Below are 48,562 nucleotides of genomic sequence, written 5' to 3' on the forward strand. Positions count from 1 at the left end.
ACGGGGCGCGCTTCTACGATCCGTCGATCGGCCGGTTCTCCTCTCCCGACCCGGTGAAGGACTACCACAACCCCTATTCGTATGTGCGGAATAATCCGATTCGGTATATTGACCCGACGGGGATGGAAACATGGGGTGTTGATTTCAATCCAGAACTTGATTGGGGCGGGTCCATCGGCGGATCTCTATACGGTTGGTACGATGATCCTTTTGCGAGAGCGGTAATGCTTGCTGATCCTGGAACGATTGTGACGACTGTGGATGAGCTTGCCAGGTGGCTTAGGATGCATCCCGGCGACGACTCTGGCGGTCAAAGTGATCCGGCCGGTTCGAATAGCTCGACAGACATGAATGGAACGCCACTAGACGCTAAGGAAGTCTTCAGACTTAAGACCTATATGACCGACGCACTGCAGGCCTACAGCCAGAGCGGCGGACTTGTAGGCATTAGCCCAGACATGTATGACCGGGCTATGAGTTTCTTGGATGCTGGTCGCGTGGAGTGGGCCGATTTGGGCGGACGCCATGGCCAGTACATCGCGGGAGATCAAAGTGAGAAGCAGTCTGCTAACGGCTTCTACCCCGGAGAAAAAATTCAACTCAATAATCGCGATCGTGGGCTGTTGATGTCCAAATTTGGTGCCCTCGTTGCGTCAACTCTTGTACACGAAGTGGGGCATTCGATCGGCCAGAGAATATACGGTGCAGGGGAAAAATATGATCGATGTGGACCCGGAGCACAGGCTAGATATTGGGCATCGACGCCATGGTATTCTGGGAATGGCCCAGCATCAAGTGACCCGAATGTACAGCGAAGGCTATTGTATCTAACAGCTCAGTCGCGAGCCTTCTTCCATTCTCCGGCAATGTGGGAGTTATTTCTTGGCGTTACAAGGCAAGGAGGATTCTAACATGTTCCGCAAATCGCGTCTACTTATCCTGGCAGCAATGCTAACCACTGGATGTGTAGCAGGGCAGCGCCAGTCCATGACCTGCGAGATCGATGAATTGTTCGCGCAACTGCCACGAGGAGTCTCAACGATCTTTCAACAGAGCAAGTCCAGTTCGAGAGAGAGTCCTCTGTTCAAGCAGTTTGAAAATCCAGAGTTCTTGAATCGCGTCATCAAAGAAATGCAGCGAGTCAATCAGAAAGCTGAGGGCCAAGGAATGCACGACGAAGGAGAGCCACCATATCCTTACGCGTATACACTGCTTAGTTCAGAAATCTCACTTCAGTGTATTTATGAAGTCAGAGACAGTGTCGCAGATCTATTGGTCGCCCAATATGCAGTGAAATATGACCCGACTGAATTTCAAGGCGGCATCGTGAGAATTGGATTTGAGAGAAAAACGGGACGTATTCGAGCATTGCCAGCGTATTACATGGACTTGCTTAGAACTCAGTTGGGGGAACTGCTTTCGGGCGGGGAAGATGGGTCTCAGCTACAAAGAAACCGGGAGATAGCAATGATTCTCGCCCTGACCTATGACCGCGGCCCAATTCTCGTTCTGTCGACTGTCGACGATATCGAAACGGCTTTTCGGATTGGGGCGGAGTTCCGCAGGTTCGTGGACACTTGTACGGGGAGCTGCGTACTTCCCCTGTATGTGTGCCTATCGGCACTCGACCAAGACTTGGTTTACCCGACTTCCAACAGCGCGCGTGACCAACAGGATATTCGAGAGAAGGATGAACTCAGGGTCATCTTTCGGAACGCACTTCTTGGGAAGAATGCTCATGAAGAATCGCAGGATGGTGTATCCAATCGATTATTTTGTATCCGAATGGATAACGGTGAGCTCTTCGAAGCAAACACAAAGCTCAACGACCAAGGTGAGGCAACAATAATTGGACAACGATTACTTGCTGTTACACCTGTGAGCATCTATCAAGTCGAAAACTGATTTGCGTGTCGATCGGACACTTGACGTCCTGAATTGTCGGAGCTCACCAAACTTCTCGACTGGTCACACAATGTCTACGCCGTCGGCCGCAAAATTTGTTCAGCCAGCCGTGGTGATATCATCAGCGGAACGTTTACCAAAGACTTCATCGTGGCCGATCATCAGGGCAACGTGCGCAACGTCTTCAACTACGATGCGCAGCAGTTCGTAGGTCCGAACCCCCGCGGTTCGGACTCTCCGTATTTGACGATAAGCGGGAGTTGTTTCCTTGGACTGGTCACGCAGAATTTGGAATACGAAGTTTGGGGCGTATTCGTGTACAGAGCAGCACGACCCCGGAGTTCACGTTCACCGGTCAGCAGTGGGGCGACGATCTGGGCATCAACTTAACAGGTTCAGCTCCGATCGGGGAATGAGGAACAGATGAAATCAAGATTGGCAAGGTTTGTGATATTTGGCTTAGCCGTTGTCCTGATTGTGGTGTACGTGGTCAATAACTGCGGACCAGCATCATCTGTCACAAGAGCCCGAGAGGTTGCCGAGTGGGAGTTTGATTACTTCTGTCGGGATGCTCATATTCCCCGCGAGGTCTTTCGTGGTCCTGAGTTGAACCTGTCATACCCCGATAAACTGGCGTTTGATTGGGTGACCGTAAACCATGAAATCGATTCCATTGTGATTACGATAGTTGTTCACAAAGGGTTATTTAGCTCACCAACTACGACTGGTCGCGGAGATTGGCGGTTGCTCCCCTACGGTGTAACAGGGCGATCACCGCAGCAAATTCATGATTCGTCCCTATTCCTGAAGGATTCGCTGGCATATCAGGACAGTATCGTCAGACTGACCGGCCAACCTGGTGAGTTTCCGGCAGAGAGAAAGAGATAGCCCGTAGTTCGGGTTTCCAGCGTTGCTGTCACTCTCGCTCGCGCACGCTCTTAAATGCGCGAAACCCGACTGGTCAACTACCGTTCCCGCGGCGCCGCAAAAAACACCGCTGGATCATCCGTCACCACCTCATCCAGCGTGCTCGTCCCCGGCGCGGGACTCTCCGCCTTGGTCGACGTCTGCTTGCCTGGATCGTAGTCCGTCGGATTCAGTGAGATGTAATACCGCGTTCCCGGCCACGATTCGTATCCATACGCGCTCACCTGCGGACACTCGAAACGGAAGAGATTCTTCGCCATGTAATTCATGTAATCCACCGGATTCTGCCGCTGACCGTTCCAGTTGATCTCTTCCGGCAGGACCAACGAATCGCCGCCGGCCATGGCCGTGCGGATTTCCCAGGGACTCAGGATCACACCCGCCGTGTTCGTGAAGTACGCATCATTCGTCGGATCCATGTACAACCATTTCCGCAGCGAGTCCGACCACACCATGTTCACCACATGGCAGTCCTGGTCGTTGATGTCGAACGGCAGACAGGTCAGATGCCGCGACTGGAAACCCATCGCCAGGTAGCACTCGTTCAGCACCGTGGCCAGCATCCGGCAATTCATCCCCCAGTTCTCCCGGTCAGCGACCGCGATGATATTGACCGCGTTGCGGGGATTCGGAAGCGGGTTTGGCGTATTGCCGTCGTGGCGAATCCGCGTATGCACCCAGTGCATCAGGTCGATGATCCGTTCCACCTCACTGCCGTTGCCGGCAACCGCATCGAGATCGAACGACTTTCGCAATGCGACCAGATTCGTGTCCGTCAGTTGCGCGTATGAGAATTCCCGCTTCTCCTTGAGAGTGCTCTGCGCCCGCATCGGATAGTTCTTCAGCAGTTCGAACTTCAATGTGTCGCGTTGCGGCTCGACAAAGGTGATGATTTCTTCGAGCGTCGTCCCGGTACCCTCGATGAAGATGCGCACCGGCTTGGAATTCGGCTTCACCGTCAGCGAGTCAACGGCCGACACAAAGATCGCGTCCGCCGAAAAATCGAGCTGGGTCGAGTCCGGACTCGTTAGTTGTGCTAACTTGACCTCCAGATGCGTGGTGCCGAAGATGAAGGTGAACTGGTCGTTAGTTGCCTTGAACCGGTACTCATTCGAATACCGCACCGGATCAACGGTTACCTTTTCCGCTCCCCACGCAGATGCGCACATCACTGCCATGAATGCCACTACCCAAGTTCGTTTCATTATCCTTCCTCAATTCTGCTGTTTCCGCCGCCCAAGTTACACCCTGCTTACGGCTCCTTCAAGCCAATGTTCTTTCGCCCGTATGCTGATATTCAAAGCCGCCCGAGTTCCGGATGGTGCCACCTGTTGCGTCAGGTCTTCTCGCGAGGGATGGATCGAGCCCGCCTTGCCGACGGCTACACTTTCATCATCACACCGCCCGCCACAAGCCCACGTCTTGAGCCCCTGAAGCGGGCTCGAGACGGGGTGTGTCCTTCGCCATGCTGCACCGCTCACGTGCGACTCACGCTCCCTGCGATCCTGACGTCCGACCACTTCTCGCGTCACGGGCGGGGACAAGCCCCTCCCCTACGCCTTCGCCCCTCGCCCTCTGGGAGAGAGATCAGGGGTGAGGGTGTCATTGCGAGGAGCGAACGAATCTCTATCCTGCCGGCAACTTCAACCGCGACGAAGCAATCTGATTCCGTAGGTCAGGATCCCTGCGATCCTGACGTGATTCCACCACTCGAAACACGGGCAGATAAAAGCTTTGCCCCTCTCCCTCTGGGAGAGGGGTCGGGGGTGAGGGTCCTGTCTATCCAGCGCTATCGTCTTCTATAGCCCATCATACTTTGGCCCGCCGCCGCCTTCCGGAACCACCCACGTGATAATCGCGTACGGATCGGCGATGTCGCAGGTCTTGCAGTGCACGCAGTTCGAGGCATTGATCTTCAGCCGCTTCCCGCCGTCGTGTTCCTCCATCTCATACACCTGCGCCGGACAAAAATACTGGCACGGATTACCGTACTCCTCGACACATGTGGTCGCGCAGATGTTCAGATCAGACACGTGCAGATGCGCCGGCTGGTCTTCGTCGTGATTCGTGCCGGAGTAATACACCGAATCGAGCTTGTTGAAGATGACCTTGCCGTCCGGCTTCGGCCGCCACTGCTCCGGCTTCGGTCGCTGCGTGCCGAAATACTCCCCCGTCTTGCGCATGCTGAGATGATCCTCGCTCGCGTCCGGACGCACGCCGAATCCCCGGAAGACATGCTCAAGCACGAATCCGGGCGCCGACCAGACACCGCGCTCGAACATGAAATGGAAATTCCGCTGCCCGTACATTTCGCTGTAAATATAGGAACTCCGCCACTTGCGGTCGAACGCCGCCAGCTTTGCCTCCGAGGTATCCCCGGCTTTCAGCGCCTCGAAAATCGTCTCCGCCGCCAACATCCCCGATTTCATCGCCAGATGAATCCCCTTGAGCCGCGCCGGATTCAGAAACGCGCTGCTGTCGCCGACGATCAAGAATCCATCGCCATAATTCTTCGGAATCGACCAATACCCGCCCTCCGGAATCGCTTTCGCGCCGTAGCGCACCATCTTGCCCGGCGCCAGCAGCCTCGCGATATGCGGATGCTGCTTCATTTTCGAGAACAACGCCTGCGGCTCGGTGAACGGGTTGCGATAATTCAGTCCCACCACCAACCCGATCGACATCAACATATCCGATAGATTATAGATGAACCCGCCGCCGAAAGTCTGCGTGTCGAGCGGATAACCCATCGTGTGAATCACCTGCCCCGGTTTCAATGTCCCCGTCGGAAACTCCCACAACTCTTTCACCCCCGTCGTGTAGTTCTGCGGATTGCGATCGGCGTCAAGACGGTTATTCGCAATCAACTTTTTCGTCAGTGACCCGCGCACCCCCTCGCCCAGCACCGTCACCTTCGCCTTCAGATTCATCCCCGGCTCAAACGCGGCTTTGCGTTCACCTTCCTTGTTGATCCCCTTGTCGTCGGTTTGCACTCCGACGACTTTCGCGCCGTCCATCAACAGCTCGGCACCGGCTGTTCCGGGGAAGATTTGGCACCCGCGCGCTTCCAGTTGCGCCCCCATCCAGGTTGTCAGTTCATTGAGCGAAATGATATAGCACCCGTGATGATGCATCGACTTCGGCACCCACGGCACTGCGAACTTGCCGCCCTTCGTCAGATACAGCATGCTGTCGCCCGTCACCTTCGTCTTAACCGGCGACCCCAGTTCCTGATGATTCGGGACCAACTCGGCAAGTGCCACCGGATCCAGCACCGCACCCGAGATCGAGTGCGCGCCCACGTGCGAGCCCTTCTCGATCACCATGATCACCGCTTCCCCCAAGCTTCCGCCGGCCGCCGTATCCTGCTCGATCAAGTCCATCAGCCGCCAGGCGCAGGCCAGATTCGCCGGCCCGGCCCCGACCAGCAACACGTCAACTTCCATCTCTTCGCGGATGATTTCTTCGCTCATTGCCTTGCCTCTATCATCATCAAGTCAAATTCATTGCCACAAACTTTGTCCCCCATGATAACCGCCAATCCGCATCAGCGACAGGAAAAACCGAGCCGCGCCGCTCCGACTTTGCCGCTTGACTTGCCCCCGACCGCCGCTATAATTGCCCTTGCAGCTTCGTCGGGGTGTGGCGCAGCCTGGTAGCGCGCTTGCTTTGGGAGCAAGATGTCGTAGGTTCAAATCCTATCACCCCGACCATAACCGTCGGTTCTGCCTTTAAAATAGCCCATTCTGTCGCTCCTCCCGACAATAACTGGACAGAATACTCCCGCTTTTCTAAGTCGTTGCAACTTATGCGCGTGGTGTGACTCCGTACTGCCAGCATCGCCGTTCTTGTCGATTTTACTGACACTGAAACGCTTGGGAACTCACTTCGTTGCTCTAACTCCTTGCACGTCAAAGCCTGCAAATTGGGCACTCAAATTGCATAGAAGGAAGCGGTTGTACTATGCTATCTACTTTTTGGGAGATACTTCAGATGAAAACCCTGCTACTGATCGCCACTGCCACTGTCCTCCTGCTGTGCGGTCCCGCCTTCGCCGTCAACTGGAATTACTATGATTTCGGCGCGACCGAATTCGATGAACACAATAACACCTCGGAAATCAGCTACCCGAGCGGCATCGGCTACCTGCCCTCACCGGGAACACTCGGCGGCGGCGGTGAAGCCTACGATCTGGAGGGCCTTAACTGCTTCATCAGCGATTCTAAGTTTTACATCTCGCTGACCAAGTCCTTCAATCTCTCTGCCTGGTCAAGCGATTGGGGCCGCAGCTATTCCGCCGGCGACCTGTTCTTCGGCTTCGACGGCAACAAGTACGACTACGCCATCAACCTCGCCACCGGCCGGCTCTTCGATGTGCACACCTACAACCTGATTCCGAATATCCCCGGCAGCTACTATAGTTACACCTCGATCCGCAACGCCGCCGGCGCGTTTTCGGTCGCTACGGGTGACGTCCTCGGCACCGCTGATATCCTCACTACCGAGTATCTCAACTACGAAACCGGCTACCTGCTCCCCGGGACCGGCAATACCTATGTCACCGAGATTTCCTTCGACATCTCGACCCTCGGCGTGGACCTGGGCAACTACAGCAAGCTCACCTTCCACAACACAGTTGAGTGTGGCAATGACCTGCTCGAGAAGGACTTCGAGTCGGTGCCCGAACCAACGACGATCATGCTCCTTGGCCTCGGTCTGCTTGGTCTCGGTGTCGCTCGCCGCAAATTCTAATATTCCGTTCTACCTCGACGCCATTGGAAGCCGCCCCGCTTGGGACGGCTTCTTCATTTTCCCCGCACCCGCCGCTTGGACTCCGCTGCGTTACCATATACATTGCCCTCGTGTTGACAACTCGACTCTGCCTCAGCCTCGCGCTGCTGATTCTTGCTGCTGACGCCACTGCCGCGTGGGCCTTCGACTATTCTCGCCTCGGCCTCAATCTCTACGGCCTCTCCTATCACCTCGATCGCCGCGATCAATCCGGGCAGCGTTTCAACGAATTCAATCCCGGCGGCGGCGTCAGTTTCGTCTTCCATGAGCACGGCAAGTCGCACTACTCCGTCGAGGGCGGCATCTTCGTCGACTCCTACCGCAAACGCGCCACCTACTTTGTGCTGGGATACGAATACGACCTGTTTAAGCCGGTCGGGATCGGCATGGTCTTCGGAGTGTACGACAGCCGCGCCGTCTCGCTGGATGGTCCCATTGTCGCCGCTGCCCCTTTTGCGGCGATCCACTACCGCCGCCTTTGCCTGCGCATCGCTCATCTGCCCGAGTTCCCGGGCATCAACCCCTACCCCTCGTTCGCAAGCTACCTGATCATCGCCCTCGGCTCGCGCCTGCAGGCGGAATAGTCGGGCCCGTTTACGGACAGCTCGCGCACGGCGCCGGACCGCCGGCAAAGATGTACGTGATCAGGTACACCGCATCCGAGATTGTGATCATCCCGCTGCAATCCGCATCGCCGCCCTCTGGCGGCACCGGCGCCGGACCGCCCGAGAAGATGTGCGTGATGAGGTACACCGCATCCGAAATCGTCACGCTCCCATTGCCGTCGGCATCGCCGCACCCGTACGAGGTCACCGTAATCGTCCGCTGGTCGCTGCTAAATTGATCCGCCACCGTCACCGTGAATTGCGACACCAGCGGCAGCGCTGGCAGCGCGCCGCTGACCGTGTCGTTGCTTTCGGTCAGCCAAGCCGGCAAGCTGCCGTAGCTGATAGTATGTGTCACGTCGTCCGGATCGGTGAAGTTCGGATAGTAGGAGAACGCCGTCTCCGTCCGCACGAGGAAGCTGTCCGGCGGCGCGATCACCGGCGCGGCGTTGACGTTGAATTCAAACGCCCAGGCCTCGCCGATGTAGGGGCATGTCCCGATCTTGCCGAGTGCATCAGCAGCCTTGAGATAGTACCGGATTTCGCTGCCCGGCGCCTGCGCCGGAATGAACGCCTCGAAAGAATCGGGATACGCCGTCGCCGTCAGCGCCACCGAGGCAAACGCCCCGCCGTTGACGCTGTAGTAAACCTTGAGTGAATCCATCACCAGCGCCGCGTCCGAATGCGCAAATACAAACGCGCTGACCCGGTACGGATTGACCGAATCACCGGTCGTCTTGAGCGGAATGTGATTGACGTACATCATCTGCCGGTCCGCAATCCCCATCGCCCGGCAATGAATCGCATCATCCGACAGCCACGAGCCGGTAAAACCGATGATCTCATAGCCCGGCATCGCATCGGCGTACGTCTGCAGCGCGTCGTCATCCCAGGCACTGCTGAACGTCGGTACCAGCACCTTCTTGTTCAGAATCAGTGAATTCGTGTATGCCGTCCCCGACGGACAGAACACCCGTACGATCTTGTACGGCTGGCCCCACGGCCCGATCATCGCGCCCAATTCCGCCGCGCGGGCGTTCAGCCGCGAGTAGTCCGGATCGGACGGCGCCACGTCCTTGACCATGATCGTATTCGGATTCAGGAATTTCGCGAAGCAATCAATGTGGTGAATCCCGCTGGTCTGCACGTATTCCAGCACCGTGTAGTCGTTGCCCAGGTAAGCCAGCATGATCGAGTCGACCTGCGCGTGCGTCAATGTCGGATTCTCGTCGTACACCAGCCGCTCCGACATCGACATCCCCATGCCGTCGCTCATATGATTTCCGCCGGTATGCGTCAGCGGCAGCGCATAGACCGGGATCCCCCAGGCCGCGCCGACGATCCCCGGAATTAAGTCGTCCTGCGGCCGCGGGCGATTGTAGATATGATCGGTGAAGCCGAGATTGCCGTTCTCGTCGAAGATCGACCACGGGCCGTAATCGCGCGTCCAGATCGAATTGGTGGCGGCGATAATAAACTCGGTGTTCAGCATGTTGACGCCGCCGGAGGTATACGTGCTGATGGCGCTCGACTGCTGCGACGTGCTGGCCACGATCGTCGTGACCATCATGTTTTCCGACATCTCCGCCACCAGGCTGACCGGAATCCCCAGCGGCCAGCGGATCAGCACCCGCTCGCATTGCTCCCACTCGGCGCAGGCGCGCATCACCCCGGAGGGCGGCGCCGTTGGTTTGAAGTTCTTTCCGATTTCATCCAGCCGCGTCTTTTCCTCCTCGGTCAAACCGATCGGGAGAAATTCCTCGGTCTCTTCCGCCAGCAGCGGCGCGGCATAATTGATCAGCAGCCCCAACAGGGCAACGAGCGTCAGCAGTCTATGCATTGTGAGTCCTATCTGGTTGTAATGACTCGGCAGTAAGTTTCAGATCAGGTAAATCGGTCTTTCATTCAAGATAACCTGAAAACGCCATTCGTCAACCCGTATTCCGGCCGCCCCTACAGCCGCGCCGGCGGCGGAACTTCAAGTTGACAACCCCGTTGCAGAACAATAGACTACAAGCATACCACGCCCCCGTAGCTCATTCGGATAGAGCATCTGCCTTCTAAGCAGAGGGTAGCAGGTTCGAGTCCTGCCGGGGGTATTTAATCCCCACAGCAACAACGACTTCCAGAGACAGCACAAACCGAAACATGAGGCCAAAATGACCCTAAAGGGCCTCTGACATGTAGGAGCTGTCATGGAAGACCATCTCAAGAGATTGTATGAAACGGTCGATGATTTCAAAGTGGGTAAGAACTGGAAGACGTACGTCGATGCGTTTGTCTTCGGCTGCAAGATTCGAAACCTGGCCCCACGCACGCTCAACGTCTACGCGGAGAGATTGGGGTATCTTGCCCGCCACCTCGAGGCTAGAGGCATCGACATCGAGAAAGTTACGAAGCAGGATATTCAAGACTACCTGCTGTCGTTGATCGGCGTAGTTTCTGACGAAACCGTGAATGGCAGAATCCGCGTCTACCGGCGGTTCTTTACCTACCTCGAAGAGGAAGGCTTCTGGAAGAAGCCGAATCCAACTCACAAGCTGAAACTCATCAAAGCTTCCAAACGAATCAAACCGGTAATCTCACCAGAGCAAGTCGGCCAGATTCTTCAATCGCTCAACCGGAATACGTTTGAGGGCTACCGGAACCTGACCATGGTCATGCTCTTCTGGGACGCCATGATCCGGAAAGAGGAACTCATAACGCTACGCCTCGAACATGTGGACCTGCGGGCGGGCCTAATCAAGGTGTACGGCAAAGGCCGGAAAGAGCGACAGGTCCCGATGGGGTCGAAGACTATCAAAACACTGCATTTCTACCTGAATCGTTGGCGACAGGACATACCTGGTGATCTGGTCTTCTGTCAACGGAACGGCGATCAAATCACTTCTCGACATTGCCACAAGATCATTCAGGACATCGGGAAAAGGGTCGGGGTGAATTTGTATCCGCACTTGATTCGTCATAGCGCTGCCACGTACTTCATTCGCCAGGGTGGATCGCCAGTGATTTTGCAGAAAATTCTCGGCCACACGTCGTTGGTGGTGACCCAGAATTACCTTCACATGAGCACGAAAGACCTCGTCGACACCTATGATCGGTTCAGCCCGGCTAATGCCCTGAGATTCTGATTTTTTAGATTGACAGAGTATACGTGATTTCGCGTTATTTGACGTGATTTTACAGTAATTGCCGTCTAGCTCCTACGGAGATTGACGGATAATCAAGTTTTTCGGTTAGACCAGAAAGTTGCCGGTGACGAATATGGGACATCTTGACATAGAGGAAGTCGCTTCGATTTTTGACAAATCTGTTCGGGTAATGAGAGACTACAAACGACTTGGGATCATCCAGCCCGTCCGACGGGATGGCATGAAAGACTTTTACGATCGAGATGAAGTGGACGAAGCCAAACGACGGATTGACGCCTTGTCAGTTAGTAAGAATTTGTCGGAGATTGCAGAAATCGTCGCCCGGGAACGCAGAAAGATGAGACGGGCATAACCCCGTCCGATGCGAGCGGATGCAATACTTCAGTAAAACGTATCGTTGCCGCCGGTGGATTCAAAGGAACTTGCGGTGGTCTGACTTTACCGGTCTCCTCATTGGTGCTGTGGGTGGGACCTTGGCCATTCTCGCTTATTCGTCGTATCCCAAAGCGACACTTTTCTTGGGTCTCTCCTATATTCTTCTATTCGTCTTGCGATTCATCATAGTTTTCAGCAGTAGACAACAAAAAGATGCGGTTCAAGGAAAGATATTTTGGAGATTATGCAGAAACATTGATCAAGATGTCATTGATAGCAGGCTCGGTGCGAGAATAACTCTTTTTTGGAGGGATCCGTTCAGAAGAGACCACATTGTTGCTAAGTATCGCTACGGTAGAGGGCTGGACGACCCAATCAAGGAAGCGAACGATTCTAAAGCACGATATCAATGGAATATGGGCGATACGGGTTTGGCTTGGAGCCAACCGGGCACCCTCTTCGTATCGTTCTTCCCGAAATTTGCAACCAGGGAGGAATTTGAAACGTATTACATCAATAGAGTTGCAATACCGACCGATATAGTCCGTGAATTGAGTCGCTACATGGTGGATGTGCGGACAATTGTATCGTATGGACTTGAAGATTCGGCGGGGCGATTTCTTGGTGTAGTAAGCATTGACTTCAAAGAGTTGGTTACAACCTCAACTTCGTCACAGGCAGTGACAAACTCTGAGGGGTTCCAGGCTCTTGCTCAGGGTGAGACCATTGCCGAGTTTGATGAGATTAGAATCAATGATATACTCAAGTCCATGCAGACCATGCTAGAGGCATTTGCAAAGAACTAGTTCTGATGTAACGATAGAAACGAATGGAGGTGAATCATGAGTGACGAGAAAAAAGTTCTTTGGGATAACGTAATCCCAGACAGAATCATCATTCCTGGTCGCTCACCGAACCGAAAGGAACCAAAGGGCGAAAACCTCGTGTTAGAGAGAGTACCGGGAGCAAATTACGCTCTTTACAAGGTGGAGTATAAGCGATCTCGATTGTTCCCTGAAGAATCTCAGGAGACGCCACCTTCAGTGAAATTTGAGCCGTGAACTTCACAGAAACAATAAAGGCTCTCGCCCCATCGCGAGAGCCTTTTCTATTGGTCACCAAATCTCCAAGAATCCCTTGCTTCCGCGCTGCAGCAGCTTTGTATCCTGCCCCAGCTTGACCATGAGTTCTTCAACAGAGCTTATGACCGCGTGATGGACGACTGTCGTCCAGGCCCGAAGGTCTTGGTGAATGAGGATATTCTTCGGTGCCGACAAAGCGTCGGCGTAACCTGTGAGTTTCTCCGATGCCCACTTCTTCAGGAATCCCGGTTCGACCGTCAGGAAGCGACAGCAGTCCAGGTGGATGCCGTAGTCGCGAATCCCGATGTACATGTGATAGTCGGAAAACTCGCGGAGGCTCACGGTCAAGAAGTCTCGCCTGACCTTTGCAAAAAAGCCGGAGCTTTTGACCTCTTCCACTGCCCAACTGCATTCGCCAGGGATTTTGGCTTCCTGAAGACGCGCTTGAATCGCTGAGAGCACGGTACCGGCATTGCCGGATCCGTGGTCGATCATCATCGTCCATTCATTCAGAATGGATTCTTCTTTGAGTGTAATCGCCATGAGTGTCCTCCCGGACTGCATAGGTTATTGGTGTTATTTTCATCGTTTACCAGATATCCAAGAACTTCTTTTCGCCACGCTGCACCAGACCCGGTTTCCGTCCTAATCGCTCGATAAGTTCGTCAATCGCTTGTTCCATACAGTCCTTGACGATCCCATTCCAGGTATTCAGGTCCTGGTGTTTCAAGATATTCTTGGGTGCAGACAACGCCTCTTCATCACCCGTAAGCTTTTTGGAAAGAAACTTCTTTACGAATCCGGGTTCGATAGTGAGCGCCCGCATGCAGTCGAGATAGGTGCCGAATTTCCTGATTGAAATATACGTGTGGTAGTCTGGGAATTCACTCAACTCGACAATGAGGAAGTCTCGCCGCACCCGTGACACCCAGCCTTTTGTTTTGACTTCCACGACTCCCCACCGGCAATCGAGCGGCATACTGGATGCTTCCAGCTTCTTCTTGATATCAGTAATCACCTGATCCGCCTGGTCGGCTGCATCCCGGATAATCGCGAATTGGACCTCTGAAAGTGTTTCGTCTTTGAGTGTGCGGGTACCCGAGAACAGGCCATACGAGAGAAGTCCATGCGCATCTTCCTGCACGCTCTCGGCTTCTAATGCGGCCTCGTCCAGTCGAGATTGTTCTTCCTGTTGCGCGATTTGCTGAAACTTCGCATCTACAAGTTCATACAGTTTTTCAATGCCGCCACGTCGTTCAGCTTCCTGTTTGGCGGCCGCAATTGCCTCCGGTGTATAATCTTCGGGGTTCTTGTCTATCATGTCCAACAGTTCTTCGTCGGACATTTCCCTTAGGCGGTCATCCATCTCATTTCTCATGGTATACCCTCAAATAGTCACATCATTCTTGTCGAGTCGTTAAGTTCATCCCCTGCCAAGCAAAGAGTAGCTTGTACGATCACTCTGGAGCGAGGACTTCCAGATCGATTGCAGTAGACCCTTCGATTCGACCAGCTCAAACGTGGTAAGCCAAAAGAACTGTTTCGCTTTTTCCGGCGCTGGCAGTGTCGAGGCCGTGCGCCGTATGTTTTCGAGTCGGTCACTGCTCGAGGTCACGAGTAATGTCCTGAACCCTTTGAATTGGCCAACCGAAAAGTCACTGGCATACCGCTGGTATTTGCCGCTAAGCAAGTACTCCGAATAAAACGCCAGAGCCTTTGACAACCCCTTACTTGGATCGGAGATAACCTCTGTGCCTCTATCTATTTCCAAAAAGAACAACGCGTGTTTGCCGTCACGTTCAAGGGCAAAGACGCCGTCCGGAGTGTGGGCGACCTCTCGACGCTCGTGCGTAACATCGCAGATCACATCCCTGATGTACTTGGTCACGACACCTTTTTCGGATTTTTCGCCGTAGTAGTCAGGGATAAAACCGAGCAATCGGACATCGGACGCTTGGCAGGCCAGTGTGAGGGCGATTCGAAAATCGTTGATCCCGAGGAAGTGCCGCATGAAATAGTAGTCCCGGGGCTTCGCCTTCGTCTCTGACCACTTCAATTGATCGCGCTCAACGCCCAGCGCTTCGGCCACGGCCTGCAGTCCACGTAGCGATACCATGAAAATCGACTCATCGATGTTGGCAACCATGAAGGACGCCACATACCCGGCCGCCTTCAACACCCGCATGCGTCGGTAAGCAGTCTGCATCGATGGAAAGTGCAAACGCTGAAGCTGCGTAGTGGTAAGGAAGCGATGCTTATACAAGTCCACGAGTAGTTCGCTGTCGCGCTCGGTGAATTTGAAGCGCTTTGCCGTCATTTAGAACACCTCGTCTGGATCAAGGTCAGCAAGCGGGTCGGAGTCAGGCCCAGTTTGCCTTGGAGCGTCATCCTGCGTCTTTGGTGTTCGTGGGATGCCGTACGTCTGCCGCGAGTATTCGACCACTTCACGCGCCCGGTCGAAATCTGGTTCGACGTCGATTCTGGGAACCCACATCGGGAACGTGTTCTTGCCAATCCGACAGTATGCTTCGCCGACGCCAAGCTTTAGCAGTTCCTCCTTCGGCAGCGACTCAATTTCGAAGTCATACTGATTGATGAACTCCGGTCCGAGTCTGCCAGCATCCGCCTGGGCAACTTGAAAGCTTACGATAGTCGAGACATTGCCTAAGATCTCCCGATAGAGTTCCAAAGGTACTTGCCGCGTCTGTTGATGAGCGAGAATCAAGCCGAGCTTGTACTTGCGCGCCCGCGAGAGAATCTTCTTGTACGACTGCTGTGCGATACCGCAGAAATTTTGAAATTCGTCCAAGTAAAGGTAGTGCGACAGCCGCTTCCCTTTCGACGTATCGGCGCGGCTCATGGTCGCGGTTTGGTACTTGGCCACAATGAGCTGGCCGATCAGTTGGCTTGCAACCGTTCCCAGAATCCCATCTGACAAGTTGAATAAAAGTATCTTGCCCTCGTCCATCGCCCGCCGGATGTTGAGCAAACGCCTTGAAACCTCTTCCGGTTTCAACGAAGTTCGCATGGGTGGGCAAAGGCAGTTCCGCACGTACTTACCCCTGATGATCCGAGAAATCCGGTTGATAATAGGAAAGTGCGCGTCCTTGGGCAGCTGCGGATAGGTGTGTTCGAAGAACCGCTTGGTCTGTTCGTCGTCGGTGTTTCGAACAATTTCCTTCCGCAATGTATCGTCATGGCGGTCCAAGAGCGGCTCGAAGTCCATAAGGGTCGAACCCGGCCGCTCAGTCAGCGCATAAAGGCTGTGGCGAAGAATCTCGTCCATCCGAGGGCCGCCATCGCCGACTACCCGTTGAAGCACGGTAAAGGTCTCATCCACGTGGAGGTCGATGTCTTCACCCGGCTCCAAATACAGCGGATTCAGAACAACCGGAAACTCAAGGTCTTTCGGGTTGAAGTAGATGACATCCTCGACCCGGTCGTCAGGAATGAACGGGAGGACCTCCTCGGTGAGCATTTCCATCTCCGGGGCCAAAACCCCGATCCCGTTGCCCCGGGACAGGTCCTGGAGAATCAAATACCGGAGGAAATTCGTCTTGCCGTAGCCAGACTTTCCGACCACATACAGGTGTTTGTCCCGGTACTCGTCCGGAAGGATCACCGGAAGGCCGCTGCCGTGGCTTCCGAGCTCGATTCCGTCCACTGATAGCATCCGCCCCGAAATAAAGCCCTGGAGCTCCTCCGCGGTGGCTCCAGTGTCGATTTTCTGGGCCAGTTCGTCCCGGCTGACCACCGCTCGTGCCAGATAGCCGTAGAAGTTGGCGAAGTACCGAACGACCTCCTCGCACTCAGCGAGACGCTTCGATTCGGCCTCTTCGGCCAGACGGGCGTCTTTGCGCTTCTGTTCAGCTGCCTTACCCTGGTACCAAAGCACCAGTCCCCCGCCTATGGCAAAAATAAGAATGATGGCGAAAGCTTCCACGAAATCCCCAAAACCAGCCTGTTTAATCGACTGTATACTCCCTGTATATCGGCTGTTTTCCGGGACTTTATAGTCTGGTTACGGCAACCTGTTAGTGAAAAGACACTTGCCGAAAGGCCGGTAGCCCAACTCAATACCGCTTTCAGCGGTATTGACGCTCCCGCACCCAGCAGATGAGGATAAACCTCATCCGCCGGGCCCGTGCTCGCCCTTAGCTAGCTCAGGCTTCTGGTTCGCACACTGGTGGTTTACCTGGTGCGATCGGGAGCGTTCAAAAGGAATGGCGGGAAACGGACTGGTCAGCAGTACTTCCGTCCGATGAACAAGCTGCCAGACTTTCCCCAAGATATGCTCCGGTTGGTCAAGCCGAACTTGATCCTGCGTGGTTAGAAAAGCGATATCCGTTCGAGGGTACTTGGCCGTCAGGGCCTGGATGATTCCCAAGAGATTTTGGAGCCGCTGCTTTCCTGATGTGACCCAAAGGATCCGAAATGTCGGAATCCCAAGGTCGGCAAGATGCGGTCGCGAGTGCCAGAAGCTCAGATAAGCCTCCAATTTTATCCTGATTCGATTCAGGGGAGTCGTTGCCCGGTCGATTTCGAGCATGTAGAAGAAATCTTTGTCTTGGATACGGACGCTGAAAACTCCATCCGGCACAATCGGGACCTGCACTGGTTTCTGGCGGATTGTGACCGGAACGGTGACCTTCACTTCTCTATCGGGTTTCCAATATGCCAGCGAAAAGTCATCTCGGATTCGTTCTGCCAATTCCAAAGCCACGCGGAAATCGTTTATCTGAAGGGCATGCTTGCCTTGAGTCTCGGTGAGACTGCGAGTGGCTAACTTGGGGCCGAGCGGCTCTTGGTGAATGAGCGACTCACCCTTCCGGGATGGTCGATAGATGTACTGCGATGAACCTTCTCCGAGCCGTACCGGTCTGGTGAATCGCGCCACTAGTCCGTGACGGAACAATTGTAGAATTCGCTTGCGTGCCCGGTTCATGGATGGGTACAGCAGATACCTGATCTGTTCGGTGGACAGCAGGCGGTATTCCGAGAGCTTTTGCAGGAGCTGTTTGTCTCGGGCTGTTATCCGAATGGGTGATTTATTGGAGTCGGTTTTCGTCATGGAGTTTTAAGTAGGTTAGACCGCACGCGACGGCATCGAACATGTTTTGGTAGTAGCGTTCGCGCCAGCGACGGTTGGATTCCCGGTAGGCCTTTAACTCTGGGTACCGAGCGGATAGGACATGGGCCACTTGGCGCTTGGAGGCTCGCCCGTCGCACGTTACTTCCTTCTTGATGGTGTTAGGTGCGAATTCCCAGATGGGAACTTTTGCTGTACGGACGGCCTGCTTCAGCTTCTCAACTGCCCGTACGAGGTTCTGGTTTTGTGGCATGTTCGCAAAGGAGTTTTTCTCCAGCGCGAATATGTCGGGCCGTTTCTCTTCAAGGAGTCTTTCCACGATTGAGCAGAGAAACAACGTGCGCATTTTTGCATTACCCGGTCGGCGCAACGACTTTACGCCGTAGTCTATGAGCTCAATGCCGCTGAAATGCGCGACCCCGATCTCACGAAGCCCAGGGTCAATTGCCAGAATTGTTTGTTTGGTGGTCATAGTGTCGGATGAGGTAGATAAATAATGCGCGTCGTGATTTCTTGATTTGATGTTCTGGCAACGCGAGAGCCTCTCTGTATGCACGATAGACTAAGCTGTGATTGTGCGCTGCGCAGACTTGTCGGTAGAATGGGAGTCGGGCTGAATCGCCGAATGCGCGCGCGATCTCCAAAGCAAGGGCGTCAGCTTGAGTCTTGGGAATAAACATGTCCGGTGCTTTAGGTGTCATTGCGCTTGGTTAATGAGGATTGTCTCTTCGTAAACACGTCGTGCCGTATGGCGTTGAACAGATCGTAGAACAGAATCTCGACCGGGCACTGGATGATCGCTGAAAGCCGAAGTGCGTTCTCGAGGTTCGGTACCTTGCGCCCCTTCTCCCAGTGCGACAGATGCGACGGCGTCCTGAGTCCGGCCAGCTTTGCCACTTGGCGCAATTTCAGGTTGCGCCGTCTGCGGTAGCACCGGATTTGATTCGGGATTCTGTTTTTTGTCTTTGCTGGCATTGGGTATACAGAGGTTGATTACTTGGTATCGTGAATCGTAATCGGGTTGGGAAAACCGTTCAATTGCCGAAGTCGGCAACTTGATGTGTATATGAGGGAGGAAAAGCTTGAAGAAACGCTGATTCTATGGGTCTTCCGAACAAAAGCCGAACATCGAGTGCAAAAAAACACTCCTACCGCCTATGCACTCGGAGAATGGCCGTCACTTTCCCCTGAATTGTTGCGTTCTTCACGTAGATCGGTTTCATCTTGGCGTTGGCTGGCTGTAACCGGATGCGGCCGCGCTCGCGGTAGACGCGCTTAAGCGTGGCAGTGTTGTCGTCTAGTAACACAACCGCAATATCGCCATTGGTGACCGAAGCCTGTTGCCGTACGACTACAAGGTCGCCGTCAAGAATGTGATCTTCAATCATGCTGTCACCCTTTACTCGCAGACCGTAGGCGCCGGGCCTGGCTGCTTCTTTCGGTAGTGTCACAGGGTCTTCAGGGTTTTCAATGGCCTCAATTGGCGACCCAGCTGCGATAGTCCCAACAACGGGCACGCTGACAAGATTGCCCCTATCTATGACATCCTCAACCAAAGTAATTCCCCGAGCCGATCCACTAGAGTGAATCCATCCCTTTTTCTCAAGGGTCTGCAGGTGTTCGTGGACGGTCCCGACCGCTGATTTCGTGGACTTTGCCATATCTCGCACAGACGGCATAAACCCCCGCGCTTTCAGGTAGAAGCGAAGGGTATCCAAAACACGCTTTTGCTTAGGGGTAAGCGGCTGCTCCATAGATACGAATAGTGTACCGAACAATGCCCGAACGGACAAGGTCTGGTTATCCACAAGTATTGCCGGCAACGGCAGTTCTTTCAGACTTTTCAAGCAACTGTATTTAATCCTACGCTTACACCGTGGTTCGATTAGTGTACCACTTGTATTTCACACGTCTTTATGGCAAGATGATTCGATAACTCAAACTCCTATGCAAAGAGCAATAATCTATTGCAGGGTCTCGACTGAAGAACAGGCTCAAGATGGGCATCACTCGCTTGCCGCGCAGGAATTCCTTTGTCGTAAGACGGCAGTCGATCAAGGCTTCGAGGTTGCGGCCGTATTCAAGGACCCCGGTCGCACGGCGACAAACATGCACCGGCCCGGGCTGCAAGATGCGCTTGCTCGCTGTCAAGCAGACCACTCGATAAAGGCGGTATTCGTGCAGGACACTGACAGACTAGCCAGGAACACGCAAGACCACCTGACCATCCGGGCAGTCCTTAAGAAGGCGGGCGTCCAACTCATATCGGTTTCGCAGCCTATGCTTGAAGACAGCGCTGAGGGTCACATGATCGACACTATCATTGCAAGTGTGAATCAGTTTCAGTCAGATATAACGTCTCGGAAAACGATTAAAGGTCTTGAAGAAAAAGTCCGTGGTGGCGGGTGGCCGGCACTTGCGCCACTCGGATATCGCAATGTCGGCACCGGCCAGGACAAGCAGAACCGGGTAGTCGAGGTTGACGAATCGGTCGCTCCGCTTGTCAAACGCATGTTCGAGCTATATGCCACCGGCAACTACTCGGCCCACGAACTTGGGGAAGTTATGTTTGGTCTTGGCCTACGTTCCAGGAACCACAAGAAGCTTCAGATCAGCAAAGTTCTGACTATTCTGCAGAACCCTTTCTACATCGGTGTCGTGAAGTGGGGTGGGATTTCTGCCAAGGGCACGCATAACCCCATAATCAGCGAGGGGCTATATCGTGCGGTACAGGCAGTCATGAAGGGTCATGGTGGAAATCGGAGTAGGAGACGTCGGCATGACTTCCTGCTCCGTGGATACCTGTTTTGTGGGTTTTGTGGAAGGCGCATGATCGGCGAGAAACATCCGCTGAAAAAGGCGGCTTACTACCGCTGCCACAAGCGGGGAGGGTGTCAGCCCGCGGCCAGAACTGAGCTCGTTGAGAATGACGTGTCGGCGTTGTTTGATCTTCTCACGATCGACTCAGGATTGATCAATGAGACAACCGCCGCACTTTCTAAGCGATTGTGTGCAGACAGAAAGGCTTTCGTCGAAGTCCGTACCGCACTATGCAATCAGAAGACCGCTTTGGAATCTCGACTAACGCACATTGAGCGGAAGTGGCTTGATGGTGTACTCGATGATACCGACTTTACACGGCTGAAGACACAACTCAGGGCCGACCTCGACACTGTAGAACACCGTTTGGCCGATCACGATCTTCAAAATCGAGTGAATGTCGATGAAGTTAGGGAAGTCGTATCCTTCGCGGGCTCGATTGGATTCCACTACCAGCAAGCCCCGGAATATCTGAAGCGGCTCTTGCTCAAGCTCGCCTGGGAGCGATTCGACGTGCGAAACAATGAAATTGTCGAGGCTGTTCCAACGCCGGTTTTCCGAACTTTGACCGGATCAGGCTCTGGCTTAACTAACGCACAGAAGCCCGTCCTTTTGGAACGGGCTTCTGTGCAAAGGGGTGACCATCACCCCACTCAGGCCTCAATCGAACGAGTAGTTCGATTAAGAACCGAGTGGGGTCCCAACCGGATGCCTAATCGTCCAGAGAATCGCAGGAAAGTTGCCGGGAACGGCAACTATTGCCCCGCTCAAAGTCTGTTGGAGCTTATCAAGGACGCCGGGTATTTTCAACAGGTGTTGGCTCTGTTTCGAGAGATTCAGTCCGGGTTGGGCTATACATCGAAGGCTGGTGGCGGTCCTTTGAAGAGTGCTTCTCACGATACCAAACCCATTGGTAGATTATGTCGGCAAGTTGAGTCGCCGCGGCTTTGACGATGTCATGGTCCAGAATCCCGTTACCGGAACGGGGTAGTTCTTTGGCTTCGCTTTCATTCATGCCTCAAGCATGAGGCACAACGTTCATGTTAGGAAGGGAGGAAAAGTTGCCGAGATGTTCGTATTCGGCCTAGGATCAACTCAATGAATCCACCCATTTCCTGAACTCGTCATCTTGCCCATTATCTTTGGGGTCAAGTGACCTCAGACCATCCCGTATTTCGTTCTTAATTGATTGATCGGCCGATGAGTTATAGTAATTCTGGATATCGACGAAGTTCCTCGAGAAATCACCCTCGCTGAGTTTCATCTTCGTAAGTAATCTGAACGCTAACTTGATTGCGTTGACGTCATTAGATTTTACTACCAACTCATCCAGGCAGATATCGGCGAGTTTTTCCTTTTCCTGCTTGTTGAGTTGATCAACTGCATAGCAGATAAATTCTAGAGCGAACACCTGATACTTGCTGGCACTTGGCAAAGTATCGATCCAATCGAAAATCCCTTTCACGATACTGCGCGTATTCTTCTTCGTAAGAAAATCCGCCTTAGTTGCTGCATCATAGCCGATCTTCTGGTTATTTGAATCGGGCAATTTCAAATGCGTGAGCAGCTGGTCAGCGAACTGATCTATGAGCTCCGGCTTATCAGCGCAGCGCAATCCAATGCAAGCTTCGTAGCATCCCGGCTTCTGCGCCGCAGAGTACCCAGCTGCTACCGCTAAGAGTTGCGATACTATCTTCTCTCTATCGGGGATCTCGTACTTTAACGCTTTGAAGCGACGGAATGCTTCAGTCGGGTTAGATGCAAGAATCTTCAGTAGCCACTCGGTTTTCTTCTGATCGGTTAGGCCATCATAGAACACATTGAACATCTCAGGTTCGGCAACGCTTCGCTGCTCAAGCGGAGACGTGAATGGTCCAGCGTTCAGGAGCACCTGAACGCCGCCGACTTCAGTACCACAGGACCGAATCGCTTCTGGCGTAGCTGATGTACAGAATTGCTGGATGAAACTGGCGATTGAGGGTTTCTTGGCTTCCTCAACCATTGCGTGAAGATCGAACAACAAGGCAACAGCCTGGATTCGACGCGGCCAATCCGCAAACGTGTTGGCGTTAGTGATTATCGAATCTGTGAGTTGAGAAAGGGGTGTGTCCTTGGTTGCAAGAGAACCAAAGGTCGACAGCGCCTTTCGAATGGCAAAGAATATGACGTTTCTGTCTCTTTCAACTTCTGGTGAAAGCGGGATCGGGGCCTTCAAATTGAGAAGCTCGATGAATTTTGTAACGGACAGAGTGAAGTGCTTGGCATCAAACAAGCTCTTACTGAAGGAGAGAATCATTTGCCATCGCTCTGGTATCTGCAGCTCTCCGAGTTGTCCCTCTGACTTGGGGAGACCTGCAAGATCGCGGTCTGAAATTGACTGAATGAATGCCTCGACCAATGGCTTGGAAAAAGCGGCAGACTGCGCTTTGTCGGAGGCCATGAAAAGCCGGAGTGTTTTGACATCTGAGGCAAATTGGCTAGCAAGCACTTTTTGCACCCTAGCTTGTAGTTGATCGATTAATGTGGGTACTTCCGCAAAGAGTTCGAAAGCCTCGGCAATGAAGAGGGACTTCGTTTTTCGAAGATTCTCCTCAGGAGCGATAACTTCCAACCTTTGCACCCAGCGCTCTACAACTGACTGCTGAAACTGTGAATGATGTGAGAGCATGTTCGCATAGAGGTGTCTAGGCGAAATCGTATCGATGCGCTCTTGAAACTCCGCTGACGTGAGAGTTGAGTGAAATTGGGCGTAACAAGATTGGTTTAGCGTTATTTTCCGGTCAGTGAGTATTTGAAGCAATCCGTTCAAAAAGTGCGCTTTCCCTGTGGGGTTGGTTATATTCTCAAAGTGGGTCTTTATGGCGTAGCTCAAAGCCTCTATATCATTGCCGAGCTGGTCCATCCCTTGCGCTTGCTCCTTGGCCTTGGCGATCTCGTTGTCCTCCAGCATTTCGAAAAGCCGGTCAATTCCTGGAAACTTCTTTTCCTGGTCTGAACGCCTTAACGCGTAGTATGTCCGAAGATTTGTCATTCGCACTTCGGATTTAACTTCACTCACAAACGCAAGAAACTGCTTCGCCGTATTTTCGTCTATTCCAACAGAATTCAGAGATTCTAGCTGATGTTCTTCAAGTGAGGTTGCCTTCAGATTCCTGAGTTCTGCCATGACATTCGGGTATAGGTGATTCAATAGAAGATAGAGGCAGATTTCTAAGCGATTCTTCTTTGCAAATTCTGGCTCAAAATCTTTGCCCTCTCCTTCTCGCTCACGAATCAACAGGAAGTTCGATACTAGGATATTGACAAACTGAATAATTTGTCTAGGATTGTCGCGAAACGCTTTGGTTACAAGCCACGCGATGCCTTCATCGTTTAAGTCATCGATGCCAGTGGACTTCAAACAGGATCGAGCGTAGGATTCCAATTCGCTGGAAATAAATTCGGGGATCCAGAGTACTGTATTGAAGAATTTCCGCAAGAATTCATCCGGGTCAAAGGCGCGGCTAGCCATGGCTGAGGTCCCAGCTGAGTTCTTGCCATAAACAGCAGTAATGTGTGCGCGAATGGCTTTATCGTCGCAGGGGATCAAGAACACAATCCCTTTGTTGGGTAACGTTAGATCCTTCGGTTCGAGAAACGTCTTAATGGTCGTAAGAGTTTCAAGTGCCTTCTCATGGGTGACTCGATCAAGGTTGTCAAAGATAATGAGCGTACGACTGGACTTGGATGCGACAATTATGCGTGCAAACTCGTCCTCAAATTCGTGAGGGTCTTGCAGTTTCTCGTTCGAGAACGTAGTTGTCTCGGTTCCTAAAATTTGAGTGAAGAGATTCAATAGCCAAACAATCAAGCCCCCACCAAAGATTGTGCCGATTGCGCTCGCTACGATGCCGGGTAAGCCCAGTTTCGTACCCACGATTCCGACTGCAGCTAGGACAACAAAAAGAACGATAGAGACGATAACTAACTGAGCCGTCTTTTCCTTGTTCAGTCGAAGCCGACCTTCATGATTGCGGTTTACACTGTGTTCGAGGCGGTCATTAAGCTGAAAATTGGTCTCCAGTGGGTTTCCCGGAGCTGACCTTAGCTGGCGCACTAGCTCTTTCAGAAACGATCTCCGCAGCGAGTCGCCTTCATGCTTCCAAACGTCGAAAAGGACAACGGGAATCGAACGATTTTTCAGATTGGCGGCAATCATGTTTGCGATAGTGCTTTTTCCTGACCCCCATTTGCCGAACAGACCTATAGTGAAGGGCGTTGGACAATTCTCCACCACTTGGACTAGGGTTGCAGCAATGTCGCAGTGCCCGAATAGCCCCCGTCCACCGGATTCGACACCTTGGAGAGGTTGGTCCTTAAGAAGTTGAAACGATTTCTGAGTAGAAGTATCCCGCATATGTCCTCAAAGTTAATTGATCAATCAGTGCTTCTTATCCTTCGGCGGGTTGGGATCGTTGGCTGGTGCAACGGTGTCGCTGTCGCGAATCGGACCCGAGGGCTTGTGAATCCGCACTTCTCCACCTCCGCTGTTAGCTGCAAACTGTTTCGCCATTTTCTCTGCCACTGATTGCGTGTCAGCGGTCGCGCTGGCTCGGTCTGCGCCCTCGCGCTTGACCTTCCATTGGCCAGACGCCTTGTTCTTAGTCACGTGATAGTTGGACATTGACTTGTGCCTCATAGTTTAAGTGTTGAATTATCGATTACCCTTTGCACGACGCCCAGCACTTGGAAATCTTCAGTCAGGATAATGGGCTTGTGCTTCGGATTTGATGAACGTGGTTTCAAGATGACGGCCTGCGGCTGGCGGTGGAACTCCTTGATCGTGGCCTCGCCGTCGATCAGGGCCACGACAATGTCGCCATTGCTGGCGGTCTGCTGTTGCCGAACCAGGACAAGATTCGAGTCGTGGATTCCCGCTTTGTTCATTGAGTCGCCGGTGGCTCGCAGAAGGAAGTAGCGGTGGGGCCGTTTCGCCAGTTGAACCGACACCGGAATCATTGCATCAATATTCTCCTCAGCCAGAACCGGAGCGCCGCATGGCGCGGAACCGACAAGGGGGACGTTGACCGTCTGTGTATGTGATTCGGTCTCCCGTAAGTCCTTTAGAAGGCGAATCTGGCCGCGGCCATTGCGGATAATGAACCCTTTGGACTCGAGTTTTTCGAGGATGTAGGCCGCCGCCCTAGGGGACTGATACTTCAACTGCTTCTGGAGATCTCTGACCGAGGGGGCCTGCCCCCCGTGAACGATTTGGTTTCTAAGGAACCGGAGAGCCTCCAGCTCCTTGTCTGTCAGGACGTGGGTATCCATAATATGCCGGTATTGTATAAGAGCGTATAAGAACTGTCAAGTAGAAAAGACCACCTACCCACTCTTTCCGGCTTCAACCCTGCAAATGACTTAGGAACGATTCAACTGCGGTGGCAAATTCAGGGTGGGCCGATTTAATAGCTGGCCAATCGTTCTCACCCAACACCGATAGGAGATGACGCCAATTCTCCGAACTCTGCTTTGTGGTTCCAAGCGCAGATTCTAGAGTGTCTGGGAAAGCGTGATGTCTTACTTGGGATTTCTCAATGACAGATACGATCTTCTGCGCATCAGCAGCGGAACATTGGTTGTTCCTATCAGTATCGAATATGACAAAGTAGTCAATCCTGAGTGCTTTGCACAACTTGATGTAGTCAGGAATCTGGGTTTTGCTATCGCAGTCAATAACGGATATGCTTCTTGCGTCAAATTCAATCCCCTTCTTCTCTAGCGCTACGAGAAACACCGCCTGATCATCCTGGCCTTCTGTGAGTAACGCATGACTAGAAAACAATAGTTCTTCGTTACCTTTGCGTTTGATTTTTTGCTTCATCTTATCGAAGTCAAGATTCTCGCTTGCGCCAACCTGAAATGCATGCGTGCAGATCGACGACTTTGTCAGCCGAATAATAGACTTGTAATCATTTATATCTACGAACTCCTCCGAGTGGGTAGCTAAGATGACGGTATTACCGCGGTTGGCGAGCTTCTTCAATGTCCGATGACAGTAGCGGCGAAGATGTGGATGTAGGTAAATCTCGGGTTCCTCAATGATGTAGATTGCTTGATCTCGGTTTGTCATCTGAGCGAGAGTGCTTAATGCTGCCAGACGAAAAAGGCTTAAGTACCCCTTTCCTAGCTTAGAAACTTCTATAGGCTGCAACTGAGACGATTCTTTGATCTCCAGTCTAGTGATGGTGTCAAATATCTCGTCATGAGAAGGTAGTCCGAGACTCAATTTTGTAGCCTTCGGATCGTTTAAGCCCAAATACTGACTGATATTTTGCGCCAAAGCCTCTTCTATTTCGTTCAATTTCGACGTTCTTAGAACATCTACCAACCGTTCTGCCGCCCGTTTGTAAGCTTCCTTTGAGGATATTGACTTCTCCTGGTCGCCGTCTTTGTACCGGTACATGCTTGCATCACTTTGAAAGTCATCTCTGTACAATTGAAATAGTCGACCCAGTGGCCCAAACCCGGATACCTTGAAAAAAGACTCGAGGTGCTCAATGTCTAGGAAGAAGATCTGGCCGACTTTCGACAAGTAGGCTTTTGCAGGAATAGGTTTGCGTTGGTTATCAATATCTTCGTCTTCATCGTTTTTTTTCTGCTTGTAGATGTGATCACTGTCCATGAGGGGCATTTCAGTCTTGCCCTTTGCGTTGCGACCGAAGCAGTAATGATCAACATGAATTCGCCCCTTTTCCTGTCCTGACGCATACGACTTTGCTTCCAAGAAAAAGCCGTCGATGAAGCACTTTTGTTGGTAGACGTTGCGGATTTCTATAGGAGTCGCAAGCGTAAGCTTAATTTGAATTGTCTTTGACTGGTCTTGATCGTGAAAGTCAGTGACTTGAATATCATAATTATAGAACTTGCCGCTACGGACCCCAATCACTAAAGCAAGGGCATCCAGCACATTGCTCTTGCCGGCATTATTCGCGCCAATCAAAGCAAACAGACCAGTTTGATCCGCGAATTCTATGGCAATCCCTGGGTCGCCCATGGATCGGAAGTTTGTAATTTCGAGTTTCAATATGGCCATAGGAGTTGAATATCACTCTATAAATTGACTGGGCCCTGCTGTTCACCTGGATACGGCCCGATTGAAGTGCCTTCGTCTATCAGGTCCTGAATGGTGCCCTCTGGCTTCTTGGGCAACGCATACGCGCTATGTAAATACGACAAGGACGTGCCGGTCGCAACGGCGTTTATGTAATGACCGTCAATGTCCTTGTTCATGGTCAAGCGCCAACTGTGCCCTGACTGATCCGTGAAGTAAAACTTAACTTCTTTGTTGAAATGAAAGTCGGAGGGGTTGTGTCTGTGGTCGGTGTATTCGAAGACCAAGTAAGTTGTACCTGTCGGCGTGACCTCTCCGATGCGTCCCTGGCTCCAGACAGTAGCGACTATCAACTGGCAATTGTAAGCGCTTCGCGTTCTCTGCTGTCGTTCATCCTGCAGAAATGCCGGCGCATTGTCATTCTCATAATATCGATAACGCCCGTGTTGAACAGTCGCCGCGGCTGAACTGAAGAAAGTGGTATTGCCAAACGGACGAGGGTGATTTGCCATGACTACACCTTCCGAGTGCTAGAATCAGGATCAGGCTCGATTGGACTTGCTGCCCTCCTCCAGCCCGCTCTTATCATGTCAGCGAGAACAATGTATGAGATGTAAGGGCGATTGTGCCTCAATGTCGAGGAATACTTGTAATCGGCAACGAAGTCGTCAAAAACGGACCACAATCCGCTCGGGAGGGTACTTCGAGCTTGTTGGAGTTTGGGCGATTCATTCAAACTCATCTGGGATACCCTTCTTCTATAAAGACGCGTCAGTCTTTAACTCTTCCGGTTTGATTCCGTAAATCGCGAAAATCTGAGTGTCAATCTGTTTACGCAGAGCTGCAACCTCCGGAATCTCGGCCGATTCGGAACATCGGGACTTTAAGATCAAGTGTTGTAGGTCACGAACCATTTGAGTTACTTTGTCATGGTCCGCTTGTTGGGGCTTTTTTATTGGAACAGACTTTAGGAAAGAGATCGGGTACTTTAGTGAGCCTTTAGGAATTCTGGCGGAGTAGAACTTTTTCCTGTGAAACCAGTTAACAAGGGATGAGTTGAGCACCGCCGTCAAGTATTCGATGGAGATGTTCTTCTTTGGGTATGGTCTGACCGCGTGAACAGCGACTAGAATGCCAAAACCTTCTCTGTCGATACTCGCAGTTAATTTCTTTGCAACCCCCCTAACGATAATCTTCTCACAACCAAACAATTTCTTCGTCTCTTGGCTCAAAGGAACTGAGTCGACATCCAAGTAAGGATTAGTGAATTTCTTCTTAAAGAGATTTATGGGCTTTCCAAAAAGGAAATTGTACGGTTCCACGTGACTATTAGTAACAATGCGAATATAGCCAGGCCGCTCTCCTTCCCTGATGAACTTGGACATAGCCCAATACTCGAAACCCATTATACCAGTTCTTACATCCGCCAACTCAACCAACTCTTCACAACCCATGAGGAGCCGCGACAACACCGGGGCTACATCGTCACTTATGTGAATCTCAAATGCATTAGACTTACCACGAGTCAATGAATCTTGCTGGACCTCTGTAAACTTGATTCTATCGAGAATCGCCAAATCATCTTCACCAAGTAGTGCGATCTTGACGCAGTGCTCCGGCATTGGCAGTGACTTCTGAACCACGGTGACAATCGGTGACACAAGTACATTCTCGAAGACTTTCCTGCAATCAGCAAGATCGATTAGCTTCAAGATCGTAGTGTCTGTCTTTAGCAGGTCCCTCAATTTGGAGCCATAATCTGCGATGACGTATTTATTCGAAGTGATGAAGCAAAGAGTTCCGTTTTGCTTCATAAGGTCTAGCGCTCGTTTGAAGAAGAGGATGTAAATATCAAAAGAACCGTGAGCAATCGGGTAAACAGACCTGTATAAAGTTAGCAACTCCTTCATTTCGTGCGAGTTCACATACGGCGGATTGGCTATCACAATGTCAAAACCATCCTTTTCGTCGAACACTTCCATGAAGTTTAGTTTCCATAGAAAGAACGGACGCACCCCTTTGGGATCGTGTATTGTTTTTAGCAAGTCATTCAAAGCTCCTTCTTTGGCGAGCTTTCCTGCCCACTGTTCCCAGTGCTTTTCGCGGTCCCCCTTCTTGAGAAGCTCCCTTTCTCGTTCCTTCGCCTTCCGCAAGGTCTTGACACGCTGCAACTCCTCATTGACTGCCCGACGCACAAACCAGTCAATGAGATCGTTGATACGACTCCGGAGGGTAGCTTTCGATTTGTCATCGCTTGTCGAGAAGTACTCCCGCTTCTGCCACCTCAATTGATCTTTCTTTTGTACCTGGTCCTTGTCGTCAAAGAGAGTTTCGTGGCCGTCGCCATTCAAGCCTTCGTAGAAACGAACTCCTTCGAATTGCTCCAGAAGACTGTTCCCCTGCATTATCTTGTAATCCAAGTTTGGTAGCGGCTCGATATCCTCAAGATCATAATCTACTACAAGTGACAGCCACAGTCGTAGCTTTGCAATATCGACCGCGCCGGGATCAATATCGACGCCGTAAATGCAATCTTGAATGGCGGTTTTTTTCATGCGGTAATCAGTTAACCTTGGGCGAAGGCTCTGCCGTGCCCGCACGATCTCTTGGAGCATACCGACAAGGAATGCACCGGAACCGCAAGCAGGATCCAGCACTCGAATTTCGGCCAGCAACTTGTCAATGCGTTCCCTATTGTCGCGGATATCTGGTGCCAGTTCGTCGACAGACAGCACCGGATTGCGTATAAAGCCGCGAATGGTCTCATATTCAAGCGCTGATCCGTCGACCAGGTAACTTATGAGACTCTCCTGGCACATGTAGTGAACGATTTCTCGGGGTGTGTAATAAGTGCCATGTCCCTTTCGAAGATTTTCCGCCAACAAATTCTCGAATACTTTACCGAGCATCTCTGGGTCAACGGCTACTTCGCGCTCGAGAGGCTCGTCCTCTTTAACTGTGAAGTTGAAGCGATCAAAGACCTCGAGGATATCTCCAAATATGCCGTTCTCGAGATGAATGGTAGTTCTTTCCCAATCATAGTCCGGCTCAAACAGCCCGCCGTTCAAAAACGGAATCTTGGATTCGAAGTGTTGCGAATAGTTTCGGTCAGCCTGCCGGCTGCGAGGGTTATTTAGCGTGTCGTAGAAAAGGATCTCCAAGTAGTCATTGTAAAAGTTTTCATTCTTCTCGACACATCGACTGAACAGGGTACGTAAGAAGCCCCTGTCACCATCCCCCCAAGTCTTGCCTTTGGGAACCCCGAGCCAGCCCTTCTTTTGAAGAAAATAGAGGAATACAATTTGTCCTAGTAGCTTCTTGGCAAAGTTCTCTATATCGAGGTTGTTTCGCGTGGCCACTATTACAAAGCCCTTGTTCTTATTCAGGCTAGCCGACAGCTTGTCGAACAGGTTTCGATACTGCTTGAAGAATTCCTTAGTGACAGGGTCAACCGCGAACGCATTCTCCAAATCTGTCAGCTTGGGCTCTCCATTGGCAAGAATTGGTAGAAGTCTGCTTTGTGCCGTGTGGCTGTTCTCATTGGCTCCGACAAGGAAAGAGTACCGCTTCGCTGGTGACAGCTCCTCTACAACCTTGTTCCGGTCAGCATCGTATTTGTAGGCCATTCGGACAAACGAGAAGCGCCAATCTTGATCACCTGGAGATACAAACGCTACTAGAGCTGCATCTTTAGGCTGTCCACTTTTGAGGTACTTGGCGACGAAATTCCTCTGGGCGGATCGAGCGCGCTCGATACTCCTATCCGCATTCAGGTTGACTATCAGTATGTCAATCTTGTTTCCCTCAACATCTTTGTACTTGCCGAATCTATCGTAGGAGTTTATGTATCGCCTAAACTCAGGGAATATCTCTTGTGATTCTAGTGGCTTTGCGAAAGATGCCGGTTCCAGACCTACCAGCAAATTGCCAATAAATCTCGCAAATTGGTCCCGGCTGAACGGTTGTTCAAATGTGTCTCGTATGATCTTTTGTGCCGCTTCTCGCTGCATATCAGTCCCCAATTAGATATTCGGAAAGGATGACTTCTCGAGGTCCACTAACTTTGGCCGACGATTCGGCCAAGTGGCTTTCGAGGAATTCAGCCGGTATATTCTTCTGAAGTACTGCAAGCATCTTGAGCGGATTGACTCCCTGTTTTACCATGGAAGTCATCTCCTTCAAGGCTGTCTTGGCTGTCTGCCGGGGCAATCCGCCTTCTTCAAGCTGGATGATCACCTTGCGAACATACTCCTCTTGCTCATCCGTGAACTGGCGGTAGTCCTTTACCGCTTTCAGCATCTTGAGCAACTGCGTAGCGGTATCTCTGCCGCCCTTGAGCTTGGTATCAGGCATGTCGTCTGTGGTCGCAAAGGTGAATGCCTCTTTGTTCTTATCCAACAATTCGTAGAAGTCAGAACCCAGCTTTTCGCGCTTCACGGACGAGGTGACTTCGAGTGTAGCTGCAGCCGCTATGAAGTCCAGTTCAACAGGACCGCCTTGACCCGCTAGGTAGAATTTCTGAATCCTGCCCTTGCGGAAGTATGTAAGCAGGTGATTCCGTTTGTCTGAATCATGCCTGGCTGTCCGCGCCTTCTTGGGGAGCCGTTTGATCTGCTCGAACAGGTCCGGATCGTTGTCCCGGATATCACGAATGAGTTGGAGGTATTTGAGCCCGCTGTCTTCTTCACCGTCTTCTCCGGTGATTGTCTTTCGGGATACCAGTCGATCAAATAGCTCGTGGTGTTCAATGGCCTCTCCGTCTGTCAGCAAGCGAGCATCCGCTCCCAAGAGAGTAATGAATGCCTGAATCTTTGCTTCGGCGGCTTCTTTGAGCTTGATCTGGTCATTCGATTGCTTCGTCGGGAAGAAGTTGAACGTGTATATCTTGTCAAACTTTGTGTCTACGCGGTTAATGCGGCCAACACGCTGCATAAGCCGGGTCGGATTCCATGGGATATCGTAGTTGATGACGACATTAGCCTGGTGCAGGTTTACACCCTCTGAAAGCACTTCAGTCGCCACCAAAATGCGGTACTCGTTCTTCGGATGTCGGGCTTTTGCATCGAAATTCTGAATCACTTTCTCTCGGATGTTCGCACTTGATGAACCAGTATAGTTGAGCACGTGGTGACCAAGCTTTTCCGTAAGGTGCTTTGACAGATAATCCGCAGTCTCCTTTGATTCCGTAAAGACGATAAGCTTGCTGTCCTTGAGCACCTTTCGACTGGTGAGCATATCCAAGAACTTGAGCAATTTCGGATCACGTTGCACCGATTGCCAGAGGTCGCGGATCTTTATGAGTAGGGCAAGGTCGTTTTCGAGGTCCTGACGAAATTCTTTCTTGAATCCTTTGGCCTCGTACTTCTCTGCCTTGCCTTCTTCTATCAATTCCAGAACGCTCTCTTCGTCGCCCGAGCCTAGAAGGTCGAATATCTTGTTCGCGTAGTCTTTGCTGATGTAGACCGCGCCTTTGTCATAATGCTCCAGGAAGAGTTCATACGACGCAATGAAACGGTTAATCGTGTTGCGAAATGCGAAGAAGCTACTCTCCAGGCGCTTCACCAAGAGAATCTTCATGAATCGGCCGAGGTTTTGTTGGGCTAGTCGCTCCGGTTGTTCGATCTCTCCTTTGTAATACAAGAGAGGCATGTATCGGGCATATTTGAACTTCAATGCAATCAGCTTGATTGTCTCGCTGAAGACCCTGTCTTCATTGTCATCGAGCTCATAGTAGGCAGGCTCAGGATCGACAACCTCTGGAAAGCGAAGTCCCTGTTTCTTGAGATCGTCCGGGAAAAAAGACTCAATTTCCCTGCGCGTTCTTCGTACCATCAAGTACTTGAGTACTTTGTCACGGATTTCCCGCGCGTTTTCCTTGGTAACTTGTATAAACTTTTCGAGATCACGCTGGCGATCCAGACCCTTCAATTTCCCTTCGAGCTTTGCAAACAACTTTTCCAAGTCCGCCGTGCCTGGGATCGTACTCTTCCGGGAATTCTGGAAGAGCTTGATCTGGCTCAATATGTCCTTCGGCGAATTGTTGAACGGCGTGGCAGTTACTAGAATGACCCGCTTGCCGCGGCAGACCTGCGCCAGCTTTTCGTAAGTGATGTTGGTTTCAGTGCGGAACCGGTGCGCTTCGTCGACAATAATGTTCTCATAGAATTCGGTGCCGTGTTTGATGATCGAATCGAGTTTGCCCAGTGATTCAAATTTCGCATATACCCTGAAGTCCCTAAACACGTTTGGCCAAGACCCTGGGTTTTCTTCATCAAGCAATACTGGCGGCGCAAGAACGAGCGTACGGCCATCTAACTGATTAGCAAGCATCGCGGCCATGTATGTCTTCCCAAGCCCCACAACATCCGAAATAAACACACCGCCGTATTCATCAAGAATTTTCTTCGCGTTTAGTACCGCCTGTTCCTGGTATTCCAAGCGTTTGAACTCGACGGGAACATACTTGAAGAATACTTCTTCGGATCGAGATATTTCGTCCTTGTAGTATTCATAGAGGAATTTCAAATACAGTTGGTAGGGTGTAATCGTGTCATTGAGCCAGGTCTTGGTTTGAATCGTCTCTATGTACTTGTCACTGACGTCAACTGCATCGGCCCAGAGTCTGTCGAATTGATCTTTCGCAAATGCGTAGTCGGATGGATTCTTCAATTCGACGTTGAATTCCAGATTATCAACAAGCCCAGCGTGCGTGAAGTTGCTGGAACCTGTTATGACGCGACCTACATCCCGATCGTCTTCTTGAAATGTCATGATATAGAGCTTAGCGTGGATGTTGGCGGAAGGGTAAGCACGAATCTCCAACTTGCCACTTCGCAGCCACTCAAGGAATTTGTGAACGCCGGCTTCAACCTCTCGTTTGTCCTGCGAATTGCCCAACTCTTCCGTGACAGCTTTCCCGAATTCATCTTGAGTCTCGGCATGTGAAAGCGGTAACGACTCTTGCTCAGCCCGGTCGATGAGCTCTTTTGTGTCTCGCCCCGTACCGATGCCTATGAGTATTCGAATCTTCTCCGTCTTCTCGAGAGACTTATAGAGCGCATAGAAACCGCTGGTGAAGAAATATCCCACCAAAACGTCGAAAAGCCGTGTGTCCTTAATGAGTACTCGGAATCGGTCAAGTAGACGCCGGGCTTCTTCGTTGGTGATGAATGTAAGATCTGTTGCTGGTTTATTGGTCATAGTTTTGAAGTGGTTAGCTCGTGTATTAGGAATTATACGCCCTCGTTTTCGATCTTCAATTTCAGTAGAAAGACTGTATCGGTCTTAAGGTTCGCACGTGCCCAAGCCTTCTGGTCATCAGCAAGCAACTCACCGATTCCTTCGAGAATTTTCTTGTTGCTGAGTTTCTCCAAGGCCGTGACGCACTTTTCGAGTAGTTCCTTGAATGGCATCTTGGCCCGCTGTTCGACGATTGTCTTGTTGATCGGCCAGTTGTTATGCAGGAAGAACCAGACATCGAAAATGTCTCGGCTCGTTTTGCCAATCCGTTCATACATCGCCATGAGCTTATGCGCGAACATATCTTCCTTGATCATCACGAGCATCGAGACACCGAGATAGGTCTTGAGTTCAAACTTCGAGCCGAAAGACCGGCGATTGATTTCCACTTTGATGTTGTGCGCATGCTCCTGGTACGACAAGAGAAAGAAAATACTGAATCTCTTCCGCGTTGCCTGCTTTATCACTCCGTACTTCTTGAGAACCTTCTCGATGCGCTCGAAGACGATGTCCTCCTTCGAATCATTCAGCAAGTCGAAGTCGAGGTCGACCGAGAATCTGCTGAGGCCGTAGAACATGAACGCAGCGGTGCCTCCCTTGAAGCCCAGGAACGGTGCGATTGCTGAATCGGAGTACACGTCCTTGAGAAGCTGAAGCAAAACATTCTTGTGTACTGGCGTATTGAGAGTCATAAACGGTTACTTTCGGCTCTAAAGTGCTTATGCAAGGCATTCACTTGTTTTGCCATGCGCTTGTTGTCATACAGAGGCAAAAGCTCGAAGACCTTTTCCCAGTTAAGCGGAGTGAGGTTGTCGAAATGGTAGTCGGTGTTCACATAGAGCGTGTCAAGCATGGCCCTCTCCGGTGTTGCGATCGAGCGCTCACCAACATTGTCCACACCTACAGAATTAGACAGGATTACATCCTTTACCTTCCTGAATTGATAAGTCTGCCCGTCGCAGACGATCTCGCGGGTTAAGTAGGTCGCCACGAAGATGCGGTTGTAGAATTGGAATGTGACACCGGCTTTCGCAAGGACGGTTTCGAAGCTGACGTACGACGGCGTGAAAATGCGGCTCGCCAGCTCCAAACGGTCGTAGTCTCGGTCTTTAGCATAGAGACCTTGTCGAATTCTGTGCAGGTCACCCGCCTGGACGTAGTACTTGAGCCTTGCTCTTGCTGCATTGGTGCCCGGGTCGCCCCATAGCAAAGCGATGTCCTTAATCGAAAAGACGGTCTTTTTCGACCGGAGCAGAATTTTGATGTAATCGCCTCTTATCATATCTATGGACTATAAAGGGGTTCCAATCTCACTATCAGTTCATAGTATACACCCCATATATATTGCCTGTCAAGCGCAATTCTCGTGTGGCCAGAGCCTGACTCCCCCTAAACTACTCTCGCTGAGCGACCAGCCAGATCACCGCCGTGCCAATGCCGAGCCATAACAAACCATCGGTTTGCTCCTTTTTCTTGACCCGGCTGAAGACGTTTTGGTGAAGCCATGCAAGCGCCTTTCCTGGGTCCTCATAGTATGGCAAGTACTTCAGATCCTTGAGGAAACCTTGGAGCTTCGCACTACTGTCGAGTACCACAGGAAGAATTGGCTTGTCTGCACCTTTAGCAATTCCTATTTCCTGTGGCACCCATTCTGATGATTGAGAGTTCCTACTCCAAAGCAGAAGGAACAAATCACAGTTCTTGATCGCTCTTATGATCTCTGCACTGAGGCCCGAGCCCGGCAGCACCGAGTACTCGGCGAGAAAGACATGAGAGCCTGACTGCTCAAGCAGCACTTTAGTTTGGTTCGCCAGTGGGAGATCGCGAGTTGAGTAGCTGATGAAAGTTGAAAAGGCCATATGTTCTCCTATCCGACTCGCTTATTGCAGACTGGCTGGAGTTCAGTAATCAGTTCGCGTTCCCGGATACTTGGGTCACCACTTGTTACTTCGGCCACCCAGTGCGTCGGATTTTCACGGGTGATGCAGGGATTGTCACCGTTCAGGTGATCGAGTAATCTTTGGCGAATGTCCCCTTTGCCCACGTATACCCACACACCTTGTCGGAAAAGGCCATAGACGCCGATCTGGTTGGAGTTGAGGGCTTCGATATTCGCCCTTGCGAAAAGTCCGGGCTGTTGTTGTAGAAATGGCATTAGATACCTCACTTTGTTAGTAGATTGGTTTTGCAGACGGGTGGATTCCCACCCGCCTGCAGAAGTGTAGTGCGCTTAGGATGTGCACTTGCCTTCCTTTTCTTTCGATTTGCACTCGTTACAGAGTTCACCGCTGGTTGGCTTAGAGTAACTGGTATCCACGTCGGTTCCAGTCGGATAGTTCGAACAATTGCGACACCAATGCCAGGTGTCTCTTCCTTTTCTGCGTTTGTAGATCGCCATGACAGCAATCCCTTCATAACTAAAGGTTTCATCTTGTGGCCATTACTGGCCGTCATCAAACAGTAGTCTGTATTCTCAATATCAGTTTGCCTTCATAAGCGCTCCTTCCTCTGTCCACTCCAGTGTTCGTAATGTTAGCGGACGGTGCGAACATCGCGTGCAAAAAAAAGCTGACCACAACTGCAATCATCTACACGAGCTCCAACCCAATCTGAAACTCGTCAGGTATGTAGCCGAAGTCCTTGAGTCGATATATCGTGGCTTCAACGCTGACATCGAATACGTCGGCCAAGTCTCGAATGGCGGAGACTGCCCTTCCATTCTTTATCGCCGCCTCTAAATCGGATAGCCGATTCACTTCAAGTACTGCTGCTACTTGTACCTTCAAAATTTCCTTCGGCAAAAGCAATGCCGCCATACACCTATTTGCCTGATACTCCCACCATTCTCCGTTATAGTGACGACTACCGATCACCTCTTCCCGACAGAGGATCGTTGAATTTTGAACCTGCTCCTCAGGTTTGTCGAAGAGTGAGAGTGTTGCGACATCCCGGATGAAAAGGTCTCGATGACAACATATGTGTCCCGCTTCGTGTGCGAGCGTAGTCCGCAGTCGCCTACGGGAAACGATGTCCGCTTCGGCAGCTTCGGCGAGTTCGAGGCTGACCTCGACGACTGCTGAGCCGTCGGGGTAAAATTTAGTGCGTCCGAGAAGCCCTTCAGGCAAGTGGATAAAATCCGGCTCGACTTTAAGCGACTTGAGAAGGACGAGGTCAATGTCTACGCCACACCCCTCGCGAAAACAGTCGCCAGCTTGGCCGCGAAGGCAATCCATCATGACTTCGAATTCATTATCCTCGAAATAAACCTGTTTGCCCCAGGGGCTGCGTTTGCTCTTTGACAGTCTCACTCGCTAGCGTCCTTCTTCTTTGTTTCGTTATCCCGGAGACTCTTCCGCAATCTCTCCAATATCTCCTTTGGATCGCGTTTGGACGATCGAGCTTCTCTGAGCATTTGCCCCACTTCCGGATTTGCGCTTACCCATTCAGACAACTCCGGATCCAACCGAGCATCAAGGGACTTGAGGTGCTCATAGGATCCACCGACGTGGTGAAGCGCTTTGGCTATTCTGAGCAGGTATTCATCAGACGGCAATCTTCGCCCGTGTTCAATATCCGACAGGTGGGCGGCTGAGATATTGGTTCGCCTACCAAAGTCTCGTAGCGTAAATCCGGCCGCGCGCCGCAAATCTCTGATCTCTTCGCTTAGTTTCTTTCCCATTGGTTGCAATGTCCGCATACAGTGCGAACAAGTCAAGTGGTTTTTTCATGAAAAACTACTCCCCAAAGACAAAAAGAGGGCTTGAAAGTTGAATTTCAAACCCTCGGGTAGCAATGGAGAAAACCTCTCCGATTGCCGGTGGTGAAAAAGAGCGATGTTGTGATTGGCTTTGGGAATCAGCGGAGCAAGGCTCCGGCGCGGCGTTCAAGGCTGACGCGTTTATCGGCGTACGGGATTTCCCGCGCAACCGCCGTCATACCTTGGACAAGACCCCAGACGGTTGTCGGGTCATCCCCTTCCGCCAGACCTGTCTTCCACGCGGTGGCGAGTTCGCTGCGCGTGAAGGGCTCATCTTTGAACAGCGAGAGGATTTCCTCAAGGGTCGATCCGGTCCGTTGGTTCATAGCCCTATGGACGGTGTCCTTGATGTGATCGTCCAGAGCCCGGTTCTCCACGAACCGATTCAGCACCGGTACCGCCTCAGTGTAGAAGCGATGGAGTGCTCGGTTCCGGTGGACGATCTTCAGCTCTTCGACCTGTTCGGCTCCCCAAACCACTCCATTTCCACAGATGTGGTTGTAGAGGAACGTCGTTAAGCCGAAGGTGGCCGATCCCGTTTCGGAGTTCCAGCAGAAGAAGCCTTTGCTCAGACGGGCGTTGCCGATTTCGATGGGCTGTTCGTCGTTGATGAGAAAGACGAACATATCCCGATCCGAGGCATACAACCCTCGCGACTCGTTGGCTGGTGCTGGCGGCGGGCGCCAGGCGGTGCCGTCGATTGCGGATTGCAGTTCAGTCAAAACGTCGTAGTCCCAGATGCGACCGTAGCTCGAGCTGGTGAAGGCGGCAGCCACGTTGGCAATGGCGCTGTCATCAGATTCGGGATTCTTGCGCGTCAGGATATTGCACTCGTCGGATGACCTTGAGATACCGTATTCCAGGCACTGCGCGGTCACGTCTGCGGGTAAGGACCGGAGATATCCGGCCGGTGCTCCCACGCGCTGGCACAACTGGCTAAAGGCCCAGTTGGTCAAGATAGCATGTGGCAGGTGGCCGTTAAGGTTCAACGCTCCACCGTGGGAAGCGTAGATGCGCAGTGAGTGTAGATCGCGCCGATCTTCCACTGAGTCCCGCTTGCGCCTGCCGGTAAAGTCCAGCAGGGCGTCAATGGTCGGAAACCGCTCATCGGGTGATCGCGCCACCCACTGCTTGTGAGCGTCGTACAAATTCGTTGGCATAGTTTTCTCCTTTCTCTCGTGAAGCCAACTTGCGTTATGGTTTCAAGTCCGCCACTTGCGGCACGTCTCGAAGAATTCACAAGTCGGGCACTGCCACCCTTGGTTGGGGTAGAAGTGACCGTCTTGGATTGCCCGTGAGACACCTTTGGCGATGTGGAAGAAGCGGACCATGTCCTGCATGTCCCGCCCGACCTCGAACGACTGCATCCGGACGTTCTTCGACTTGATCAACACGTCAAGTCGCAGATTCGCCGGACGCTTGTACAGCACTTGGTAGGCGTACGCGTAGGCGGTCAGTTGCAGATGCTGCAGGATGGTGGTCTGGTCGTACGTCTTCGCTGCGGTCTTGAGTTCGACCACCATGTCTTCGGTCTCAATGAGATCGAAGTAGCCGTCCAAAGGGACATCGAGTTCCTCGCCGGTTTCCAAATCTACTAAGGGCACCCTGAATGGCAATTCAACCGATGCCGGTTTCCTGCCCGGATATTCCTTGAGGTAGACGGCTAAGAGCTCTCGGCCTTTGGCAATGAGCGATTCTTTGTCGTCGCCGTTCTTGAAGCGAATCTCATCCATGGCTTGCGCTTGGATATCCGCTTCGAAGATCCGGCTGACCTGTTCCCACTCTGGGTAGTTCCCCTGCTGCCGCTGCTTGTGCCACCACTCGACTGCCGAGTGCATGGCGCTCCCCATGGCAAGCTCCGCCGGTTTGAAGGCTTTGGGGAGCTTGTCGATGTAGTTGAAACGGTACTTGAGCGGACAAAGCAGGTACAGATTGATCTGTGAGACGGAAATGTTGTCCATCATGACACCGCCACACCGGACAACAATTCCTGGGCATTAGCCAGCAATTCCTCAATAAGGTCGGACGCTTCTTTCTTCGTGACCTCTTTGAGCGAACCCGCTCCAAACGTCTGCAAGAGATAATCGTGGGCGCTGTCTCCGGTGATACCGTGCTCGGCCAAGATACGAAACAGGTAGCGGCGCTGGTTCTCGGTCATCGGGTCATTGCCAGACCCAGTACCGTTTCCCGAACGCCCATTCTGGTTCGTTTCTTTCCGATCGTTCGACGGACCATTCCGGGAAGTCGCCCTCCCGTTGGACACCGGTTTGCCATGCGAGACCTCGTTGGGTTTGGGCTTTGTGTTGTCCACACCGTTGCCGTAGTCCAGCACAAGCTCCTCGATAGCGACCACGCCGATGTTCACCGCGTCGCGGAAGGCGCGGGCCTTCGCTCGGGTCGCGGCCATGCGGATGATGTGCGGAACGATCATCGAGTCGACGTTTGCGGGGTTGGCGTCGCCGTAGTCTCGAAACGTTCCCTTGTCGGTCACCACTTCTGCCATGCAAATCGCGGTCATTTCGTTACCCTTGGAAGGGGCTTGAATGAGCTCAGTTGAGACCTTTTTGAGGCCTTCCTGGTGCGCCCGATTAAGCAAGCCAGCGTAAGTGACAACTTCTTTTGTCTCCACGACCCGTCCGCGCTCGTCCTTCACCTCGATGGTTGTGACAAGATTTCCATTTCCCATGAAACTCTCCTTTCATTGTCATTGGTTTGATTTTCAATGGGCTGTTTTGGGCACTCTCACGAACCACTCGCGAGCCTGCCGTCGAGGGGAAGCGTAGACGACCCGCAGACGCATGCAATTGCCGAAGTAGGCAACTTTTTCACTCTGCCTGTGGAAGTTCGTTTCCGCTACGCTGGAGACTATGAGCAATGAAGCAATCACTATCCTTGGCCAGACCAACTACCGCAATGTGCGGCGGAAGTTTGGTATCAGGCCCGCTGATCGGCGGCGGCACACGTACATCGTGGGCAAGACCGGCATGGGAAAGTCTACGCTGCTCCTGAACTGCATCATTCAGGACATCCGGAATGGCAACGGCGTGGCAGTCCTAGACCCGCACGGCGATTTAGTAGAGCGAGTATTGGATTACATTCCGTCCAGACGTATTAACGAATCAATCTACTTTAATCCTGCAGATATTGACTACCCGATTGCCTTCAACCCGCTCTACCATACCGACCGATCACAGAAGCATCTCGTGGCCTCTGGGCTGGTGCAGGTCTTCAAGAAAATCTGGGCGGATTCGTGGGGACCCCGGCTGGAATATGTCTTACGAAACGCCATTCTCGCGTTACTCGACGGGACAGGACATTCACTTCTTGCCGTAACGCGAATGCTGGTGGATGACCGATTCCGCTCGCGAGTTGTCGCTGGAATAAAGGATCCGGTCGTGCGGCATTTCTGGGTGAAGGAATTCGAGGAGTACCCAAAAGTGTTCCGAACTGAGACTATCTCGCCGATTCAGAATAAGGTCGGGCAATTTCTTTCAAACCCGCTCGTTAGGAATATCGTTGGACAGACTAGAACTAAGTTTGACCTCTCGCGCGTCATCGACGATAGCGGGATACTGCTTCTGAATCTCTCGAAGGGTAGAATCGGGGAAGACAATTCATCACTCTTGGGTTCGCTCATGGTGACCCAGCTGTACCTGGCGGCACTAAAGCGGACCAAGGTATCGGAGAATCAACGCCGAGACTTCTACGTGTACATCGACGAGCTTCAGTCGTTCGTCACAGAGGACTTCCCCTCAATCCTCTCCGAAGCGAGGAAGTACCGGTTGAATATCGCCGGCATGGCAAATCAGTTCATTTCGCAACTGCCAGAGAACATGGCATCGGCGATTCTGGGTAATATCGGGACCTTGATTGCATTCACCGTAGGGTCGGAAGATGCTGAAATACTCGAACGCGAATTCCATCCGGAGTTCACTGCTGACCACCTGCAGGCTCTACCGAAATACAACATTTACCTAAAGCTGTCGATAGGCGGCTCTACGTCGACGCCTTTTTCGGCGGAGACCATTGAATCGCCGCTGCCGGAATCCGTGTCCCACAGGGACAAAGTCATCCGACAAGCTCGCCAGAGGTACTGCGTCGAGAAGCGGTCCATTGAAGGCAAAATCGCGAAGTGGCTGGCGGTATAGACGACGTGTAATTCAGAATTATTTTTTTGTTGAATTCGGCAGAGGCTCTAAGTACGTTTGCAGCCATGGTAGCGAGAAAAAGTCACAGGATTTCATTCGAGAGCGGCCTCATGACGATCAGAGGCCGTCGCTCTTTCTGTTATAATAGGGCCTCTGATTTTTTCGCGCTCCCAGCAAACGCTGCATCTGCAAGTCGTTGGGGGACAATATCTGCTGCCCCCGTAGCTCAGTCGGATAGAGCATCTGCCTTCTAAGCAGAGGGTAACAGGTTCGAATCCTGTCGGGGGTGTTTGTGGTACAGACCGGCCCGAGGTTTTAGACCGACTTTCGAGAATCAATGACGACATCTTGTTCTACTCCTTAACCGATGCAGCAGGATTCAGGACCGATTACGAGACGAGCGTTTGGACGGAAGTGAGGTCTGAACCGGGAGGGCTTGCTCGAATAGAAGCAAGGAACTCAGACAGTGGCTTCTGACGAGACTGAAGTTCCGAATTGCATCTGATTCGGGACTCCGAACCGCGATTGTGAGATGTCTAACTTGAACACTGCCGATCGCCAGCCGCTTCTTGACAAATATGTCGGATGCCTACTGGGCCAGTGCTTGGGAGACGCCCTCGGATTTCCGGTCGAGGGATTCTCATCGGATGCCTGCCTCGATTATCTCCACCGTCAAGTGAAACCGCAGTGGCTGGAAAAACACTTTGAGAAGACGCACCCATTTGGCCAGTACACCGATGATTCTCAGCTTGCGCGCGAGTTGCTCCTGAGTCTGATCAACTGCCGCGGTTTCGACGGAGATGACTATGCCGGTCGTCTTCGGCAGTTGTTTGAGTCGAACCAGGTAGTGGGCCGTGGGATCGCGTGCGACTCTGCTATTCGCCGCATCATTGCCGGCGTGCCCTGGCAGCAGGCCGGATGCCCGCCGCCGCGCGCCGGAAACGGCACGGCCATGCGGGTGGCGCCGATTGCGCTGATCTATGCCCGAGAGCACAATCTGCTGATTCGCTACGCCCGCGAGCAGGGATGGATCACTCACCGTGACCCGCGATGCGACGCCGGGTCGGTTGCCGTCGCTGTGGCAATTGCACAAGCGCTGGCGCAAGACACTACGCCCGCAGATTTTCTCCAGAGCATCTCGGATGCCATTACGCCGTTTGCTGAGGACTTTGGTCGTGCCGTGCTCGAATTGGCGCCGATGGTGCCGGAGCGCCCGGCCGTCGTTGCAGAGTGGGCTGCGACTGTGGGGCTGGAAGATGGATTTGAAACCGGCTGGCCAGGGATCTCCCCGTTTGTTGTCAGTACCGTTCTTTGGAGCCTTTATTGCTTCCTCCACAGCCCGAACGATTACTACACTTCAATCTGGCACGCCATCGCGGTCGGCGGCGACGTTGACACAACTGCTGCCATTACCGGTGCGATAAGCGGTGCCTACAACGGTGCCAGTTCTCTTCCCGCACACCTCTTAGCCGATCTCAATGACCGGGGAGAATGGCGTGCTGACAAGCTTAGAGCCCTCTGTGAACAGGCCGTGGAGCTTTCTGAGTCTTTCCGCTGACTCCCGCGAATCATCCGCAATTCCGCTGCTCTGCGTCTCCCCGCTGCACGCTTCTGGGTTTCGATACCTCCAGTGAGGCCTCAGTATCTCGTGCGCCCGCGCCGCTCGTCCCAAATTACTCGCGGCGAGAGGCTCGTTCCTGCTTACACCCTCAATCTACTCCGACTTCAGCGAAGCCATGTCAATCGTGAAGCGGTACTTCACGTCCGACTTGAGCATCCGCTCGTAGGCCTCGTTGACCTTTTGAATCGGAATCACTTCAACGTCGGCGGTGATATTGTGCGAGCCGCAGAATTCCAGCATCTCCTGGGTCTCGGCGATCCCGCCAATCAGCGATCCCGAAACGCTGCGGCGTCCGAATATGAGACCCATCGCTGCGAGTGGTGCGGGTGTGCTTGGCGCGCCAACCAGGGTGAGATTACCGTCTCTCCGCAGAAGGGCGATGTAGGCGTTGATGTCATGATCGGCGGAGACGGTATCGAGGATGAAATCGAAGCTGCCTGCATGCTTCTGCATCCCACCGGCGTTGCGCGAGAGAATTACTTCGTCGGCTCCAAGACGGAGTGCATCGTCCCTCTTGCTTTCCGAAGTTGTGAAGACCACGACGTGGGCACCGAAGGCGTGCGCCAGTTTCACGCCCATATGGCCCAATCCGCCCAGGCCGATGACACCGACCTTCTTTCCCTTCGTGACACCGGCATGACGCAGCGGCGAATAGGTCGTGATGCCCGCACACAGTAGCGGAGCGGCGCCGGCCGGATCGAGATTCCTGGGAACGCTCAGGACGAAACGCTCATCGACGACCACGCTTTCGGAGTAGCCGCCGTAGGTGACAGAACCTTGGATGTGCTTGTCGGGAGAATTGTAGGTCAAGATCATGTTGGGACAGAATTGCTCGAGCCCGTCCCGGCACTCCGGGCACGTTCCGTCGGAGTCGACCATGCATCCGACTGCGGCAAGGTCGCCGGGTTTGAATCTGGTTACAGCGGAACCGACCTTGGTCACGCGGCCCAGGATCTCATGGCCCGGGACAATCGGATAGGTAACGGGTACCGGAGCCCACTCGCTGCGAACCATGTGTAAGTCGGAATGACAGATTCCGCAGAAGAGGATCTCGATTTGAACATCCTTCTCCGTCGGCTCGCGCCGAGCTATGGTCGTGTGAGCGAGAGGAGAGGTTGCGCTGGCGGCTGAGTATGCTTTGGCTTTGTACATGATTAACTCCTCATTTGAGTTTCGCTTCAACTCTCGAGTATACACAACCAGTCCCGATCACGATACCGCCAAATTGAAAGACTCCGAAGGGCCAGTAACCCACCCGTAGCGCCTTTGCCCCGGCGCATTGCGTCAGTGAAGGAATCGCCTGCTGCGATGCAAAGTGCCGGAAACGCTCCGGGTGGGCTACCGGATCAACATTGTCGGGCTCGGCTCGCTTCCACTCCTCTCACCTCTCCCCGCCGGAGCGAGACGAGGTGGATGATCGTTCTTCGAACAATATCCCGCTTGCCGCGTACAACGAATAACAACATCGATCCATATTACCGAAAGGAGCCTCGATGCCTAACTCTGTCCGCTTCCACCGCGTCTTGAAAGCTGCTCCGGACCGCGTCTACCGCGCCTTCCTCGACCCCGACGCCATGGCCAAATGGTCGCCGCCGCATGGCTTCACCGGCAAGGTTCACCAGATCGACGCCCGGGTCGGCGGCACCTACAAGATGTCGTTCACCAATTTCTCCACCGGCAGAAGCCACTCCTTCGGCGGCACCTATCTCGAACTTGTGCCCAACGAACGGATCAGCTATTCCGACAAGTTTGATGATCCCGCCATGTCCGGGGAGATGCGGACAACAATCAAATTGCGGAAGGTCTTCTGCGGGACGGAGGTGGAAATCGAGCAATCCGGTCTGCCCGATGTCATCCCGCCGGAGGCTTGCTATCTCGGCTGGCAGGAATCGCTGACGCTGCTGACGCTTCTGGTCGAGGCCGAAATCCCCGATTCGATGTAGCGGCGGAGATTTCCGGTTCGATGCAGCGACGCATCGAATTTTCGCGTTCTGCGCTTGAGGAACCCTTTCGTCCCGCTCGCAGGTCAGGATCCCTGCGATCCTGACGCAATGTCAACTCCTCCCTCTCCTCCTGGGAAAGCGACCGGCGGTGAGGGTGTGCGTGCAATGCGCCGTCAGGAATCCTTTCCTGACGGCCCGTATTCGGTGGGTCAGACATTCCTGTCTGACACTTTCACAACGGATCACTCTCCGACAGACAAGAATGTCTAGCCTACCTTCGCTGCTGAACCGCCGACGATCTCCCCTCTCCTCCTGGGAGAGGGGCCGGGGGTGAGGGCCTTCGCACCGCCCCGAGTCTCCCGTATCCGGTGGGTCGGACATTCCTGTCTGACACTTCCTCAGCGGATTACTCTCCTTTTCGCGTCGAGTCTCCTCACTCGACCGACATTTTACATGAATGTGAAGCAGTAGCCCAGTCCTCGCTCCAACAATACTCCTGTGACGTGAATCCGCTGGTCACCCAGAAATTGAACTCGCCATTCCGTCAGCCTTCCACCATGCGGCGACCACTTATACATGACTACCGTCTCAGAATCCACGAATGACGGACTCCGAACCAGGCTTTCGTATTTCTCGAATTCCGCGAGTTTGTATCGTTCCTTATCGCTGTAGACGGCGAGCAGGCCACTTGCCATAAGCCTATTCAAGTCATGGCCGCATACGATTCGTCTAATACTATCATACTGCGCAACCGCTTCCCACAACGGCTTGCTCAGCATACCATTCGAATACTCCCAAATGTCGCAAGCGCTCTCGAGCACCAATGACGGGAATTCATAGCAGGCCGCGAGCCGTACCAGATCGTGACTCAATTGCAGTCGCGATACGGAATCGGCGGGAACGTGCAGCAGGTCCGACTCGAGGTAGGCGACGGACGTTTCATTGTCCGTAAAAAGCTCTTCGCGCGATCCGAGACTGTCAATTGCGAAAATGAGTGCAAACGACGGCCGTCCCTCCCTGCGAAACGAGACCAGGAAAAAGGCGGACTTCAAGAATGACGAGGAGAAGCGATCTACTATGAAAGCATCGCTCTCAAAACATAATGATGTTCGCTCGTCACCTTGATGCACTTCAAGCCAGTTGTGCAGTTGTTTACGAATCTCCGGCTCGCGATCACGATCTGATGTGTGGGATAACTCCGACCAGTACCCCATCCCATACTGGAACCGATCCGAGACGACTAACTGAGCAACCGAGTCGGGATAGAGGTGACCGGGATCCAATTCCTGACCGCGTGCATCTTCAGAATGTTCCAGGCACAAGAGTGCCGAGGCTGACAGCAAAAGAAGAACTGACGCCGTTTGCCGCAAACATCTCACGATGCGCATGCCTCCGTCTGGAACTCTAACCGTCCTCGCCATTGCCTCATTTCTTCTCCCGCGCCTCTCTCGTAGGTCAGGATCCCTGCGATCCTGACACAATGTCAACTCGCCCCCCTCTCCCCTTGGGAGAGGGGCCGGGGGTGAGGGCCTTCTGCCGAGTAATCTCAACCGGCTCGCCATTCTTCAATCCCTGAAGAACCCCGGCGGCCGAAACCTGAATCCCAACCTGTGTACGATCGTCCGAGTCTGGATCGTCTCCACGCCCGCCGCGCTGAACTTAATTCGCCACTCCCGCAATGCGCTCGTCACGGGACTCCAAGTGTGAATGAGGACTTCCGTGACACTTCTCTCCGGGTCTCGCCGCACCTCGTTGCGCAAACCCCGTAACAGGCAAAACGCCAGCGTGTCGACGAAGGCGTCTTCACCACTCGGTATGGAACCTATCGGCAACGGGCAATCAATGAACGGCTCACTCAGACGCTCGGCAAGACTCGGATTGTTCGCGGCCAGCATCAACAGGTTCTGATCAGTCATTAGTTGTGTGTAGTGCTGAATATCGTCAACGCTGGTCAAGAACAGAGTCGGGTACTCCCAGCCGGTCAACATGATCGTCTCTCGTGCCAACCCGAAGTA

The 48,562-nt window shown here is 52.6% G+C and carries 43 protein-coding genes and 3 tRNA genes; 16 read left to right on the forward strand and 30 right to left on the reverse strand.

The annotated features are described in order from the left end of the window. From IT585_04565 to IT585_04580, 4 genes are all read left to right on the forward strand, one after another. A partial coding sequence (locus IT585_04565) for an RHS repeat-associated core domain-containing protein (protein MCC6962507.1) occupies window positions 1-911 on the forward strand: 911 nt, incomplete at its 5' end. A gap of 1 nt (window position 912) precedes the next feature. Beyond that, window positions 913-1,905, forward strand: a complete 993-nt coding sequence (locus IT585_04570) for a hypothetical protein (GenBank protein MCC6962508.1) — start codon at window positions 913-915, stop codon at window positions 1,903-1,905. A gap of 33 nt (window positions 1,906-1,938) precedes the next feature. Beyond that, window positions 1,939-2,295, forward strand: coding sequence for a hypothetical protein (locus IT585_04575; protein ID MCC6962509.1), 357 nt, complete (start codon window positions 1,939-1,941; stop codon window positions 2,293-2,295). Between the two features lie 33 nt (window positions 2,296-2,328). Further along, window positions 2,329-2,793 (forward strand): hypothetical protein, encoded by a 465-nt coding sequence (locus IT585_04580; protein MCC6962510.1) that lies wholly within the window; start codon window positions 2,329-2,331, stop codon window positions 2,791-2,793. A 77-nt stretch (window positions 2,794-2,870) separates the two neighbouring features. On the opposite strand, the gene IT585_04585 is transcribed toward IT585_04580, so the two are convergent. Continuing rightward, a complete protein-coding gene (locus IT585_04585; GenBank protein MCC6962511.1) occupies window positions 2,871-4,037 on the reverse strand; it encodes a hypothetical protein in 1,167 nt (388 codons plus the stop codon). A gap of 594 nt (window positions 4,038-4,631) precedes the next feature. After that, on the reverse strand, window positions 4,632-6,305 hold the full coding sequence (locus IT585_04590) for an electron transfer flavoprotein-ubiquinone oxidoreductase (GenBank protein MCC6962512.1): 1,674 nt from the start codon (window positions 6,303-6,305) through the stop codon (window positions 4,632-4,634). Between the two features lie 163 nt (window positions 6,306-6,468). Between IT585_04590 and IT585_04595 the strand changes: the two genes are divergently transcribed. The 3 genes from IT585_04595 (at window position 6,469) to IT585_04605 (ending at window position 8,207) form a co-directional block, all read left to right on the forward strand. Continuing rightward, a tRNA-Pro gene (locus IT585_04595) sits at window positions 6,469-6,545 on the forward strand. A gap of 280 nt (window positions 6,546-6,825) precedes the next feature. Further along, window positions 6,826-7,584 carry a PEP-CTERM sorting domain-containing protein gene (locus IT585_04600; protein ID MCC6962513.1) on the forward strand — a complete coding sequence of 253 codons (759 nt, stop codon included), beginning with the start codon at window positions 6,826-6,828 and terminating at the stop codon, window positions 7,582-7,584. Between the two features lie 110 nt (window positions 7,585-7,694). Next, window positions 7,695-8,207 carry a hypothetical protein gene (locus tag IT585_04605; GenBank protein ID MCC6962514.1) on the forward strand — a complete coding sequence of 171 codons (513 nt, stop codon included), beginning with the start codon at window positions 7,695-7,697 and terminating at the stop codon, window positions 8,205-8,207. Between the two features lie 10 nt (window positions 8,208-8,217). Here IT585_04605 and IT585_04610 read toward each other — a convergent pair whose 3' ends face one another. Then, window positions 8,218-10,068, reverse strand: coding sequence for an agmatine deiminase family protein (locus IT585_04610; protein MCC6962515.1), 1,851 nt, complete (start codon window positions 10,066-10,068; stop codon window positions 8,218-8,220). A 185-nt stretch (window positions 10,069-10,253) separates the two neighbouring features. On the opposite strand from IT585_04610, the gene IT585_04615 reads away from it, so the two are divergent. From IT585_04615 to IT585_04630, 4 genes are all read left to right on the forward strand, one after another. After that, window positions 10,254-10,327: transfer RNA gene (locus IT585_04615), tRNA-Arg, on the forward strand. Window positions 10,328-10,423: 96 nt separating this feature from the next. Continuing rightward, window positions 10,424-11,359: a tyrosine-type recombinase/integrase gene (locus tag IT585_04620; GenBank protein ID MCC6962516.1), complete on the forward strand. Its 936-nt coding sequence runs from the start codon at window positions 10,424-10,426 to the stop codon at window positions 11,357-11,359. 133 nt (window positions 11,360-11,492) lie between these two features. Continuing rightward, window positions 11,493-11,732, forward strand: coding sequence for a MerR family transcriptional regulator (locus tag IT585_04625; protein MCC6962517.1), 240 nt, complete (start codon window positions 11,493-11,495; stop codon window positions 11,730-11,732). Between the two features lie 70 nt (window positions 11,733-11,802). Continuing rightward, window positions 11,803-12,561, forward strand: a complete 759-nt coding sequence (locus tag IT585_04630) for a hypothetical protein (protein MCC6962518.1) — start codon at window positions 11,803-11,805, stop codon at window positions 12,559-12,561. Window positions 12,562-12,870: 309 nt separating this feature from the next. On the opposite strand, the gene IT585_04635 is transcribed toward IT585_04630, so the two are convergent. The 8 genes from IT585_04635 to lexA (IT585_04670) form a co-directional block, all read right to left on the reverse strand. Next, the gene (locus IT585_04635; GenBank protein MCC6962519.1) at window positions 12,871-13,380 is read right to left on the reverse strand and encodes a hypothetical protein; all 510 of its coding nucleotides are present in this window, start codon (window positions 13,378-13,380) and stop codon (window positions 12,871-12,873) included. Window positions 13,381-13,426: 46 nt separating this feature from the next. After that, window positions 13,427-14,182, reverse strand: a complete 756-nt coding sequence (locus IT585_04640) for a hypothetical protein (protein MCC6962520.1) — start codon at window positions 14,180-14,182, stop codon at window positions 13,427-13,429. A 78-nt stretch (window positions 14,183-14,260) separates the two neighbouring features. Further along, entirely contained in the window at window positions 14,261-15,154 is an 894-nt protein-coding gene (locus tag IT585_04645) for a replication-relaxation family protein (protein ID MCC6962521.1), read from the reverse strand. After that, window positions 15,155-16,780, reverse strand: coding sequence for a TraM recognition domain-containing protein (locus IT585_04650; GenBank protein ID MCC6962522.1), 1,626 nt, complete (start codon window positions 16,778-16,780; stop codon window positions 15,155-15,157). 186 nt (window positions 16,781-16,966) lie between these two features. Beyond that, on the reverse strand, window positions 16,967-17,908 hold the full coding sequence (locus IT585_04655; protein ID MCC6962523.1) for a replication-relaxation family protein: 942 nt from the start codon (window positions 17,906-17,908) through the stop codon (window positions 16,967-16,969). Next, window positions 17,886-18,398 carry a crossover junction endodeoxyribonuclease RuvC gene (locus tag IT585_04660; GenBank protein ID MCC6962524.1) on the reverse strand — a complete coding sequence of 171 codons (513 nt, stop codon included), beginning with the start codon at window positions 18,396-18,398 and terminating at the stop codon, window positions 17,886-17,888. The genes IT585_04655 and IT585_04660 overlap by 23 nt, the downstream gene beginning before the upstream one ends. Before the next feature lie 218 nt (window positions 18,399-18,616). Then, window positions 18,617-18,823, reverse strand: a complete 207-nt coding sequence (locus tag IT585_04665; protein ID MCC6962525.1) for a helix-turn-helix transcriptional regulator — start codon at window positions 18,821-18,823, stop codon at window positions 18,617-18,619. A 251-nt stretch (window positions 18,824-19,074) separates the two neighbouring features. Next, window positions 19,075-19,773: a transcriptional repressor LexA gene (gene lexA / locus IT585_04670; GenBank protein ID MCC6962526.1), complete on the reverse strand. Its 699-nt coding sequence runs from the start codon at window positions 19,771-19,773 to the stop codon at window positions 19,075-19,077. A 100-nt stretch (window positions 19,774-19,873) separates the two neighbouring features. On the opposite strand from lexA (IT585_04670), the gene IT585_04675 reads away from it, so the two are divergent. Continuing rightward, a complete protein-coding gene (locus IT585_04675; GenBank protein MCC6962527.1) occupies window positions 19,874-21,697 on the forward strand; it encodes a recombinase family protein in 1,824 nt (607 codons plus the stop codon). A 139-nt stretch (window positions 21,698-21,836) separates the two neighbouring features. On the opposite strand, the gene IT585_04680 is transcribed toward IT585_04675, so the two are convergent. The 16 genes from IT585_04680 to IT585_04755 all read right to left on the reverse strand — a co-directional run bounded on the left by IT585_04680 (window position 21,837) and on the right by IT585_04755 (window position 41,521). Continuing rightward, window positions 21,837-25,142: a hypothetical protein gene (locus tag IT585_04680; GenBank protein MCC6962528.1), complete on the reverse strand. Its 3,306-nt coding sequence runs from the start codon at window positions 25,140-25,142 to the stop codon at window positions 21,837-21,839. Window positions 25,143-25,166: 24 nt separating this feature from the next. Beyond that, window positions 25,167-25,409 (reverse strand): DUF2188 domain-containing protein, encoded by a 243-nt coding sequence (locus tag IT585_04685; protein ID MCC6962529.1) that lies wholly within the window; start codon window positions 25,407-25,409, stop codon window positions 25,167-25,169. An 11-nt stretch (window positions 25,410-25,420) separates the two neighbouring features. Next, complete coding sequence (gene lexA / locus IT585_04690; protein ID MCC6962530.1) at window positions 25,421-26,056, reverse strand: repressor LexA; 636 nt, start codon at window positions 26,054-26,056, stop codon at window positions 25,421-25,423. A 73-nt stretch (window positions 26,057-26,129) separates the two neighbouring features. Further along, a complete protein-coding gene (locus IT585_04695; protein ID MCC6962531.1) occupies window positions 26,130-27,821 on the reverse strand; it encodes an AAA family ATPase in 1,692 nt (563 codons plus the stop codon). Between the two features lie 17 nt (window positions 27,822-27,838). Next, window positions 27,839-28,351 carry a hypothetical protein gene (locus IT585_04700; GenBank protein MCC6962532.1) on the reverse strand — a complete coding sequence of 171 codons (513 nt, stop codon included), beginning with the start codon at window positions 28,349-28,351 and terminating at the stop codon, window positions 27,839-27,841. A 246-nt stretch (window positions 28,352-28,597) separates the two neighbouring features. Beyond that, on the reverse strand, window positions 28,598-31,762 hold the full coding sequence (locus IT585_04705; GenBank protein MCC6962533.1) for an Eco57I restriction-modification methylase domain-containing protein: 3,165 nt from the start codon (window positions 31,760-31,762) through the stop codon (window positions 28,598-28,600). A gap of 88 nt (window positions 31,763-31,850) precedes the next feature. Beyond that, window positions 31,851-35,039 carry a helicase gene (locus IT585_04710; GenBank protein MCC6962534.1) on the reverse strand — a complete coding sequence of 1,063 codons (3,189 nt, stop codon included), beginning with the start codon at window positions 35,037-35,039 and terminating at the stop codon, window positions 31,851-31,853. A gap of 32 nt (window positions 35,040-35,071) precedes the next feature. Beyond that, entirely contained in the window at window positions 35,072-35,737 is a 666-nt protein-coding gene (locus IT585_04715) for a nucleotidyl transferase AbiEii/AbiGii toxin family protein (protein MCC6962535.1), read from the reverse strand. Between the two features lie 29 nt (window positions 35,738-35,766). Further along, on the reverse strand, window positions 35,767-36,360 hold the full coding sequence (locus IT585_04720) for a type IV toxin-antitoxin system AbiEi family antitoxin domain-containing protein (protein ID MCC6962536.1): 594 nt from the start codon (window positions 36,358-36,360) through the stop codon (window positions 35,767-35,769). 112 nt (window positions 36,361-36,472) lie between these two features. Then, window positions 36,473-36,937 carry a toll/interleukin-1 receptor domain-containing protein gene (locus IT585_04725; GenBank protein ID MCC6962537.1) on the reverse strand — a complete coding sequence of 155 codons (465 nt, stop codon included), beginning with the start codon at window positions 36,935-36,937 and terminating at the stop codon, window positions 36,473-36,475. 8 nt (window positions 36,938-36,945) lie between these two features. After that, window positions 36,946-37,233 carry a GIY-YIG nuclease family protein gene (locus IT585_04730; protein ID MCC6962538.1) on the reverse strand — a complete coding sequence of 96 codons (288 nt, stop codon included), beginning with the start codon at window positions 37,231-37,233 and terminating at the stop codon, window positions 36,946-36,948. Window positions 37,234-37,666: 433 nt separating this feature from the next. Further along, a complete protein-coding gene (locus IT585_04735) occupies window positions 37,667-38,386 on the reverse strand; it encodes an ImmA/IrrE family metallo-endopeptidase (protein MCC6962539.1) in 720 nt (239 codons plus the stop codon). Continuing rightward, window positions 38,383-38,757, reverse strand: a complete 375-nt coding sequence (locus tag IT585_04740) for a helix-turn-helix domain-containing protein (GenBank protein ID MCC6962540.1) — start codon at window positions 38,755-38,757, stop codon at window positions 38,383-38,385. Before IT585_04740 ends, IT585_04735 begins: the two co-directional genes overlap by 4 nt. 176 nt (window positions 38,758-38,933) lie before the next feature. Continuing rightward, on the reverse strand, window positions 38,934-39,995 hold the full coding sequence (locus IT585_04745) for a DUF932 domain-containing protein (protein MCC6962541.1): 1,062 nt from the start codon (window positions 39,993-39,995) through the stop codon (window positions 38,934-38,936). Between the two features lie 42 nt (window positions 39,996-40,037). Continuing rightward, window positions 40,038-40,799, reverse strand: coding sequence for a PD-(D/E)XK nuclease family protein (locus tag IT585_04750; protein MCC6962542.1), 762 nt, complete (start codon window positions 40,797-40,799; stop codon window positions 40,038-40,040). Beyond that, window positions 40,796-41,521, reverse strand: coding sequence for a hypothetical protein (locus tag IT585_04755; protein MCC6962543.1), 726 nt, complete (start codon window positions 41,519-41,521; stop codon window positions 40,796-40,798). Before IT585_04755 ends, IT585_04750 begins: the two co-directional genes overlap by 4 nt. Before the next feature lie 181 nt (window positions 41,522-41,702). Here IT585_04755 and IT585_04760 point away from each other — a divergent pair, with 181 nt between their 5' ends. From IT585_04760 to IT585_04770, 3 genes are all read left to right on the forward strand, one after another. Next, window positions 41,703-42,983 carry a type IV secretion system DNA-binding domain-containing protein gene (locus IT585_04760; protein ID MCC6962544.1) on the forward strand — a complete coding sequence of 427 codons (1,281 nt, stop codon included), beginning with the start codon at window positions 41,703-41,705 and terminating at the stop codon, window positions 42,981-42,983. 215 nt (window positions 42,984-43,198) lie between these two features. Continuing rightward, a tRNA-Arg gene (locus IT585_04765) sits at window positions 43,199-43,272 on the forward strand. A gap of 243 nt (window positions 43,273-43,515) precedes the next feature. Continuing rightward, complete coding sequence (locus tag IT585_04770; protein ID MCC6962545.1) at window positions 43,516-44,541, forward strand: ADP-ribosylglycohydrolase family protein; 1,026 nt, start codon at window positions 43,516-43,518, stop codon at window positions 44,539-44,541. Window positions 44,542-44,697: 156 nt separating this feature from the next. Here IT585_04770 and IT585_04775 read toward each other — a convergent pair whose 3' ends face one another. Then, window positions 44,698-45,756, reverse strand: coding sequence for an NAD(P)-dependent alcohol dehydrogenase (locus IT585_04775; GenBank protein MCC6962546.1), 1,059 nt, complete (start codon window positions 45,754-45,756; stop codon window positions 44,698-44,700). Between the two features lie 341 nt (window positions 45,757-46,097). Between IT585_04775 and IT585_04780 the strand changes: the two genes are divergently transcribed. Next, window positions 46,098-46,547: an SRPBCC family protein gene (locus tag IT585_04780; GenBank protein MCC6962547.1), complete on the forward strand. Its 450-nt coding sequence runs from the start codon at window positions 46,098-46,100 to the stop codon at window positions 46,545-46,547. Between the two features lie 449 nt (window positions 46,548-46,996). Here IT585_04780 and IT585_04785 read toward each other — a convergent pair whose 3' ends face one another. Together IT585_04785 and IT585_04790 are read right to left on the reverse strand one after the other, a co-directional pair. Continuing rightward, entirely contained in the window at window positions 46,997-47,935 is a 939-nt protein-coding gene (locus tag IT585_04785) for a hypothetical protein (protein ID MCC6962548.1), read from the reverse strand. Between the two features lie 177 nt (window positions 47,936-48,112). Continuing rightward, window positions 48,113-48,535, reverse strand: a complete 423-nt coding sequence (locus tag IT585_04790; protein MCC6962549.1) for a hypothetical protein — start codon at window positions 48,533-48,535, stop codon at window positions 48,113-48,115. Between the last annotated feature and the right edge of the window lie 27 nt (window positions 48,536-48,562).

It is taken from the genome of Candidatus Zixiibacteriota bacterium (assembly GCA_020853795.1).
In the GTDB taxonomy this organism is placed as follows: Bacteria; Zixibacteria; MSB-5A5; order CAIYYT01; family CAIYYT01; genus JADJGC01.

Bases quoted from the DNA above. Each gene is read 5' to 3' on its own strand.
- IT585_04570 (MCC6962508.1), top strand. From the start codon at position 913: ATGTTCCGCAAATCGCGTCTACTTATCCTGGCAGCAATGCTAACCACT.
- IT585_04580 (MCC6962510.1), top strand. From the start codon at position 2,329: ATGAAATCAAGATTGGCAAGGTTTGTGATATTTGGCTTAGCCGTTGTC.
- IT585_04585 (MCC6962511.1), bottom strand. From the start codon at position 4,037: ATGAAACGAACTTGGGTAGTGGCATTCATGGCAGTGATGTGCGCATCT.
- IT585_04590 (MCC6962512.1), bottom strand. From the start codon at position 6,305: ATGAGCGAAGAAATCATCCGCGAAGAGATGGAAGTTGACGTGTTGCTG.
- IT585_04600 (MCC6962513.1), top strand. From the start codon at position 6,826: ATGAAAACCCTGCTACTGATCGCCACTGCCACTGTCCTCCTGCTGTGC.
- IT585_04610 (MCC6962515.1), bottom strand. From the start codon at position 10,068: ATGCATAGACTGCTGACGCTCGTTGCCCTGTTGGGGCTGCTGATCAAT.
- IT585_04620 (MCC6962516.1), top strand. From the start codon at position 10,424: ATGGAAGACCATCTCAAGAGATTGTATGAAACGGTCGATGATTTCAAA.
- IT585_04625 (MCC6962517.1), top strand. From the start codon at position 11,493: ATGGGACATCTTGACATAGAGGAAGTCGCTTCGATTTTTGACAAATCT.
- IT585_04635 (MCC6962519.1), bottom strand. From the start codon at position 13,380: ATGGCGATTACACTCAAAGAAGAATCCATTCTGAATGAATGGACGATG.
- IT585_04640 (MCC6962520.1), bottom strand. From the start codon at position 14,182: ATGTCCGACGAAGAACTGTTGGACATGATAGACAAGAACCCCGAAGAT.
- IT585_04645 (MCC6962521.1), bottom strand. From the start codon at position 15,154: ATGACGGCAAAGCGCTTCAAATTCACCGAGCGCGACAGCGAACTACTC.
- IT585_04655 (MCC6962523.1), bottom strand. From the start codon at position 17,908: ATGACGAAAACCGACTCCAATAAATCACCCATTCGGATAACAGCCCGA.
- IT585_04660 (MCC6962524.1), bottom strand. From the start codon at position 18,398: ATGACCACCAAACAAACAATTCTGGCAATTGACCCTGGGCTTCGTGAG.
- IT585_04675 (MCC6962527.1), top strand. From the start codon at position 19,874: ATGCAAAGAGCAATAATCTATTGCAGGGTCTCGACTGAAGAACAGGCT.
- IT585_04680 (MCC6962528.1), bottom strand. From the start codon at position 25,142: ATGCGGGATACTTCTACTCAGAAATCGTTTCAACTTCTTAAGGACCAA.
- IT585_04685 (MCC6962529.1), bottom strand. From the start codon at position 25,409: ATGTCCAACTATCACGTGACTAAGAACAAGGCGTCTGGCCAATGGAAG.
- lexA (MCC6962530.1), bottom strand. From the start codon at position 26,056: ATGGATACCCACGTCCTGACAGACAAGGAGCTGGAGGCTCTCCGGTTC.
- IT585_04695 (MCC6962531.1), bottom strand. From the start codon at position 27,821: ATGGCCATATTGAAACTCGAAATTACAAACTTCCGATCCATGGGCGAC.
- IT585_04700 (MCC6962532.1), bottom strand. From the start codon at position 28,351: ATGGCAAATCACCCTCGTCCGTTTGGCAATACCACTTTCTTCAGTTCA.
- IT585_04710 (MCC6962534.1), bottom strand. From the start codon at position 35,039: ATGACCAATAAACCAGCAACAGATCTTACATTCATCACCAACGAAGAA.
- IT585_04720 (MCC6962536.1), bottom strand. From the start codon at position 36,360: ATGATAAGAGGCGATTACATCAAAATTCTGCTCCGGTCGAAAAAGACC.
- IT585_04725 (MCC6962537.1), bottom strand. From the start codon at position 36,937: ATGGCCTTTTCAACTTTCATCAGCTACTCAACTCGCGATCTCCCACTG.
- IT585_04730 (MCC6962538.1), bottom strand. From the start codon at position 37,233: ATGCCATTTCTACAACAACAGCCCGGACTTTTCGCAAGGGCGAATATC.
- IT585_04740 (MCC6962540.1), bottom strand. From the start codon at position 38,757: ATGGGAAAGAAACTAAGCGAAGAGATCAGAGATTTGCGGCGCGCGGCC.
- IT585_04745 (MCC6962541.1), bottom strand. From the start codon at position 39,995: ATGCCAACGAATTTGTACGACGCTCACAAGCAGTGGGTGGCGCGATCA.
- IT585_04750 (MCC6962542.1), bottom strand. From the start codon at position 40,799: ATGATGGACAACATTTCCGTCTCACAGATCAATCTGTACCTGCTTTGT.
- IT585_04755 (MCC6962543.1), bottom strand. From the start codon at position 41,521: ATGGGAAATGGAAATCTTGTCACAACCATCGAGGTGAAGGACGAGCGC.
- IT585_04760 (MCC6962544.1), top strand. From the start codon at position 41,703: ATGAGCAATGAAGCAATCACTATCCTTGGCCAGACCAACTACCGCAAT.
- IT585_04770 (MCC6962545.1), top strand. From the start codon at position 43,516: ATGTCTAACTTGAACACTGCCGATCGCCAGCCGCTTCTTGACAAATAT.
- IT585_04775 (MCC6962546.1), bottom strand. From the start codon at position 45,756: ATGTACAAAGCCAAAGCATACTCAGCCGCCAGCGCAACCTCTCCTCTC.
- IT585_04780 (MCC6962547.1), top strand. From the start codon at position 46,098: ATGCCTAACTCTGTCCGCTTCCACCGCGTCTTGAAAGCTGCTCCGGAC.
- IT585_04785 (MCC6962548.1), bottom strand. From the start codon at position 47,935: ATGCGCATCGTGAGATGTTTGCGGCAAACGGCGTCAGTTCTTCTTTTG.
- IT585_04790 (MCC6962549.1), bottom strand. From the start codon at position 48,535: ATGTTGACCGGCTGGGAGTACCCGACTCTGTTCTTGACCAGCGTTGAC.